General features: G+C 56.0%; 51 protein-coding genes and 2 tRNA genes (1 of these 53 running past the window's edge). 13 read left to right on the forward strand and 40 right to left on the reverse strand.

Annotation, left to right across the window (positions count from 1 at the left end):
* Positions 1–1,080 precede the first annotated feature (1,080 nt).
* The 12 genes from ACR0AM_RS00005 to iscR form a co-directional block, all read right to left on the reverse strand.
* A complete protein-coding gene (locus ACR0AM_RS00005) occupies positions 1,081–2,373 on the reverse strand; it encodes a hypothetical protein (RefSeq protein ID WP_480621794.1) in 1,293 nt (430 codons plus the stop codon).
* 19 nt (positions 2,374–2,392) lie between these two features.
* Positions 2,393–3,787, reverse strand: coding sequence for a tyrosine-type recombinase/integrase (locus ACR0AM_RS00010; RefSeq protein WP_480621795.1), 1,395 nt, complete (start codon positions 3,785–3,787; stop codon positions 2,393–2,395).
* A 77-nt stretch (positions 3,788–3,864) separates the two neighbouring features.
* A tRNA-Arg gene (locus ACR0AM_RS00015) sits at positions 3,865–3,941 on the reverse strand.
* A gap of 77 nt (positions 3,942–4,018) precedes the next feature.
* The gene (locus tag ACR0AM_RS00020; RefSeq protein WP_480493138.1) at positions 4,019–5,239 is read right to left on the reverse strand and encodes a cysteine desulfurase; all 1,221 of its coding nucleotides are present in this window, start codon (positions 5,237–5,239) and stop codon (positions 4,019–4,021) included.
* 13 nt (positions 5,240–5,252) lie between these two features.
* Positions 5,253–5,819 (reverse strand): YIP1 family protein, encoded by a 567-nt coding sequence (locus ACR0AM_RS00025; protein WP_480621796.1) that lies wholly within the window; start codon positions 5,817–5,819, stop codon positions 5,253–5,255.
* Positions 5,816–6,301, reverse strand: a complete 486-nt coding sequence (locus tag ACR0AM_RS00030; protein ID WP_480472819.1) for a YIP1 family protein — start codon at positions 6,299–6,301, stop codon at positions 5,816–5,818. Before ACR0AM_RS00030 ends, ACR0AM_RS00025 begins: the two co-directional genes overlap by 4 nt.
* Positions 6,301–7,581 carry a Fe-S cluster assembly protein SufD gene (gene sufD / locus ACR0AM_RS00035; protein WP_480472821.1) on the reverse strand — a complete coding sequence of 427 codons (1,281 nt, stop codon included), beginning with the start codon at positions 7,579–7,581 and terminating at the stop codon, positions 6,301–6,303. The genes ACR0AM_RS00030 and sufD overlap by 1 nt, the downstream gene beginning before the upstream one ends.
* Positions 7,581–8,336 carry a Fe-S cluster assembly ATPase SufC gene (sufC, locus tag ACR0AM_RS00040; protein ID WP_480621797.1) on the reverse strand — a complete coding sequence of 252 codons (756 nt, stop codon included), beginning with the start codon at positions 8,334–8,336 and terminating at the stop codon, positions 7,581–7,583. Before sufC ends, sufD begins: the two co-directional genes overlap by 1 nt.
* 47 nt (positions 8,337–8,383) lie before the next feature.
* Positions 8,384–8,587: a hypothetical protein gene (locus ACR0AM_RS00045; protein WP_480505146.1), complete on the reverse strand. Its 204-nt coding sequence runs from the start codon at positions 8,585–8,587 to the stop codon at positions 8,384–8,386.
* Positions 8,587–10,107: a Fe-S cluster assembly protein SufB gene (sufB, locus tag ACR0AM_RS00050; protein WP_480621798.1), complete on the reverse strand. Its 1,521-nt coding sequence runs from the start codon at positions 10,105–10,107 to the stop codon at positions 8,587–8,589. The genes ACR0AM_RS00045 and sufB overlap by 1 nt, the downstream gene beginning before the upstream one ends.
* Positions 10,108–10,125: 18 nt before the next feature.
* Positions 10,126–11,205, reverse strand: a complete 1,080-nt coding sequence (locus ACR0AM_RS00055) for a cysteine desulfurase family protein (RefSeq protein ID WP_480621799.1) — start codon at positions 11,203–11,205, stop codon at positions 10,126–10,128.
* Positions 11,206–11,256: 51 nt separating this feature from the next.
* Positions 11,257–11,715: a Fe-S cluster assembly transcriptional regulator IscR gene (gene iscR / locus ACR0AM_RS00060; RefSeq protein WP_209596301.1), complete on the reverse strand. Its 459-nt coding sequence runs from the start codon at positions 11,713–11,715 to the stop codon at positions 11,257–11,259.
* A 179-nt stretch (positions 11,716–11,894) separates the two neighbouring features.
* On the opposite strand from iscR, the gene ACR0AM_RS00065 reads away from it, so the two are divergent.
* From ACR0AM_RS00065 to typA, 5 genes are all read left to right on the forward strand, one after another.
* Entirely contained in the window at positions 11,895–12,548 is a 654-nt protein-coding gene (locus tag ACR0AM_RS00065) for an alpha/beta hydrolase (protein ID WP_170424714.1), read from the forward strand.
* Entirely contained in the window at positions 12,548–12,793 is a 246-nt protein-coding gene (locus tag ACR0AM_RS00070) for a hypothetical protein (RefSeq protein WP_480493134.1), read from the forward strand. The genes ACR0AM_RS00065 and ACR0AM_RS00070 overlap by 1 nt, the downstream gene beginning before the upstream one ends.
* Positions 12,790–13,959: an HD domain-containing protein gene (locus ACR0AM_RS00075; RefSeq protein ID WP_480621800.1), complete on the forward strand. Its 1,170-nt coding sequence runs from the start codon at positions 12,790–12,792 to the stop codon at positions 13,957–13,959. The genes ACR0AM_RS00070 and ACR0AM_RS00075 overlap by 4 nt, the downstream gene beginning before the upstream one ends.
* Positions 13,960–14,321: 362 nt before the next feature.
* The gene (locus tag ACR0AM_RS00080) at positions 14,322–14,657 is read left to right on the forward strand and encodes a DMT family transporter (RefSeq protein WP_480517066.1); all 336 of its coding nucleotides are present in this window, start codon (positions 14,322–14,324) and stop codon (positions 14,655–14,657) included.
* Between the two features lie 76 nt (positions 14,658–14,733).
* A complete protein-coding gene (gene typA / locus ACR0AM_RS00085) occupies positions 14,734–16,551 on the forward strand; it encodes a translational GTPase TypA (RefSeq protein WP_480621801.1) in 1,818 nt (605 codons plus the stop codon).
* 900 nt (positions 16,552–17,451) lie between these two features.
* Here typA and ACR0AM_RS00090 read toward each other — a convergent pair.
* The 4 genes from ACR0AM_RS00090 to recA form a co-directional block, all read right to left on the reverse strand.
* Positions 17,452–18,075, reverse strand: coding sequence for a transglutaminase-like cysteine peptidase (locus tag ACR0AM_RS00090; protein WP_480621802.1), 624 nt, complete (start codon positions 18,073–18,075; stop codon positions 17,452–17,454).
* A gap of 373 nt (positions 18,076–18,448) precedes the next feature.
* Complete coding sequence (locus ACR0AM_RS00095) at positions 18,449–18,736, reverse strand: DUF1330 domain-containing protein (protein ID WP_480517072.1); 288 nt, start codon at positions 18,734–18,736, stop codon at positions 18,449–18,451.
* A 1-nt stretch (position 18,737) separates the two neighbouring features.
* Positions 18,738–21,410: an alanine--tRNA ligase gene (alaS, locus tag ACR0AM_RS00100; protein ID WP_480621803.1), complete on the reverse strand. Its 2,673-nt coding sequence runs from the start codon at positions 21,408–21,410 to the stop codon at positions 18,738–18,740.
* A 169-nt stretch (positions 21,411–21,579) separates the two neighbouring features.
* The gene (gene recA / locus ACR0AM_RS00105) at positions 21,580–22,647 is read right to left on the reverse strand and encodes a recombinase RecA (RefSeq protein ID WP_480621804.1); all 1,068 of its coding nucleotides are present in this window, start codon (positions 22,645–22,647) and stop codon (positions 21,580–21,582) included.
* 192 nt (positions 22,648–22,839) lie between these two features.
* Between recA and ACR0AM_RS00110 the strand changes: the two genes are divergently transcribed.
* The gene (locus tag ACR0AM_RS00110) at positions 22,840–23,433 is read left to right on the forward strand and encodes a sulfotransferase family 2 domain-containing protein (protein WP_480621805.1); all 594 of its coding nucleotides are present in this window, start codon (positions 22,840–22,842) and stop codon (positions 23,431–23,433) included.
* A gap of 4 nt (positions 23,434–23,437) precedes the next feature.
* On the opposite strand, the gene ACR0AM_RS00115 is transcribed toward ACR0AM_RS00110, so the two are convergent.
* From ACR0AM_RS00115 to guaB, 3 genes are all read right to left on the reverse strand, one after another.
* Entirely contained in the window at positions 23,438–25,729 is a 2,292-nt protein-coding gene (locus ACR0AM_RS00115; RefSeq protein WP_480621806.1) for an ATP-binding response regulator, read from the reverse strand.
* A 108-nt stretch (positions 25,730–25,837) separates the two neighbouring features.
* On the reverse strand, positions 25,838–26,995 hold the full coding sequence (locus tag ACR0AM_RS00120) for an RsmB/NOP family class I SAM-dependent RNA methyltransferase (RefSeq protein WP_480621807.1): 1,158 nt from the start codon (positions 26,993–26,995) through the stop codon (positions 25,838–25,840).
* Positions 26,996–27,088: 93 nt separating this feature from the next.
* Positions 27,089–28,537: an IMP dehydrogenase gene (gene guaB / locus ACR0AM_RS00125; RefSeq protein ID WP_480517082.1), complete on the reverse strand. Its 1,449-nt coding sequence runs from the start codon at positions 28,535–28,537 to the stop codon at positions 27,089–27,091.
* Between the two features lie 217 nt (positions 28,538–28,754).
* On the opposite strand from guaB, the gene ACR0AM_RS00130 reads away from it, so the two are divergent.
* Positions 28,755–30,800, forward strand: a complete 2,046-nt coding sequence (locus tag ACR0AM_RS00130; protein ID WP_480476741.1) for an ASKHA domain-containing protein — start codon at positions 28,755–28,757, stop codon at positions 30,798–30,800.
* A 53-nt stretch (positions 30,801–30,853) separates the two neighbouring features.
* Here the strand turns inward: ACR0AM_RS00130 and ACR0AM_RS00135 are convergent, their stop codons facing one another.
* The 11 genes from ACR0AM_RS00135 to ACR0AM_RS00185 form a co-directional block, all read right to left on the reverse strand.
* Positions 30,854–31,960 (reverse strand): alpha-hydroxy acid oxidase, encoded by a 1,107-nt coding sequence (locus tag ACR0AM_RS00135; protein ID WP_480621808.1) that lies wholly within the window; start codon positions 31,958–31,960, stop codon positions 30,854–30,856.
* A complete protein-coding gene (gene comE, locus ACR0AM_RS00140) occupies positions 31,960–32,514 on the reverse strand; it encodes a sulfopyruvate decarboxylase subunit beta (RefSeq protein WP_209503877.1) in 555 nt (184 codons plus the stop codon). The genes ACR0AM_RS00135 and comE overlap by 1 nt, the downstream gene beginning before the upstream one ends.
* Positions 32,511–33,017 carry a sulfopyruvate decarboxylase subunit alpha gene (gene comD, locus ACR0AM_RS00145; RefSeq protein WP_480517090.1) on the reverse strand — a complete coding sequence of 169 codons (507 nt, stop codon included), beginning with the start codon at positions 33,015–33,017 and terminating at the stop codon, positions 32,511–32,513. Before comD ends, comE begins: the two co-directional genes overlap by 4 nt.
* Positions 33,018–33,063: 46 nt before the next feature.
* Positions 33,064–33,474, reverse strand: a complete 411-nt coding sequence (locus ACR0AM_RS00150; protein ID WP_480472856.1) for a universal stress protein — start codon at positions 33,472–33,474, stop codon at positions 33,064–33,066.
* A 23-nt stretch (positions 33,475–33,497) separates the two neighbouring features.
* Entirely contained in the window at positions 33,498–34,478 is a 981-nt protein-coding gene (locus ACR0AM_RS00155) for an alcohol dehydrogenase catalytic domain-containing protein (protein ID WP_480621809.1), read from the reverse strand.
* Positions 34,475–35,236, reverse strand: a complete 762-nt coding sequence (locus tag ACR0AM_RS00160) for an SDR family NAD(P)-dependent oxidoreductase (RefSeq protein WP_480517094.1) — start codon at positions 35,234–35,236, stop codon at positions 34,475–34,477. Before ACR0AM_RS00160 ends, ACR0AM_RS00155 begins: the two co-directional genes overlap by 4 nt.
* On the reverse strand, positions 35,229–36,536 hold the full coding sequence (hisD, locus tag ACR0AM_RS00165) for a histidinol dehydrogenase (RefSeq protein ID WP_480517096.1): 1,308 nt from the start codon (positions 36,534–36,536) through the stop codon (positions 35,229–35,231). The genes ACR0AM_RS00160 and hisD overlap by 8 nt, the downstream gene beginning before the upstream one ends.
* A gap of 12 nt (positions 36,537–36,548) precedes the next feature.
* Positions 36,549–37,877, reverse strand: coding sequence for a TRAP transporter large permease (locus ACR0AM_RS00170; RefSeq protein WP_480517098.1), 1,329 nt, complete (start codon positions 37,875–37,877; stop codon positions 36,549–36,551).
* An 11-nt stretch (positions 37,878–37,888) separates the two neighbouring features.
* A complete protein-coding gene (locus ACR0AM_RS00175) occupies positions 37,889–38,401 on the reverse strand; it encodes a TRAP transporter small permease (RefSeq protein ID WP_480517100.1) in 513 nt (170 codons plus the stop codon).
* Positions 38,402–38,509: 108 nt separating this feature from the next.
* Positions 38,510–39,655, reverse strand: coding sequence for a TRAP transporter substrate-binding protein (locus ACR0AM_RS00180; RefSeq protein WP_480557873.1), 1,146 nt, complete (start codon positions 39,653–39,655; stop codon positions 38,510–38,512).
* A gap of 23 nt (positions 39,656–39,678) precedes the next feature.
* A complete protein-coding gene (locus tag ACR0AM_RS00185) occupies positions 39,679–39,864 on the reverse strand; it encodes a hypothetical protein (protein ID WP_480472868.1) in 186 nt (61 codons plus the stop codon).
* A gap of 134 nt (positions 39,865–39,998) precedes the next feature.
* On the opposite strand from ACR0AM_RS00185, the gene ACR0AM_RS00190 reads away from it, so the two are divergent.
* The 3 genes from ACR0AM_RS00190 to ACR0AM_RS00200 all read left to right on the forward strand — a co-directional run bounded on the left by ACR0AM_RS00190 (position 39,999) and on the right by ACR0AM_RS00200 (position 44,289).
* Positions 39,999–41,021 (forward strand): LacI family DNA-binding transcriptional regulator, encoded by a 1,023-nt coding sequence (locus ACR0AM_RS00190; RefSeq protein WP_480621810.1) that lies wholly within the window; start codon positions 39,999–40,001, stop codon positions 41,019–41,021.
* 382 nt (positions 41,022–41,403) lie between these two features.
* Positions 41,404–42,624 (forward strand): APC family permease, encoded by a 1,221-nt coding sequence (locus ACR0AM_RS00195; protein ID WP_480621811.1) that lies wholly within the window; start codon positions 41,404–41,406, stop codon positions 42,622–42,624.
* Positions 42,625–42,672: 48 nt separating this feature from the next.
* Positions 42,673–44,289, forward strand: a complete 1,617-nt coding sequence (locus ACR0AM_RS00200) for an MFS transporter (protein ID WP_480621812.1) — start codon at positions 42,673–42,675, stop codon at positions 44,287–44,289.
* Here ACR0AM_RS00200 and ACR0AM_RS00205 read toward each other — a convergent pair whose 3' ends face one another.
* The 7 genes from ACR0AM_RS00205 to ACR0AM_RS00235 all read right to left on the reverse strand — a co-directional run bounded on the left by ACR0AM_RS00205 (position 44,290) and on the right by ACR0AM_RS00235 (position 51,618).
* Positions 44,290–45,882, reverse strand: coding sequence for a trypsin-like peptidase domain-containing protein (locus tag ACR0AM_RS00205; protein WP_480621813.1), 1,593 nt, complete (start codon positions 45,880–45,882; stop codon positions 44,290–44,292). It abuts the gene before it with no gap.
* Between the two features lie 190 nt (positions 45,883–46,072).
* A tRNA-Gly gene (locus ACR0AM_RS00210) sits at positions 46,073–46,146 on the reverse strand.
* 69 nt (positions 46,147–46,215) lie between these two features.
* Positions 46,216–47,043: a polyphosphate kinase 2 family protein gene (locus tag ACR0AM_RS00215; protein WP_480472879.1), complete on the reverse strand. Its 828-nt coding sequence runs from the start codon at positions 47,041–47,043 to the stop codon at positions 46,216–46,218.
* Positions 47,044–47,168: 125 nt separating this feature from the next.
* Positions 47,169–48,224, reverse strand: coding sequence for a methyltetrahydrofolate cobalamin methyltransferase (locus ACR0AM_RS00220; RefSeq protein ID WP_480472881.1), 1,056 nt, complete (start codon positions 48,222–48,224; stop codon positions 47,169–47,171).
* Between the two features lie 9 nt (positions 48,225–48,233).
* Positions 48,234–49,160: a methylenetetrahydrofolate reductase gene (locus tag ACR0AM_RS00225; RefSeq protein WP_480621814.1), complete on the reverse strand. Its 927-nt coding sequence runs from the start codon at positions 49,158–49,160 to the stop codon at positions 48,234–48,236.
* A gap of 25 nt (positions 49,161–49,185) precedes the next feature.
* Complete coding sequence (locus tag ACR0AM_RS00230) at positions 49,186–49,482, reverse strand: virulence factor (RefSeq protein WP_209503861.1); 297 nt, start codon at positions 49,480–49,482, stop codon at positions 49,186–49,188.
* Between the two features lie 249 nt (positions 49,483–49,731).
* A complete protein-coding gene (locus ACR0AM_RS00235) occupies positions 49,732–51,618 on the reverse strand; it encodes a PhoX family protein (protein WP_480621815.1) in 1,887 nt (628 codons plus the stop codon).
* 178 nt (positions 51,619–51,796) lie between these two features.
* Between ACR0AM_RS00235 and ACR0AM_RS00240 the strand changes: the two genes are divergently transcribed.
* Positions 51,797–52,909: a Ppx/GppA phosphatase family protein gene (locus tag ACR0AM_RS00240; protein WP_480621816.1), complete on the forward strand. Its 1,113-nt coding sequence runs from the start codon at positions 51,797–51,799 to the stop codon at positions 52,907–52,909.
* Positions 52,909–53,625: an RlmE family RNA methyltransferase gene (locus ACR0AM_RS00245; RefSeq protein ID WP_267365935.1), complete on the forward strand. Its 717-nt coding sequence runs from the start codon at positions 52,909–52,911 to the stop codon at positions 53,623–53,625. The genes ACR0AM_RS00240 and ACR0AM_RS00245 overlap by 1 nt, the downstream gene beginning before the upstream one ends.
* A 2-nt stretch (positions 53,626–53,627) precedes the next feature.
* Here ACR0AM_RS00245 and ACR0AM_RS00250 read toward each other — a convergent pair whose 3' ends face one another.
* The 3 genes from ACR0AM_RS00250 to ACR0AM_RS00260 all read right to left on the reverse strand — a co-directional run bounded on the left by ACR0AM_RS00250 (position 53,628) and on the right by ACR0AM_RS00260 (position 56,671).
* Complete coding sequence (locus tag ACR0AM_RS00250; RefSeq protein WP_480480831.1) at positions 53,628–53,819, reverse strand: hypothetical protein; 192 nt, start codon at positions 53,817–53,819, stop codon at positions 53,628–53,630.
* Positions 53,820–53,906: 87 nt separating this feature from the next.
* Entirely contained in the window at positions 53,907–55,808 is a 1,902-nt protein-coding gene (locus ACR0AM_RS00255) for a multiheme c-type cytochrome (RefSeq protein WP_480621817.1), read from the reverse strand.
* Positions 55,805–56,671 carry a YihY/virulence factor BrkB family protein gene (locus tag ACR0AM_RS00260; RefSeq protein ID WP_267366794.1) on the reverse strand — a complete coding sequence of 289 codons (867 nt, stop codon included), beginning with the start codon at positions 56,669–56,671 and terminating at the stop codon, positions 55,805–55,807. Before ACR0AM_RS00260 ends, ACR0AM_RS00255 begins: the two co-directional genes overlap by 4 nt.
* 171 nt (positions 56,672–56,842) lie before the next feature.
* Here ACR0AM_RS00260 and ACR0AM_RS00265 point away from each other — a divergent pair, with 171 nt between their 5' ends.
* Positions 56,843–57,671: the 5' portion of an AI-2E family transporter gene (locus ACR0AM_RS00265; RefSeq protein ID WP_480621818.1), read on the forward strand. The gene runs 260 nt beyond the window's last position; only the first 829 of its 1,089 coding nucleotides appear in the window; its start codon is at positions 56,843–56,845; its stop codon lies beyond the right edge, outside the window.

A 57,671-nucleotide genomic window follows, 5' to 3' on the forward strand; every position in this document is an offset into this window, starting at 1 on the left:
GACATGATCCTCCAGCGAGAACTCGTAAAACAGCGACGCTTGCGCTTCCTGTCTCGGTCCCATCATGGCTGATCCCTCCCTTTAGGAAGAATTGAATCAGCAACTTACCAACCGATCAAGCCCGAGTTTTTCAACAAAATAAGACTTGAGACAAATCTTCATTGAACAACCCCGCCCTCAGATATGGGGACTCGAAGGCGGGGCAAACGTCATGGAAATACACTCACGAGCCTCGTAATCTCGAGACATCGCAATTGTAGCATTTCAATCGACTCTAGACTTTGATGCGGGTCAGCAAACACTAAATGTCCACTTCGTCCCTGCGGTGGGCTTTGCAGGCGCGGCGAACAGCGGCTTTGACGGGCCGCAGTGCAACATCCCGAGCTACCGTTGGAGGTCGGCTTTGGCGCCGGAAGAGGCAGTCTGCTGAACCGCGTGGAAGGTCGGCTTTGTCCCGCACAGCAGACCTTGATGAACCGTGCGGCTAAAGCCCGCTTTGAGCGAACAGTAATGGCTGCACAATCCAATTTCGGTCGAGCAGCAATCCGACAAGTATACAAAGCACTAGGAAACTGTCTGATGAAATCTCAAGAGCTCTTATTGACGCCCTAAAAGTCGGAGGTTGGAATCAAACTTCAAAGACAACTACCAACCAATTGATATTAAATTAAAATAGCTCCAGTACCCACTGACCTAAAGGCCCCGTGAGAGCCTCTTAGTGCCCCGTAGAGCGGTCCATTGCGACCTCTTGGTCTTCCCCTGCCAGAAAGAAGCAAACGGCCCCGTAATGCTCCTTTGGATTGATCCAATGAAGCCAAGCATCTCGTTGACTGTATCGATGAAAAAAACTCTCAAAGCCACTCAAACTTAACAAACACTCGGAGCCATTCGACTACGCTCTTAGCGTTCATAGTAACCCGCAAGGTAGGACATTATGTTATCCACCGTTAGCATTTTAGAAGTAGACTACAAGCAATCTAATACACATCGTATGGTAAACCCAAATCTTACACACATGAGCAGTAAGTAATTGAAGCAGATAAGGTAATAGTCTCAGTATCTACTGAGAATTCTTCTTCATCAAAGCTCCACCTCTAAGGTAGGCTTAACTCCAGCATGCTCAATGAAAGCTTCGGTGAACACTTCTTTTGCAGCATCTATGTCCTTTGCGCGAACAATGAGACAATCATGGATTGGAAGTGCTGGTACATTGTGTTCACGTTTCAGCATAAGGAGAGTTTGATTCATTATGTTTGAGTCAATTGCCTGAAGTTTCAGAGAGTTAAGCCCATGAGTTTCTAGATCATTCAAGAAGGGGTAGTACTCTAGAAGCTTAGTTTGGACCGGATTGCTTCTTCTGCTTACCCTTCCATTGCCGACAATTGTATTTACTGCCTGTTTGACTTCGGCTCGATCAATTCCCTCTATCTCGTAGAGGTCGACGCCAACTTCATACTCGGCACCAAAAAAGCCATGAAGCATGGTTAGTTGACAGGCCTTTATGTCGATTTCGGCTGTAGCTTCACCGCCAATCTGGATTCCTTTACGGTCTTCAGACTTCCAATTGATGTAGGTGGACTCAGAACCGTAAAATCTACCCCCCATATCCCATTGATAGTCCTCAGTATCGCCATTGTTGAACAAGCGATACAGCACAGGAGGCGCACCAAAGCTGTACTGCCATTCAGCCAAGAATCCATTGATTTCCCGAACATCAGCTTCGAGCGCATCAGTCGTTGGTGTTCTTTGGTAAGAAATGAGTCTTCCCTTAGCCTGACCATTAGTCTTTGTTGCTCTGAGGCTGATTGGTTGGGACTTTTTGAATTCTGTTCTGAAATGCAGAGACAACGTAGCTGGGCTGATTCCAAATTCCTCAAGCTTTGTGAGCAAAAGGGGTGTCGCCCTAAGTCGTGTAGCCCATCTCTTATTCGGAGTGTTCGGGTGATATATCTCCCCGTCCCAATCATCACTTCCCCTGAAGCCATCAGCGACATCCATTAGCCCCATTAAAGGCCACTCTTCCTTTAGGGTTTCGTAGTGCCTGCTGGTAGCCAAAGTACCTTTGAATTTGGTTCTATCCCCCAATCTCCAGCAGTAACCATTCGACTCTGTGTTCAGAGCTGCTTCAAGTAAGTCGCCAATAAGTGCGGCAATCGTGGCTTTTAATGATAGGGCTACTTCCGCTTTAAGCCCTCTTTTTCTTCTTCCCTGCCCTCTTTGAAATGAAACGGTCTGATCCAGTATCGCGTCAACAGCCTTATGAGCCTCTTCAGAAAAAGGCAGCATAACCAAGGGGGCCATTTTCGCTGCCCTCAGTTCTTCAGGTTCAAAGTCTGGCCTGACTTTAAGCGGAATGTTCCTGTCGTCTTTCATTTCTCTTCACTTCACCAAATTACGTCAGACGTCGAGCGCCTTCTGACTCGCATTCGATCATATGCAGTAGATGATTATGAAGAACCGAGAGCTCATGTCCTAAACCGTAGGATTCCCCCACACCGTAAGTCTTCCATCCCCCGATCCTGTCATGAATATCCTTTGGACAGCCTGTATTTCTTAGCCTGTCTTTCATCGAATGCCTTAGGCTATGCATACTTTGCTTTTCACCTCTAAGCCCCTGTTCAGTTAGCCATTTGTTCAACGCGGCTGAGGTTGCATTTTTGTCGTAGTCACCATGCCTAGTAATCATGGGGAAAAGATAATCCTCTTCTGAAGCAGCCATCGCTTGTTTCACGCCCCATAGAGCTGCACCAACCAAGGGAACTTTCCTAGCGGACCCGTCGTTTTTGACTTCTCTAACGCTATTTGCCGCGATGCAGACATACGGTATCGGTGCATCTAATTGGACATCACTCCGAAGTAATCCTGCAATCTCAGACAGTCTCGCACCAGTATCGCTTAGGGCTGCAATCAACCACCTACGCTCATCGTTCATCTTCATGCACCGTTTCTGAATGGCCATGACCTGTTCAACTGTAAATGGGTTCTTTGTCGGTTCAGTATCCCTTTCGGATTCCGGTATTTGCAATTTTTCCAGAGGGTTATTCATAGGCACTTCAAGCTCAATGATAGCCGTATTGAATACTGGCCTTACTTGAGCGAGATACCTTTTTATCGTCGCTTTTTTCACCCCGCTTTCAAGCAGGTCCTTGACGTACGCGTTCCCGTGTTCCCGCCGAAATTGATCTATAGGCATGTCTCCGTTGACCCTTATGAACCTCTGTGTGGCTCGGTCAAACTGAGGGTCTGATGACCGTCTTGGATGAAAGTACAGGTGTTTCTCGATAACTTCAGAGAAGCAGGGGCAAGTGAGTTTGTGCAGTTCGTCACCTTCAGCGTAAAATAACTCAGCTGCCATCCTAAGGCCTGCTGGTAGTCGTTCCTTTACGATACCGGGGTTGTTTCCGTAAGGGTCGTGAGAGTGAGCGAGAAGTTCGCCTACAAACTCTTCCGGCTCTATGTCGTATTTGTCGTACTCGACGGCTTGACCCGGCTTCAGGCCATACTTTCGAAGTACCGCCATTCCCTCTTCTCTAGTCTGAAGGTCTGATTGCCCCTTCGACCTCAACAGGCTCCACTCCCTGTCGATGCGCCTAGTTTCTTCGAGTGACCGTTTTGCTGCCAAAGCAGGGTTGTCAGTCTTGAGCGAGGAAAACAGATGGGCTTTTCCAGCGTATTTATTCTGTAAGTCGCACGGAATTCGACGGCGGTAGTAGGCTGTACCTCTACGCCACTCTACGTATTTTATCTTCATACTGATTGGGCCGATTTTGAACCAACTTGCTGTCATGTGTCACCTAATGTGTCACTCAACAGAGCGCAATATCAATCTAACTTATTGTATTTATTGTGTAATCTTCATTGATATGGCGCACCTGAGAGGATTCGAACCTCTGGCCTCTGCCTTCGGAGGGCAGCGCTCTATCCAGCTGAGCTACAGGTGCCTTGGCCGTTAGCTAACCTTGTTCCAATCCGGGTGCAACTGCAAATCGCGATTGCCGCACCCTTATCAAGACCAAAATCAGGCAAACAGATCATGCGCCAATTCAAGCGCTTCGATCAGTGTATCAACTTCATCGGTAGTGTTATAGAGACCAAAGCTGGCGCGGCATGTTGCAGTCACCCCCAGATGGTCCATCAGCGGCCCGGCACAGTGGTGACCGGCGCGAACCGCTACACCTTTCTTGTCGAGAATGGTTGAGACGTCGTGAGCATGGCCAGCACCGTCCAGCGTAAAGCTGAAAATCGCGGCCTTGTCCGGGCGAGTGCCTTGAACCTGCAACCAGTTCAGCCCAGTCAGACGTTGCATCGCGTAATCGCGCAAGCTGGATTCATGAGCTGCGATGTTTTCCATCCCCAGGTCCATCATATACTCCAGCGCCACGCCAAGACCGATGATCTGAACGATCCCCGGCGTGCCGGCCTCGAACTTCATTGGCGGGTCATTATAGATGATCTGATCCTTGCTGACCTCTTTGATCATGTCGCCGCCACCGATAAAGGGGCGCATTTCGGCCATGCGTTTGGATTTGATGTAAATCGCACCCGACCCTGACGGCCCATAAAGCTTGTGGCCTGTGATCGCGTAGAAATCGCACCCGATTTCTTCGACATTTACCGGCATGTGAACGGCACCCTGACTGCCATCAACCAGAACCGGGACGCCCTTGGCGTGGGCACCATCAGTTATGGCTTTCACATCCACGACCGTACCCAGCACGTTCGAGCAGTGTGTCACTGCAACCAGCTTGGTTTTCGGTCCGATTGCATTGATTACCGCCTGCGGGTCAAGCCCGCCCTCTGCGTCGACATCGACCCATTTCAGTACGACGCCCTGTCGTTCGCGCAGGAAATGCCAGGGTACGATGTTTGCATGGTGCTCCATCACACTCAGAACAATCTCATCGCCCGCTTCAAGTCGCGGCATAGCCCAGCCATAGGCGACCAGGTTGATCCCTTCGGTCGTACCAGAGTTCAGGACGATCTCATTCTCGTTCGATGCCCCCAGAAACCGCGCGATCGTGCCACGAACGGCCTCGTATTTCTCTGTCGCAAGATTGGACAGGAAATGCAGTCCACGATGGACATTCGAATACTCCTCGGCATAGGCCCGCGTCACCGCGTCAATGACCACCTGAGGTTTCTGAGCCGAAGCACCATTGTCGAGATACGTCAAAGGCTTGCCATTCACCTGACGCGACAAGATCGGAAAGTCAGAGCGGATTTTCTGCACATCATACATAAGAGAGGTATTCCTAGACGGGCCCGGTTGGGCTTAGAAACAGAACGAAGGGGATGGCGACAAGGGCTGACAACACAATTACCGCAAAGGATTTCCAGAGCGACCCGAGTTGATGCGCTTCGTTCAGAAAATGAAGCGTGACGTAAAGGCTCAGGATTGCTGTCGCCAACAATGTCATCATCATCAGGAACGGTAGGGTCAGGCTCAAGATCAGCGTCACGACCAAGGCGGCTATTTGCAGGAATTGCAGCCAGATCGTCAAAACCATCAGATCATCGAACTTCGCCAGACCTCCAAGCATTCGCCCGACCAGCAGGAATGCGACGATGCTCAGCATCATGGCCCCGGCCGAGCGCACCAAAACCATGGGAATGCTTTCGAGCGCCGGAGAGGGTTGGCCTGCCGCCATTGTTATCGACAAACCTATTCCCAATTGGACAACGCAGTTCAAAACGACCGCCAGTGCAAATGCCAGCCAAAGCACTTCTCGCCCCAGCTTGAGCGCCATCAGCCGTCGCGCCGCTTCGGCCGGGTTCCTGATCGTCAGGACAGCTATATTTCCCAGAAAACTCGAATTCATGCGACGGACCTTTGCACTTGTCTGAGACCGGATACCCAGAACCAGACAAAAACAGCAACCCAGACAAGACCCACAATCGTCAATGTAGGCCCTGGTCCGATAAACCCGGCGACAAGGCCGTTCAGCAGAACCAGCGGTGCAGACGACAACAGCGCCCAGAACAGCGCCAGGCGCGCACCATAAGCGCTTCCCTGACCGCCAAACAAGCGCGCCGCCCAATGAGACACCAGTGCCAGCGTGTAAAAGACCAAGGGCAGAATGAACACGGATCCAAGCAGAGCACCACCCAAAAGCATGTTCAGCTCAACGCCTTCCAGATGCGCTTTGCGCGCAAGGCCAGGCATCTGGGCGATGAATGCCACCACACAAAACGCCATGACAAAGATCAGCGCCCGGTCTTCTCGTTGACCCATATCCAGAAGCCTGCGCACCACGCGCCCCGGCCCCTTGTACGTTGCCAGGATATCCGACGACAGGGCCATCAGCTTCGGCGCGCCAGCCACCCTTCCAGACGGCTTACGATTTCATCTGCCAATGTGCTGTCTTCGATCTCGTCCACTGCTTCGGCCAGGAATGCCAGCGTCAACATGTTGGTCGCGTCCTTGACCGGTACACCCCGTGACCGAAGATAGAACAACGCCGTATCGTCAATCGCACCCGAAGTTGAGCCATGGGAACACGCCACGTCATCGGCGTAGATCTCAAGTTCCGGTTTGGCGAGGAACTGGCTGTCATCATCCAAAAGCAGCGATTGACTGATTTGGTAGCCATCGGTTTTCTGGGCCCCTTGCTTTACAAGGATCTTGCCTTGAAACACTCCGGTCGCACCGTTGCGCAGCACTTTCTTAAAGACCTGACGGCTTTCGCAATTCACCGCGTCATGGGTGATGAACACCGTGTCATCATGGTGGAAATCACCATCCCCAACACAGGCCCCGGCCACATGCGCCACCGCATTGTCGCCGGTCAGTTCAACGACCTGTTCGTTACGGGTCAGCACCCCATTCGCCGTCAAGGTGAAGGACTTGTAGACCGACTCTGCCCCCAAACGCGTGAACATATGGGTCGCGGCGCGACGTTCATGGTCCCTGCCCTGCGCCCGCACATGATGCAGCGTCCCCTTGTCGGCAATTTCAATCTCTGTACATTTGTTGAAACGCGACGCCGCCGGGCCGGATTCAAGAATAGTCACCTCGGCCCCGCTTTCCACGCGAATGACGTGATGCAGGATCGCGTCGGATGTCGGCGAGGCATGACGATAGATCAGGTTGATCGGTTTGGAGGGTTTGCCCGTAACGTGAATGGCAACGCCGTCCGACGCAAAGGCCGTGTTCAATGCAGCCAACGGGCGTTGAACCGGGGACTGGCCGCGCGCTTCCAGAACGCCATACAGGTCTTTTGCCCAATGAATGTCTTTGCAGCAGATGTCTTCAATCCGGTCGATCTTGACACCGTCCAGCGACAGATCATCGGATTCCTCGGCGCTGAACACCCCGTCGACAAAAACAATTTTCAAACGGTCAAGGTCGTTGAAAAGCACCGGTTCATCATTGATAAACACCGCCGCAGGCAAAGCCTCGGCAGAAATCAGACTATCGGGTTGAGTGTATTTCCAATACTCATCCCGGCGCCCCGGCAGCCCGGATTCAAGAACACGCGCCAAAGCGTCTTCGCGTGCACCACGGGTGCAGCCCGCATCGGGCATGATCAACGTAGCCAGACGCGCCTCGGTTGCGGATTGTTTCGCTTGCGGCAAAGCCATCAGTTCACCTCGGCCAGAATGTCGGCATAACCGTTGTTTTCAACCTCAAGTGCCAGTTCAGGTCCGCCCGTCTTAACGATGCGACCATTGGCCATGATATGCACAACATCCGGTTTGATGTGATCCAGCAGGCGCTGATAATGCGTGATCACCAGGAACCCACGGCCTTCGTCCCGCAGGGCATTCACACCTTCGGCCACCAGTTTCATCGCGTCCACATCAAGGCCCGAGTCGGTTTCGTCCATGATGCACATCTTGGGTTCAAGCATGGCCATCTGCAAAATTTCGTTGCGCTTTTTCTCACCGCCCGAAAAACCAACATTGACCGGGCGCTTGAGCATATCCGCGTCGATCTTTAGCGTCTTTGCCTTGGCACGCACCTCTTTCAGAAAGTCTGCGGCAGACAGTTCCTCTTCTCCACGGGCCTTGCGCTGCGCGTTTACCGCGGTGCGCAGGAACGTCATGTTGCCAACGCCGGGGATTTCAACCGGGTATTGGAAGGCCAGGAAAACACCTGCTGCCGCGCGCTCTTCCGGTTCCATCTCCAGCAGGTCCTGACCGTCCAGAGTGGCCGAACCTTCGGTTACTTCGTACCCGTCGCGCCCCGACAGAACATAGCTGAGGGTCGATTTGCCCGACCCGTTCGGCCCCATGATCGCGTGTACCTTGCCAGCCTCGACCGTCAGGTTCACACCTTTTAGGATCTGCTTGTCTTCTTCTTCAAGCTGTACGTGCAGGTTTTTGATTTCCAGCATTTTTTGTCCTTTTGCGTATCGCAAGGGGCCCTTGGCCCCGCATTGTTCTAGCCCAGTAATCTGCGGATCAGTCTGGCGATGATCCAACCCAGGATCGCCCCGCCACCTACTGCCCAAACCGGGTTGATGAATTCCATGTAATGGGTGTTGACGTAGGCCACGCCAAGCAGACCGCCCAGAACCGGCAATGTGTACCCAAGCCAGGTCAGCACATTATCCTTACGGATGCGGGTTCCGGGTGACCGCGTCATCACCCAACCGAACCTTCAAGTGAGATGGCCACCAACTGCTGTGCTTCCATCGCAAACTCCATCGGAAGCGCCTGAAGCACGTCTTTGCAGAACCCGTTGACCACCAGAGCCACGGCTTCTTCCTCGTCCATGCCGCGCTGACGGCAGTAGAACAGCTGATCGTCATCCACTTTTGACGTCGTCGCCTCGTGCTCAACGCGGCTCGAGTTGTTCCTGACCTCGATATAGGGAACCGTATGTGCGCCGCACTTGTCACCGATCAGCAGACTGTCACACTGCGTGTAGTTCCTGCTGTCCTTGGCTTTCGGGTGCATCGACACTAGCCCACGATAGGTGTTCTGGGCCTTACCCGCACTGATGCCCTTGGACACGATGCGCGACTTGGTGTTTTTGCCCAGATGTATCATCTTTGTGCCGGTATCAGCCTGCTGATAATTGTTGGCAATCGCGATCGAATAGAATTCACCCTGGCTTTCATTGCCGCGCAGGATGCAGGACGGGTATTTCCATGTCACGGCCGATCCGGTTTCCACCTGCGTCCACATCACCTTCGACCGGTCACCCCGGCAGTCGGCGCGTTTGGTCACGAAGTTATAGATACCGCCCTTGCCGTTTTCATCCCCCGGAAACCAGTTCTGAACGGTCGAGTATTTTACCTCGGCATCTTCTTCGACGATGATCTCGACCACGGCAGCATGCAGTTGTGCCGTGTCACGCTGGGGTGCAGTACAGCCTTCCAGATATGAGACGTACGAGCCCTTGTCAGCAATGATCAGGGTGCGTTCGAACTGACCGGTGTTCTCGGCGTTGATGCGGAAATACGTGCTTAGTTCCATCGGGCAGCGAACGCCCGGCGGGATGTAGACGAATGAGCCATCCGAGAATACAGCTGAATTCAACGTTGCATAGAAATTGTCCGATACGGGAACCACGGTTCCCAGGTACTTCTTGACCAGCTCAGGATGCTCTTTGATCGCCTCAGAGATCGAGCAGAAGATCACGCCTGCCTTTTTCAGTTCGGCCTGAAAGGTCGTGCCCACGGAAACCGAGTCAAACACTGCATCAACCGCTACCTTGCGGCCTTCGGCAGGTGCATCCTCTGCACCTTCAACACCTGCCAGAATCATCTGTTCTTTCAGAGGGATACCAAGCTTTTCGTAAGTGGCGAGCAGCTTTGGATCAACCTCATCCAGAGATTTGGGCTTCTCTTCCATCGATTTGGGGCGGGCATAGTAGTACTGGTTCTGAAAATCGATTGGAGGATAGTGAACCATGGCCCATTTGGGCTCTTCCATTTTTGTCCAACGCTCGAAAGCGGCCAGACGCCATTCGGTCATCCACTCAGGCTCATCGTTTTTCCCCGAGATCAGACGGACGATATCAGGGTTCACGCCTTTGGGGGCGTATTCCATCTCGATATCGGTATTCCAGCCATATTTATATGTGCCGACCTCACGAACCGCATCCACGGTTTCCTGATCGACACCTTCTTTCACCTGGGTCTGGTCCAAAGTGGCCATGACTTACCCTCCGTCAGATCACGCAGCCCGCGCGCGATGCTTTTTCTCTTTTTCAAGCCACGTTTCGGCGAAACGCAGCACATCTTCTTCCGTCGTCTCTGGCCCCAACGAAACGCGGATTGCGCATGAGGCCACCGTCTCATCAAATCCCATTGCCGTCAGAACCCGACTGGTTTTGACTTTGCCGCTGGAACAGGCGGATCCCGCACTGATGGCAAAGCCAGACAAGTCCATCTGCATCACCTGCGTTTCGCCTTTCCAGCCGGGCGTCGCGAAACACAGGGTATTCGGGAGTCGCTCCTGATTTTTCCCGACAAAAATAGTAGATATTGCACCAGCCTCAAGGGCGTTTTCTAGAATATTTCTAAGTTCTCTGACTTTTTCCCATACTCCATCAGCCAGATCGCGTTGAGCTGCCTCGGCAGCCGCGCCAAAACCGGCAATACCCACCACATTTTCAGTGCCGGATCTTCGCCCCATCTCCTGACCGCCACCGCTGGCCAAAGGTTCGATATCGATACCTTGCCGCAGGATCAAAGCGCCAACACCTTTTGGCCCGCCAATCTTATGCGCCGACAGGATCGCCATATCTGCGCCACTCCAGGCAAAGGAAAACGGAATGCGTCCAACAACCTGCGTAATATCCAGCAACAGCCAATCAGCGCGTCGCGCGCCATAGGGCCACTGGTTCCGTACTTTCTGTGGCGGCTGCGTGATGACTCCGGTCTCAGAGTTTGCTAGCCCCATCGCCAATATGTGCCCGGGGCCATAGGGATGCTCGCTACAATGGGTCAGATCGAAATGCGACCACAGCGCATCGTGGGCGGTGCTGTCGACAAAGAAGTCGCAGCTTTCGGGGCGGTTTTGCAGAACCCGCGCTGCTTCGGTCGCGCCAGAGGTAAATATGACCTCTTGCGGACGGCAACCGACGGCCTCGGCGACCTGCGCCCGCGCGCGTTCGACCAACGCCTTTGCGGCACGCCCTTCTGCATGAACAGATGACGGGTTCCCGACCACATCCATCGCCGCGATCATAGCCTCGCGTGCTTCGGGTCGCAGCGGTGCGGTCGCGTTATGATCCAGATAAACACGTTTCATGGATACATCTTTTCCCGCAGGGATGTCATATGCATGTTCGACCTGCTCAGCTCATTCATCGACGACGGAAAACAGGCTTGGAACTGCCGGGCAAGGCGCAAGGTCGTTCCTGATCACATCAGACAGGCGCGTCTGGTGCAAAAAGACATAAACATGCGCGCTCAGGCTTTCCCACAAACGGTTCGTCAGGGATTGCGCCCTGCTGCCCGATGACGCACCGGATGCTCCGGCCCCTTTTTGCAGGGCATCAACCGTCTCATCCACGGCCGCAAGAACCTCGACCACGCGAATCTCGGACGCGGGACGTGCAAGACGATACCCCCCTCCGGGTCCACGGACAGATGCAACCAGTTCCGCGCGACGCAGCTTGACGAAGAGCTGTTCAAGATACGGCAGAGAAATGTCCTGCCGTTCCGAGATTTCGCCCAGGGTTACCAGGCGATCTGTCGGCTGAAGTGCAATATCCGCCAAAGCGACCATTGCGTAACGCCCTTTGGTCGAAAGCTTCATTCTCTGCCCCCTTTTAGACGGATCTGCGCGAAATCATTGACGCCGACGCTGCCAGTGCGTATCTCCGACTGGCAGCGCGATTGCGCCAAGCAATGTAATTAGAACCGTTCTAAGGTGTCCGACGATTATAGTCAAGTATATCCGGATGCCCGCACGAAAATGACAGGACCAAAGCACACATGCCCGAGGTGATTTTTCCCGGACCCGAAGGCCGCCTGGAAGGCCGCTACCACCCGCAAAAGGAAAAAGACGCACCGATCGCCATCGTGCTTCACCCGCATCCTCAGTTCGGCGGGACCATGAACAACAAGGTGGTCTATAACCTGCACTATGCCTTTTACAACATGGGCTTCACAGTGCTGCGCTTTAACTTCCGCGGCGTTGGTCGCAGTCAGGGCGAATATGATCAAGGTGTTGGCGAGCTGAGCGATGCGGCATCTGCGCTGGATTACCTGCAATCCATGAACAACAATTCGAAACACTGCTGGGTTGCGGGCTTTTCGTTTGGGGCGTGGATCGGAATGCAGTTGCTGATGCGCCGCCCCGAAATCACGGGTTTCATCAGCGTGTCGCCGCCTGCCAACATGTATGACTTTTCCTTCCTTGCGCCCTGCCCGTCTTCGGGCCTGATCATCAACGGTTCGGCTGACCGTGTGGCACCACCAGCGGACACCACTGCGCTGGTCAACAAACTGCACGAGCAAAAAGGGATCACGATCACCCATAACGAGGTTGAGGGCGCGGATCATTTCTTCCAGGATCGCCACATGGACACGCTGATCACAGATGTCAGCGACTATGTGAAACGTCGGCTGACCGAGAACACCCGATAATGTCCGACACCATCACATCGCTTGCGGCCAAACTGGCCGAAGATACGATGAAGGTTATGGACGAAACCGGCGAAGACCGGTTCTTTGTAGAAGTGGGTCAGGTTCTTGGTGCGGCGTCTCAATCTTTGGAAGAGGCATTCCTGACGGAAATTCGCGTGCGTCTGGCTGAACGCAAGGCACGACAATTCGTGATCAAACGCCTCGCCGCGCATCGCGCGAAACTCAAGGCGATCGAAAAGCAATGACCGACCGCCTTGTTGCGCAGGTCGCGTTTCTGAAACGGGCCGACAGTCTGAAACTGGTCGAGCGGGCAAATGTCCTGCTTGACCAATCGAGGCCCGAAAACTCCGCCGAACACAGCTGGCACTTGGCATTGTGGGCAATGGTCATGGCACCACTGGCCGGGCCGGACATCTCGGTCGACCGGGTCATCCGCATGTTGCTGCTGCATGATCTGGTTGAGATCGTGACAGGTGATCACCCGATTCACCTCGACACGGATTGGGGCAACGTGGCTGAGGCTGAACAGGCCGCCGCACAGGAATTGTTTGGCCTGTTGCCCGACGAACAAGCACAGGAATTTCTTTCGCTCTGGCGTGAGTTTGAGGCGGATCAGACCCCGGATGCCCGGTTTGCCAAGATTCTGGATCGCTGCCAGCCGCTGTTTCAGGTTCTGTGCGCCACCGACCCGCGGCAGGATCATGTAGAAATTGCGCGGTCGAACCTGGCGGACGGGCGCGCATCGTATCTGGCCCTTGCGTTTCCGCTGGCCCACCAACATGCCACAAACCTCTTGAATAACTCGGACCCTCAGGAGGACGCATTCACGAGAAGATTGGCGTTTCTTACAGAAGCGGACCAGTTGAAATCCGTTCTGCGCGCGTCACGCCTGATGGCCAGCGACCGGTTCGAAAACTCGGCGGAACATTCTTGGCATGTCATGCTCTATGCCTGGGTATTGGCGGAATACGCGCATTCGGATGTTCAGTTGGACCGAATACTACAGATGTTGCTTTTGCACGATGTTGTCGAAATCGACGCGGGCGACCACCCGATCCACGGTCATGTCGACCACGCGGAACAGGAAGCCAAGGAACAGGCCGCCGCCAAACGATTGTTTGGCCTTCTGCCTGACTGTCAACACCGGTCATTTACTGAACTATGGCATGAGTTTGAGGCGGCTGAGACCACAGAAGCCAGATTTGCAAAGGCTGTTGATCGTTTTCAGACACCCATAGCAAATCTGGAAACAGGTGGCGGGTCATGGGTCGAATACAGCGTTAAATTCGATCAGGTTGTTACGCGTGTCCGACCCGCAATTGCAGCGGGAGCGCCTCAGCTGTGGGACTGGCTGCAACCCCAACTGGTTGCGCATTTTGAATACTGTGAAACACGCGACCCTCAGGCATAAAAAAAGGAGCCTGAAGGCTCCTTTTTTCTTGCTTGGTTTCTAGCGGCGTTCAAAAAACACTACTACCATCAAACTGTTGAACCAAGTTGGCTGCATTCACTTCGACGGACCCCCCGTCAGCAAGCCACCCAATCGCCACTATCAGAGCCGAAGCAAATATGATTGATTTCGCAAATAACGTCATCGCTCAAAACTCGTTAACAAAATTAAAAAATATGGGGCAAATATTACATTCATTCGATTGAAAAAACAGTCAGGTATACCTGACCCAAGGTAATCTTGTAGACTGCAAGGCGGTCGACGTATTTCACTCACGCAAATCGCCATCTAGCCACCCGACCCACCCTTTTCGAGGTACTCAAATGCCCCAAGCCTATCTGTATTTGTTGCTGGCTGTGCTGGCGGAAACCATTGGCACGACGGCCTTGCAAGCCAGCCAGCAGTTTTCGCGGTTCTGGCCATCCGTGATTGTTGTCGTTGGGTATGCGTTTGCATTTTACCTCATGGCGCTGACGCTGAAGGTCATGCCTGTCGGTATCGTTTATGCAATCTGGTCCGGTCTCGGTATATTCCTGATCGCCGTAATCGGATTCATCGTGTTCGGCCAAAGGCTGGATTGGCCTGCGATCCTGGGGTTGACGTTGATCTTGTCCGGAATCCTGATCATTCACCTCTTTTCAAAGACTGCCGGACACTGAACCACGGTTAGGGCTGGTATATTTTGCCGCGCCACGTTATGCGCGCGGCAACTTCCCGTTCAAAGGCTGACCTCTCATGGACCTGCGCAACATCGCAATCATCGCTCACGTGGACCACGGCAAAACAACCCTGGTCGACGAGCTGCTCAAACAATCCGGTGCATTCCGGGAAAATCAGGCCGTCGCGGAACGTGCCATGGACAGTAACGACCTGGAGCGTGAACGCGGCATCACCATCCTGGCAAAGGCCACGTCGGTCGAGTGGAAAGACACACGCATCAATATCGTAGACACCCCTGGTCACGCCGATTTCGGAGGCGAGGTCGAGCGCATCCTCAGCATGGTCGACGGTGTTGTTCTGTTGGTGGACGCCGCAGAAGGCCCGATGCCCCAGACCAAGTTTGTAACGTCCAAGGCACTGGCGCTGGGCTTGCGTCCGATCGTGGTCCTGAACAAGGTCGACAAGCCGGACGCCGAACCTGACCGCGCGCTGGACGAGTGCTTTGACTTGTTCGCCAATCTCGGTGCGGATGACGACCAGTTGGATTTCCCTTCAATGTACGCCTCGGGCCGTTCTGGCTGGGCGGATATGGAGCTGGACGGCCCCCGCAAGGACTTGAGCGCACTATTCGACTTGATCGTCGATCATGTCCCTGCCCCGAAACAGATCGAACACAAAAATGAACCCTTCCGGATGCTGGCCACGACGCTGGGAAGCGATCCCTTCATCGGCCGTATCCTGACTGGCCGCGTCGAAAGCGGAACGCTGAAGGCTGGCGACAGCCTCAAGGCGCTTAGCCGCGATGGTTCGGTCATCGAAAACTTCCGTGCCACGAAAATCTTGGCGTTCCGGGGCCTGGGTCAACAGCCCATTGACGTGGCCGAAGCAGGCGACATCGTGACCATCGCTGGCATGAGCAAAGCCACCGTAGCGGATTCGCTGGTAGCTCCTCAGGTCACTGAGGCCCTGCCCGCGCAGCCCATCGATCCGCCGACCATCACCGTGACCTTCGGTATCAATGATTCTCCGTTGGCAGGCCGTGACGGCAAAAAAGTTCAATCTCGCGTCATTCGTGACCGCCTGATGAAGGAAGCCGAGTCGAACGTCGCCATCCGTGTCACCGACACCCCCGGCGGTGAGGCGTTCGAGGTTGCGGGCCGCGGCGAGTTGCAAATGGGTGTTCTGATCGAGAATATGCGCCGAGAAGGCTTTGAGCTCAGCATCTCGCGCCCGCAGGTTCTGTTCCGTGAAGAAGACGGGCAGCGGCTTGAGCCCATCGAAGAAGTTACCATTGACGTGGATGACGAATATTCTGGTTCCGTAATTGAAAAGGTTACCGGCGCACGTAAGGGTGAACTGGTCGAGATGCGCCCGGCCGGTACGGGCAAGACGCGGATCATCGCCCATGTCCCGTCCCGCGGTCTGATTGGTTACCACGGCGAATTCCTGACCGACACGCGCGGTACAGGTGTACTTAACCGCGTGTTCCATGACTGGGCGCCACATAAGGGGCAGATTCCGGGCCGTCGTGCAGGTGTTCTGATCTCGATGGAGAAAGGTCAGGCCGTGGCTTATGCGCTGTGGAACCTGGAAGAGCGTGGCCGCATGTTTGTTGGTCCCCAAACAGACGTGTATCAGGGTATGGTGATCGGCGAACACTCGCGCGACAACGATCTGGAAGTGAACCCGCTCAAAGGCAAGAAGCTGACAAACGTACGCGCCAGTGGATCCGACGACGCGGTCCGCCTGACGCCGCATATCCAGTTCTCACTGGAGGAGGCAATTGCCTATATCGACGATGATGAACTGGTGGAAGTCACGCCAAACGCGGTGCGCCTGCGGAAGCGTTTTCTTGACCCGCACGAGCGTAAGCGGATGGCCAAATCTGCCTAGAACACCCTCAGGTTGCAAACCGACCAAAGGGAAACAATGGCATTAGTGTGGCAAATTTGCTTCCAATTCGACAAAAGACGAAATCAGAAGAACCGGGCTCACTGCCCGGTTTTTATTTGAAAACTAACACCTTTCTCCACATGGTTGAAGATTTCCTATCCGATCCTCACCAACAAGATATTGTAAGCGCCCTCGAATTATGGTCAAAACACGTCAGAAGTGTGACGTCCTTCACAAACACCGATACAGGAATGGTGCATAGAAGGACTTAGTTTAGTTATCGAGTTCCAAGGAGTTCAAAAAGGGTAATAGAGCTCATAAGTTTCCACTGCTTTTTTTGCGACAACTTTTCTGCTTTCACCTGCCGGTGAAACCTTTGCCGCTGGGACATGTACAGTTGCAACAGCACGGCAATCCGCTGCGTCCTCGCAAGTTTTGTGCGAATGCGACGCCGTGACATCCGGCATGGTCCGCTATTTTCAACGTCGGCATGACTTCGATAAGATACTGGAGCGCGTCGGTGCAGAATGCGCCCCGCTGGCAGGCCTGCTAAGTGACTTCCCGACCGCATCGATCGGTGTCTCAGACCAGAGATCCGGGGACGGACCTTCCCAGGAAAACGGCGCCCACCAATGGCGGCGGTGGTAACCCAACCGGGGGTGAAGAGCCCGGTGGTGAAGAGCACGAAGAAGACCGATAGAGACGAAAACCAGCCCAAGGAACGCGGAGAATATTCGATAGCAAAAACTCCGCCGGTCGTGGGTTCGAGGCCAGAAAACGCCGATACGCAAAACATTCGAACTAATCCGGCCAAACGTCAGGTCAAAGACTACACTCTTGGACGCAGATCAAATTTGCGTCCAAGGGCACGAGCTTGTGTGTGAAATGGTTCCACACAGATCAGCTGCGTCCGTAAACTCCGACCCATTGACTGGGTCGCTTCGGATCCTGCATTCGCAAAAACAGGTAGCGTGTAGCTGTCCAGGGTTTGATCCGGTTTGTGAGATTATCCAGAATCAGGTCGCCCTGCGCCGAACGGTAAACCAGAACCGCATGAGGTGTCCGGCGTGTGTCCAGTACGGTTGCAATCAAAAGCTTACTTGGATCAACCCCCGCATGGATCAGATCTCTTTTCTTCAACAATGCAAAGTCTTCACAATCACCGCCTCTGGGTGTTGGCAATGCCCATCGCTCACGCGTTTTGTACTGAGACTGATCCGTAACTTCTCGGGTCGACGCATTCACGCGACGATTCACTTGATTTACCACCGTCAGCTCTTGGTGGCTGGACAACGTCACCGAACGTTTCGCAGTGCAAGCCCAGTTATATTGGTTGCATAGGTTGATTGCGCCTGAAGGCGGAGGCGAAGACGCAACGATAGGGATAAAAACGCCGTCGGATGCCTGCGCGACAGGTGCGGACGCTAAGACGCCGATACACACGGTGCAGATGCCCAATGCGCGCGACGCAACCGATGCAATCACGGCAACACACCTCTTGGGTAAATTCGTTAATGAAATCATGCGAGGTCCCCGATCCGATGTTCTTCGAGCGATTGCATGTCCAACTGCACCACATTCTGTTTCTTGAAACTATCTGTGATCAGGTGTTCCGCGCAATCATTTGAGAACCTGCAAGGGAAACAGGGCAAAAATTCGTCCGAGAATCTGACAATTTTACGTAAGAATTTTGTTGGCGCGGCCACAATTTGGTCAGGAACCATTCGGTAGAACGTGAGAACCGGAAGATAAGATATTGAAACCTAACAACTATATAAAAAAACAGCCCGCTATCGCGGGCTGATCGGCATCAACCAAACATGACATAAGCCGAATCTTGCTTATCCACTGCCGGTTTTCTTGAAATTATCAGTGCCTTGGAAGCAAGGCCCAAATGTCACTCGGTGATTTCTACCACAATCAGTTCTCGCTCGCTTGCGCCGCGCGCGTGATTCAGGGCTTGCTGGTACTCATCCGAGTGATAGCATTCAACCGCAACCTCCAGCGACGGGAAGCGCGCCACTACGTTTCGTGGACGTTCCTTGCCTTCCAGCTGAACGTATCGCGCAGCACGGGCGATAAACTCGCCCCCGTGCTTGGCGATGGCCGGTCCGGCCAGTTCGGCGTATTTGCCGTAAGCCTCGGCGTCTGTCACCGTGACATGCGCAATCCAAAGAGCAGGCATATTATCCTCCCAAAACCTGTTGTGCGGCCTTGATTGCCGCATCTGCATTTGATGCATCCTTGCCACCGCCCTGGGCCATGTCAGGACGGCCGCCGCCGCCTTTTCCGCCCAACTCGATCACGGCCGCTTTTACAAGATCCACCGCCGAAATCCGTCCGGTCAGGTCTTCTGTCACACCTGCCGCAACGGCCGCCTTGCCGCCCGTATCCGCAATCAGCAGCACCGCACCCGATCCAAGTCGGCTTTTGTGTTCGTCAATCAACGCAGGAAGGTCCTTGCCTGAAACACCGCTGAGGGCTTGCGCCAGGAATTTCACGCCATTCACTTCCCGCGCCTCGGCACCACCGCCCTGACCGGCCCCGCCAGCCATAGCCAGATCCCGGCGCAACTGAGCCACTTCGTTCTGCAAGGCCTTGCGTTCGTCCAAAAGGCTTTTCACGCGCGCCACCACGTCGTCCGGTTGCGCTTTCAGTTCCGATGCGACCTGAGCCAGACGTTGATCTTGCGCCGAAAGATAGCGGAAGGCTTCATCGCCGGTCAGCGCTTCGATCCGGCGCACACCAGCACTGCTGGCGCTGTCACCCAACACAACAAAGGTGCCGATATCACCTGTCTGGCGCACATGTGTGCCGCCACAGAGTTCTATCGACCACGTATCTCCGTTATGGCCTTTTCCTGTTGGCGCCTTACCCATAGAGACAACACGAACCTCGTCACCATATTTCTCGCCGAACAGGGCCTGGGCACCCAATGCGCGCGCGTCGTCGGGTGTCATGACCCGGGTTTCAACAGTCGAATTCTGGCGGATGAAATCGTTCACCTCACGTTCGACTTTTTGGATTTCCTCCAGGCTCAGCGCTTTGGAATGACTGAAGTCGAACCGCAGACGATCCGCCGCGTTCAGCGAACCGCGCTGCGCCACGTGATCACCCAGCGTTTCGCGCAATGCTTCATGCAGCAGGTGCGTGGCCGAGTGATTGGCGCGAATGGCGGAACGGCGGGCATGATCAACCTCAAGCTCTACCGCATCGCCTTTGCGAACAACTCCGCTTTGAACTGCTACCTTATGAGCATAGACCTTGCCGTCGGCAAACTTCCTTGTGTCCTCCACGCGGCTCAGGTGATCGCGATCCTCTAACCTACGCAACGCGCCAGTATCGCCGACCTGACCGCCGGCCTCTCCGTAGAACGGGGTCTGGTTCACGACGACCCAACCGCTGTTGCCCGCGTCGATCTTGTCGACCAGTGCACCATCAACAACCAGGGCGACAACCTGCGCTTCGGCTTTCTCGGTATCATAGCCCAAGAAATCCGTCGCACCGGCGGTATCCAGCACATCGAACCATACGACCTGATCCGCCGCTTCACCTGACCCGGCCCATGCGGCACGTGCCTTGGCCTTTTGTTCGGCCATCGCGGTATCAAAACCGTCCGTGTCGACGCTCAGGCCCTTTTCGCGCAGCGCATCCTGCGTAAGATCCAGTGGGAAGCCATAAGTGTCGTAAAGCTTAAAGGCCGCTTCACCTGACAGGGGAGCCCCCTCGGAAAGCCCCGAAACCTCATCATCCAGCAACTTCAGACCACGGTCCAGTGTCTGCTTGAACCGGGTTTCTTCCAGCAGCAGCGTCTCTTCGATAAGCGGTTGCGCCTGTTTCAGTTCAGAATAATGCCCGCCCATCTGCTGCACCAGCGTAGGCACCAGGCGATGCATGACAGGATCCTTGGCGCCCAGCAGGTGCGCATGGCGCATGGCGCGGCGCATAATCCGGCGCAGAACGTATCCGCGACCGTCATTGCTGGGCATCACACCGTCTGCAATCAGGAACGAGGTCGAACGCAGGTGATCCGCGATCACCCTGTGATGCACGTTCTGGTCGCCATAGGGATCGACACCGGTCGCATCCGCCGAAGCCTCGATCAGGGTCTTGAACAGGTCGGTGTCATAATTGTCATGGCTGCCCTGCAACAGCGCCCCAATCCGTTCGAGCCCCATACCGGTGTCGATGGACTGCATGTCAAGCTCGACCATCGAGCCATCTTCGAACTGCTCGTTCTGCATGAAAACGACGTTCCAGATTTCGATGAACCGGTCGCCATCTTCCTCGGGTGATCCCGGAGGGCCACCCCAGATGTGATCGCCGTGATCATAGAAAATCTCAGTGCACGGACCGCAAGGTCCGGTCGGACCCATCTGCCAGAAATTGTCATTGGTGGCGATGCGGATGATCCGGTCCTCGGGCACACCGACCTTCTTCCAGATTTCAAAGGCTTCATCATCGGTATGATAGACGGTGGTCAACAGGCGGGTCTTGTCGATACCGAATTCCCTAGTGATCAGCTCCCATGCAAAAGGGATCGCTTCATGTTTGAAGTAATCCCCGAATGAGAAGTTCCCCAGCATCTCAAAAAACGTGTGGTGACGCGCCGTATAGCCAACATTGTCGAGGTCGTTGTGCTTGCCGCCCGCCCGCACACATTTCTGGGCCGTTGTGGCGCGTTTGTAATCGCGGGTTTCCAGACCGGTGAACAAGTTCTTGAACTGCACCATGCCTGAGTTCACGAACATCAACGTCGGGTCATTGCGCGGCACCAGCGGGCTGGACGCGACGACCTCATGCCCTTGTTTTTCAAAGTAGTTCAGAAAAGTCGATCGGATGTCGTTCAGGGTTGGCATAGGGCTCTCTCGGCGCACATATATCTTGGTCTCCGTTGGTTTAGCCCCCCGTCAAGTGAGTGTCCACAGCAGAGGCACTCTGGAACGAAACAAGACGACCCGATCAGGCCGCCTTGTTACAACTGTTGCAGTCTTTACGCAGAGGCTACGGATCACCCGCCTCAGGGCATCAGGCCTCCAGAATATCGTCATCCTCGGCAAACCCTGGCGACAAGTCGAATTCCAGCCCATGCGCCGCGCGGATCTTGTCTTCGATATCCAACGCCACCCGGCTGTTTTCCCGCAGGTATTGTTTGGCGTTCTCACGCCCCTGCCCGATCCGCTCATCACCATAGCTGAACCAAGACCCGGACTTTTCGACAACACCGGCTTTGACACCCAAATCCAGCAATTCGCCCATCTTCGAGATGCCTTCGCCATACATGATGTCGAACTCGACCTGCTTGAACGGCGGGGCCACCTTGTTCTTCACAACTTTTACGCGGGTCTGGTTCCCGACCACCTCATCCCGGTCCTTGATCGCGCCAATCCGGCGGATATCCAGCCGAACCGAGCTATAGAATTTCAGCGCGTTGCCACCGGTTGTGGTTTCCGGACTGCCGAACATTACGCCGATCTTCATCCGGATCTGGTTGATGAAGATGACCATGCAGTTCGAGCGGCTGATCGAGCCTGTCAGTTTGCGCATCGCCTGGCTCATCAGTCGGGCCTGCACACCGACACTGCTGTCGCCCATGTCCCCTTCGAGTTCCGATTTCGGCGTCAGGGCAGCGACCGAGTCGACAACAACCATATTGACCGCGCCCGAGCGCACCAGAGTATCCGTGATTTCAAGCGCCTGCTCACCGGTATCGGGCTGCGAGATCAGAAGCTCATCCAGATCAACACCCAGCTTGCGGGCATATTGCGGGTCCAGAGCGTGTTCCGCATCCACGAACGCGCAAACTCCACCCCGCTTTTGCTGCTCAGCTATACAATGAAGGGTCAAAGTGGTTTTGCCCGAGCTCTCAGGCCCGTAAATCTCAACAATACGCCCCATCGGCAGTCCGCCGATACCCAGCGCGATATCCAGACCCAGCGACCCGGTCGAGCTCGCCTCGATGTCCTGCCGGGCATCTTCGCCCAGTTTCATGATCGATCCCTTGCCGAACTGCCGTTCGATCTGGGCCAGCGCACTGTCAAGCGCCTTTTGCTTGTCTGCGTTTTTCTTGTCGCTCATAGTCAGAAGATCCACCATTGTCCTGTCGCCTTCCCTTTTGTCACACCCTTAATCGGGCGGCAATCGCTGCTTTGTTCGCCTCTTGTTCCTTATGAGATCAAAAAGAGAACATTTCAACCAAAACTTACAGAAATCAGTCTTCTGCAATTGTGTTAAAGAGTCGTTTACGACAATCTGCACAAGTAACATGGCAATTTTTCGGATCGGTAAATGCTTGTTTTTTATAAAGAACGACTGGCTTTTCTTTCTGTCCCCAAGACCGGAAGCACGGCTTATCATACGGCGTTGCGTGACCGGGCAGATCTCATCGTTTCACATCCACCAGAGCTGAAACACGCCCCGGTGCGTCGGTATGACCGGTTTTTCCAGACCATGTTTCGAAAACTGTTTGATACCGAGATGGAAATTATGGCCGTTGTGCGCGAGCCGTTGGATTGGCTGGGCAGCTGGTACCGGTTCCGCAGTCGCGAAGACTTGATAGGTCAACTACGCTCGACACGTGACATGAGTTTTGACACGTTCGTGCAAGCCTATTTGCAGGACACACGTCCCGAATTTGCCAATGTCGGCAGCCAGGCGCAATTCTTCCGTACCCGCAACGACAGCGCTGGCGCTCGTCATATCTTCAAATACGAACATCAGGACAAGGTGTTGGATTTTCTGCAAACACGGCTGGACATGCAGATCGATCTGAAGCGCGAAAACGTTTCGCCTCAGGGAGATTTGCATCTGTCACCTGCTACCGAACAAAAGTTTCGAAATGCCTTCCCGGAAGAATTTGCGCTGCACAAAGCCGCATTGTGATTCATCAGTTGAGTTGTTGAAACACGGCCTCAGTCAGTTGGTTGAGGGAAAACGGCTTGGGCAGAAAGGTTGAGTTGGCAATATCCGGACCCGTATCACCGAAAACGCCTTCGGTATACCCGGACACGAAGATCACACGCGCGTCCGGGCGCGTCTCCCTGGCCTTGCGCACCCAGGTCGGCCCGTCCATTCCCGGCATGACTACATCAGTGACAAATACGTCAACATTTAACGCGGAATCTTCAAGCAATCGAAGCGCCTCTTCCGCCGAGTCCGCCTCGAGCACGGTGTAACCCTTCAGCCGCAGGGCGCGCGTTGCAAATGCACGAACAGGCGCCTCATCCTCGACCAGCAGCACCACGCCCTCACCCTGCCTGGCGCTCTGAGATTCGGGCTGGGCTGGCAACTCGGCTTCGACTTCGGTCGCTGTCTCACAAACCGGAAGGAAAACCGTGAACTCGGTACCCCGTCCAATAGCACTGTCGACAAAGATAAACCCGCCGGTCTGCTTGACGATCCCGTATGCCGTTGACAACCCCAACCCGGTGCCTTCTCCAGTTCGTTTCGTGGTGTAGAAGGGTTCGAAAATCTTCTGCAGCTTATCTGCTGGGATACCAACACCGCCATCCACAACCTTGACTGTCACATAATCGCCCGGTTGTACGGTTGCCCTGTCCCGCATGAGAGGTTGAAAAAGGGTCAACACACTGGTTTCAATGCGAATTTCACCCCCGTCTGACATGGCATCTCGTGCGTTAACGACAAGGTTCATCAGCACCTGCTCAAGTTGACGCTTGTCCGCCCGCACGGGTTTGAGCACCGGATCGTGGCTCAGCGTTAATTGCACCTTTTCGCCAACCAAACGGTTCAGCAGGTGAATAAGGTCCGAGATCGTGTCACGCAGATCCAATACTTCGGGCCTGAGGGTTTGTTTCCGCGAAAACGCCAAAAGCTGACTTACCAATGCGGCGGCCCGGTTGGCATTCTGGTTGATCTGCACCAAATCCCCGTAATCCGGGTCATTCTGGTCATGGCGCAACAGCAACAGATCGCAGTGACCGGAAATAGCCGTCAGCAGGTTGTTGAAATCATGTGCTACACCTCCGGCCAATTGCCCTACGGCCTGCATTTTCTGGCCCTGAACGAATTGAGCTTCCAGCGTCTTCAGTTCAGTCGCATCGTTCAGAACCGCGATCAAGCATATCTTTCCGTCGACAAACACGCGGCTCAGGGTGACTTGAACAAAGATTTCCTTGTCGCCTCTAATGAACTGCAAGAACTCTGATCGCTGCGTTTCTTCATGCGCTTCGGTCCGTTTCAACCAATCCAGCACAGGGCCACTCATGCCCCGCATGATGTCGCTGATGTTACAGCCTTCAAGCTGCTTCTTTCCCAACAGTTTCGCCGCCAGCCGATTACTGTCCAGGATGATGCCGTCCTCGGAAAGCCTGAGAATTGGAACCGGAAGGTCGGAGAAAGACATGACCGCATCCCGTGCGGGCATCTGCGTAATCGGTAACAAACAAAGGCTTCGTTCCGACCCGGATTGAGAAAGTTCGGACACGGCTGCCAGAATATGACCATCGCGGGTCCTGACCGCGTTGACAGCTCCAATCCGCGGTTCTGCTTCGCTGAAAATATCCTGCACTCCGGCAGGGTGCGCACCAAACAAACGCTCGGCCGTGGCATTGACGCGCAATACATCACCTGCGCGTCCAATGGTTACAACCGGCAAGCCAAGGGTTTGCCAACTATACTGTTGAACGTAGTTAAAGCTCCAGCAGAACAGCCCCGGCCTCAATCGATGCACGGAAACTGAAATGGACCGGCCGCCACCGGGAAACTCGCTCTGGGCGCGTCCCGCGGATTGCGCACGTGATTGCAGGCTTAGTAAAATCGCCGATGGATTGGCAAACTTGGAGCGTAAACAGCGGGCCAGGGTTTCGCCCCGTACGGCCCCCAACTTTTTCTCCGCCAGGACGTTCGCGGCCAATATGTCACCATTCCCGTTTGAGATCACAACCGGAGCATCCTCGCGCTCTGCGAAAGCGGCCAAAAGGGCCGATATCTGATGCAAATTCCTGTTTGTAATCGCCCCCTTGATCCCAAACAAAAGCGCCACACCCAACAGGGAGATGCCTGTTGCCAGCAATCCTTTTGTCCAGTCCGACGGCATAAATCCAACCGCAGGTGCCAGGCTGATCAACAGCGCCAGAAACACCAACGACCCGATCCGAAACACCGATGGAGTATTGGCGGCTGAAGGGGCTGGAAAGAACTCAGTGATGTCAGGCATAAACGGCTCGGGCACATGTTTTGCGGTAGTAACAGGTAAAATTGGTTAACACTCGCCTAACGGCGCTAAAAAACAATTCAGCTACCCAAGGTTGTATTTACTGAAAGATCAGCGCGTCAAGTGTGACGTAAAGAATCCGTCGGACCCGCGCGTTACCTGCCATGCGTGCCGGAAGGTTTCGCGCCAGCCCGCATGTTGCGCCAGAAACCTGTCGACAACCGCATCGTTCTCGTCCGCAAGAACCGAGCATGTCGCATATGCCAGCACTCCACCTGCTTGGACGAACGGCGTGATTTGTGCAAGAATGTCAGCTTGGATGAGCGTGAGATCTTGCAAACGTTCTTCAGTCAATGCCCATTTACCTGCTGGTGCGCGCCGCCACGAACCGCTGCCGGAACACGGGGCGTCGGCCAAAATGACGTCAAAAGGCCCGTGATTGGCAAGCTCTGTGTTGTTCAGGATGGTTATTCTGGCCCCTGCCCGTTCTGCCCGCGCCGGAACATCCTTCATTCGGCGTGCGTTTACATCATGAGCGTACACTTCGACACCCTTGTAGGCCGCAATCGCAAGCGACTTGCCACCGCCTCCGGCGCAGTAGTCCAAAACGCGCATTCCAGGGCGCAGACCCAAGGCAGCAACGACAGCCTGACTTGCCGCATCCTGAAGCTCGACCAAACCCTGAGCGTAAGCCTGACTTAGCGCGATCCGACGCGCCCCTTCTGTCACCTCCAGAGCAGTCTCGCATAACGGTGTTGGACGGGCTGAAATACCGTCGGTCGCCAAAGTATCAATCGCCCGGGTTATATTCGTTTTCAACATATTGACCCGTAGAAAAACCGGGGCGCGCTCTTGCAATGCCAATGCGCACGGCACGGCGGCATCGTTCAAGGATGCAACGAACCGTGGCCACAGCCAGTCGGGAAGATCATATCTCTCGGCGTCGGATGCAAAAGCTCTTGATATTTCGTCATTTTGAAGGGCTTCCGGCGCGTGGCGGTCGCCGGTAAACAACTCAACCGGATCTTCACCCGATGCGCGAATTGCGCCGATCATCAGGCCGCGGCCAGTTCCGGAACCACCCAACGCAGCAAACGAGCGTTTGCAACGCAAAGCATCAAACACATGATCGCGAATAGCTGCCCGATCCTTGGAGCCCGCAAACCTGCTGCGCCGTGCCCAACCGGTCAGCGCCTTTTCAACCGGGGCCCCGGCCAGAATGTCGTCCAGAATTTCAATCGAGGCCTGAACGCGGGCAGCAGGTGTCATCACGGATTACCTTGGCTGAAACAGGCCGTGACAGGCCAATCCAAAATCACTACGGCACCCCGTGCATGGGTGCCGTATGTCATGCGCAACGGCTTACATCAGCCGGTAGTTCGGGCTTTCACGTGTGATCTGAACATCGTGTACGTGGCTCTCTTTCAGACCTGCGCCCGTGATCTTCACGAATTGGCAGTTTCTGCGCATCTCTTCGACAGTCGCGCAGCCGGTGTATCCCATCGCAGCGCGCAAACCACCAACAAGCTGGTGGATCACTGCGCTGGCTGATCCTTTGTAAGGAACCTGCCCTTCGATCCCTTCGGGTACCAGCTTGTCATTTGCCGCGTCCTTCTGGAAATACCGATCCGCCGATCCGCGCGCCATCGCACCAAGACTGCCCATACCGCGATAGGATTTGAACGACCGGCCCTGATACAAAATGACCTCACCCGGGCTTTCATCTGTGCCCGCGATCATCGAACCGACCATGGCGCAAGACGCGCCGGCCGCAATTGCCTTGGCAAAATCGCCCGAGAACTTAATGCCACCATCCGCAATGACCGGAACATCCCCCGCCGCAGCCGCACAATCACTGATCGCGGTCAGCTGAGGGACACCAACGCCCGCCACCATGCGAGTTGTACAGATCGAGCCGGGGCCAATGCCCACCTTGATGGCGTCAGCACCCGCGTCGATCAGCGCCTTGGTCGCCTCGCCTGTAGCCACGTTTCCGGCAATGATCTGAACCTCGTTCGACAGAGTCTTGACCCGTCTGACCGCATCCAGCACCCCCTGAGAGTGACCATGCGCCGTATCGACGACGATGATATCCACGCCCGAAGCCACCAGCTGCTCGGACCGCTCAAAACCCGCGTCCCCAACCGAAGTCGCGGCAGCCACTCGCAGGCGGCCAAGCCGGTCTTTGCACGCAGTTGGGTTCAGAACCGCCTGTTCGGTGTCTTTCAGCGTTAGCAGACCTGTCAGTTTTCCCGTGCCGTCGACCACCAGCAGCTTTTCGATACGACGGGCCCGCATCAGGCTTTTGGCCTCTTCCAGATCGGCGGGTTCTTTCAGCATTGCCAGGTTTTCCGAGGTCATCATCGCCTTGATCGGCGTGTCTTCGGAATTGGCAAAGCGCATATCCCGGTTGGTTACGATACCAACCACGCGACCATCCGCGTCAACTACCGGGAAACCGGTGAAATTATAGCGCTCGACCAGAGCCTTCGCATCGGCCAGGGTCTGATCCGCGCGCAAGGTAACAGGGCTATAGACGATACCCGACTCGAACCGTTTGACGCGGCGAACCTCGCGAGACTGCTCTTCTACAGAAAGGTTCTTGTGGATGACCCCAATACCGCCTGCCTGTGCCATGGCAATGGCCATGCGCGCCTCGGTCACCGTGTCCATGGCCGAGCTCAGCAGCGGGATGTTCATGGTAATCTCACGCGTGACACGCGTGGTTGTGTCCGCTGTTGCCGGCAGCACTGAAGATGCGGCCGGAACCAGAAGAACGTCGTCAAAGGTGAGTGCCTCACGAATCTGCATCTGAATACCCCATGCAAAAGCCCGTTTGGCGGTGACCCTATTGCATGGATTGAACCAAAGGAAAAGCCCTTGGGGGCAACTCTGTGGCTCCAGTTGCCTATACAGCCAAAGAAAACGACGCATGCCGCGCAAATCGTGCCGCTGTTAGCCCTTTCCCTTTGCGCTCAAACCAATATCTTGCCGGGAAAACGCGCGAACACAAAAAGGCATGTCACTCATGACCACCGACCCACTTGTCGTCTTTACCCCGTCCGGCAAACGCGGGCATTTTCCTGTCGGCACGCCAATTCTGACCGCAGCCCGCCAATTGGGAGTGGATCTGGATTCGGTCTGCGGGGGCCGTGGTATCTGTTCAAAGTGTCAGATCACCCCAAGCTATGGCGAGTTTCCCAAGCACGGCGTCACGGTGGCCCAGGATGCGCTGAGCGAATGGAACGCGGTCGAGCAGCGATATGACGACAAGCGTGGCCTGAAACCCGGTCGTCGTCTGGGCTGTCAGGCCTCGGTTCAGGGCGATGTCGTGATCGACGTGCCGCCGGAAAGCCAGGTACATCGTCAGGTCGTTCGCAAAGCCGCCACCGCACGCGCCATCACCATGGATCCAGCAACTCGTCTGTATTTCGTGGTGGTCGAAGAACCCGACATGCATTCGCCAACCGGTGATCTGGAGCGCCTTGAACGCGCGCTGCGCGAACAGTGGAATATTGACGCGGTCACGGCGGACCTGTCACTTTTATCCAAGTTGCAACCGGTTCTGCGCAAAGGCAAATGGGAAGTCACTGTGGCCGTTCACAAAGGTCACAAGGACAGCGTCGCACGCATTGTCGAAATCTGGCCCGGCTTGCACGAAGGCGGGCTGTATGGGCTGGCCATCGACCTTGGCTCAACTACGATTGCGGCTCACCTGACCGACTTGGAAACCGGCGAGGTCAAGGCTTCATCGGGCCTGATGAACCCGCAAATCCGCTTTGGCGAAGACCTGATGAGCCGTGTTTCATATTCCATGATGAACCCCGGCGGGGATCAGGAAATGACAAAAGCCGTGCGCGAGGCGATCAATGATCTGACCACCTCAATCGCTGAAGAAGCCGGCATTGACACCGCGCTGATCGTGGAAACGGTGTTTGTCTGCAACCCGGTCATGCACCATCTGCTTCTGGGTCTGGACCCGGTGGAGTTGGGTCAGGCGCCTTTTGCCTTGGCATCGTCCGAGTCGATGTCCCTGCCCGCACGCGAGATGGAACTGACCAACATGAACCCTCGCGCGCAGGTCTATATCCTACCTTGCATCGCGGGCCATGTAGGCGCGGATTGTGCGGCGGTTGCCCTGTCCGAGGAACCCGGTATTTCCGAGGATTTGGTTCTGATCGTCGATGTGGGCACCAATGCCGAAATCCTGCTGGGCAACACCAGCCGAGTTCTGGCCTGTTCCTCACCCACCGGGCCTGCGTTTGAAGGCGCTCAGATCAGTTCTGGCCAGCGCGCAGCACCCGGCGCGATCGAGCGGATCGAAATCGATCCCCTCACCAAGGAACCCCGCTTTCGCATCATTGGGTCCGAGAAATGGTCGGACGAAGACGGCTTTGACCTTGATGTCGCCACCACTGGTATCACCGGTATCTGCGGCTCGGGCATTATCGAAGCTGTGGCCGAGATGCGTATGGCCGGCCTTCTGGATGAAAGCGGCCTGATCGGATCGGCCGAGCAGACTGGAACGGCCCGCTGCATCCCCGAAGGCCGCACTCACGCTTACCTGATTCACGATGCCAGCGCCGAAGGTGGCCCCCGCATCACTGTCACGCAAGGCGACATCCGCGCCATCCAACTGGCCAAATCCGCGCTTTATGCCGGTGCGCGTCTGCTGATGGACGAGATGGAAGTCGACAAGGTGGATCGAGTGGTTCTGGCCGGTGCCTTTGGCGCCCACATTTCAACCAAGCACGCAATGGTTCTGGGCATGATCCCTGATGCTCCGCTGGACAAGGTCACCAGCGCGGGTAACGCCGCTGGTACAGGCGCGCGGATTGCGCTGTGCAATATCGGATCACGCGCTGAAATCGAACGCGTCGTGCGCGAGATCACCAAGATCGAAACCGCAATTGAGCCGAAGTTCCAAGATCATTTCGTGGCCGCCAACGCGATCCCGCACAAGACCGATCCGTTCCCGGAACTGGCGCAGGTTGTCACGTTGCCCAATCCAAGCTTCAACACAGGCGGAGAAAGCGAAACAGGCGGTGGACGCCGCCGCAGACGCCGCGGTTAAACCAGCATAGGAACGACTCGAAGGTACGCCTCGGGTCGTTCTCCATATTTGGTTCAGGTTGAGCGTCGCACCTCGTCCAGCGACGAAACGCCCATCTGCGCCATGGCAATACTCATTTCATCACTCAGCACAGACCACAGCTGCTCAAGCCCTTCTTCCCCTTCTGCCGCGATTGCAAATTGCAGGATGCGGCCGAAGAAGGCAAAATCTGCCCCGTTTGCCAAGGCTTTCAAAACATCCTCGCCCGAGCGCAAACCGCTGTCGTAAAACAGCGGATAATCCGGACCGACGGCGTTCCGAATTTCCGGCAATACGGCAATCGGCGCTGGCGCACTGTCCAACTGGCGCCCTCCGTGGCTTGAGACCTGAATGGCATCGACACCTGCCGACTTGAGGCGCAACGCGTCTTCAGCATCCAGAACGCCTTTGACCACCAGCTTCCCGGCCCACTGTTCGCGCAGACGGGCCAAAGTCTCCCAAGTCGCCTTGGCCCGGCTTTCCCGACGATCAAAATCATATCCGCCCATCAGGAAATTCGCCATACCGGGCTTGCCCCGCAGCAGCGTGGACAGCGACCACCGCGGATGAAGCGCAAAATCAAGCACCTGTTTCGGGCCCATTTTGAACGGCATTCTGAACCCATGGCGCAATTCACGCGGGCGACGCCCCACTTCGGGCACGTCCACCGTCAGCACCAGCGTTTCGTACCCCGCAGACTTTGCGCGATCGACCAGCTTGAATGTACCACTGCCATCACCGCTGAAATACAGTTGAAACCAGGCATGTCCTTCTGCCTCGAGAATCAGGTCTTCCATCGGAGTCGATGCGACGGTTGATACCCCAAGCGGCACCTCGTACCGCGCCGCAAGACGTGCCAGCATCAGGTCTGCACCGGGGGCCGACAGGTTGCACATACCCATCGGTGCGATGCCAAACGGGCGCTGGGTCGACCTGCCAAAGACGGAACAAGCAAGCGACCTTTCACTGACGTCTTTCAGAATCCGTGGACGAAGGATCTGCGCATCCAGTGCAGCCCTGTTTCGGGTTGCGCCAACCTCGGCCCCGGCAGACCCATCGATATAGTCAAACACCATCCACGGCAGGCGCCGCCGGGCCAGGCGGCGCGCGTCTTCGGAACTGTGGATAGCGCTGGATAGCATCAGGCCTGTACGGCCTTCATGAACCGGTCGCGGATCACCACCGGATCCATCGTGATAACCGGCATCTTGGCATTTCCGCTTTCACACTTGGCCACAATGATGGTCATCTGTTTCGAATCCAGCGCTTCTTGCAGCACGCGGCCGGTATCTTCGGCCTGACATTCGATTACGCGCTCGCATCCTGCGGCTTCCGCCATTTTCGCCAGAGAGGTCTTCTGCCCCGCATATGTCGGCTGATCCCCAGTGGACCCGTACGACCCATTGTCGACGATCAACAGGATATAGTTGTCCGCCACGTTATTGGCGATGGTCGGCAAGGTACCCAGATTGGTCAGGACCGACCCATCCCCATCGATCACGATAACAGGCTTGGGCTGCGACAAGGCCAGACCCAGACCGATGGATGAGGCCAGCCCCATCGTGCCCAGCATGTAGAAATTGGTGGGCTGGTCGTCGATGGCATGCAGTTCCTGACTTGGAATGCCGATGTTACAAACAACAAGCTGATCGCGCAGGATCGGAGCGATTTCTTTCAGAATTTCAGAACGGATCATTGGTCGCCATAGCCTCCCCAGAAACTGGCATCGGTCAAAATGGCGACCGGTTTGTTGCACATAAAGGTGTATTTGAGGATCGCGTCGAGTTCCTCAACATCTGACTGATGGTGGAAGTGATAAGTCGGGATATTCAACTGAGCCAACAGCGCTTTTGTATGCACAGCCATTTCAACCTGGCAGGCAACCGGTTCGCGCAGCTCTCCGCGATAGGAAATCAGCATGGGCAAAGGCATGCGATAATACTGGATCAGTGTCGCCAGCGTGTTGATCGTCACACCGATTGCGGTGTTTTGCATGATGATCGCGGGACGCTTGCCGCCCATCCATGCTCCGGCGCACAGGCCCATCCCCTCGTCTTCCTTGTTGGACGGGATGTGATGGATGTCCTCTCGCTGGTCGATTTCAGCGATGACGCCTGCCAGTTGCTTGCAGGGGACGGTGGTGACGAACGAGATATCGTTGGCCACCAGATCGTCGGTTATCTTCTTGTCTATGTTCATGGTCGGGCTGTTGGTCCTGTTGGGGCGCATGGTGCGATGAAGGAAATCAGGTTCTGCGGTGTACGTGTACAGCGCAGGGGGCATGACGAACGACGCGTGACGCTGTCGATCCCAAAAAATAGTCGCTCAGGTCCGGTTTGTGGGAACCTATAACAATGCAGTCCACATTGTTGCTGGTCGCGTAGTCAATAATGGTGCGGGCGGTGTGCCCTTTAATGATTTCGGCTTTCACACCGTCGAGCCCGTCAACCTTTTGCAACAATGCCCCCCTCGCACGTTCGAACCCTTCGGCCACTGCGGACTTGTCCAGATAGGCGCTGACCGATCCCTGTGGCATTTCGTAGACATGTAAGCCTATGATCTCGGCCCCGTTTTCCGATAAGGCACGCGCGACTTCCAGCGTATGTTGTGAAATGCCGTGATCCAAAGCCATCGGGACCAGAATTTTCTTGTACATGGTGGCCTCCAGTTCTGTCGGGTTTATCCCCAGGGTCTCAGGATAATCTTCGGTGCGGCTACGGAGCCAGAGCGGATATCGCGAAACGCCTGGGCGCCATCGGCCAGTGCACGCTCTTCAACCCAATTCAGGGCGCCAAGACGGCCGTCAAAGATCGCTTGAGCGGTGTCGCGGAAATCCTGCGCGGAGTAGGTGTAGGATCCGATAAAGGTAATTTCCTGCAAGGTCATGCGACGCACGTCCAGACCTCCGGCATCTTCACCCAATCCGACATGCACGATCACGCCGCCCGGCGCGGCCATGGCCGAAGCGACCGACCGTGTCGCGGCATATCCGACAGCATCAATGACCAACGGGAAAGACCCATTGGGCGCATCCATGAGTGCAAAACTTTCGATTTCCGCCAGAAAAGCCCGGCGCAACGCGTTTGGTTCCGCGATTGTAACGTCTTCAATGCCCTGTGCCCGCAGGGCCAAGGCCGCCGCAAGGCCAATGGCCCCACCGCCAATCACCAAGGCGCGGCGGTCCATCGCAGAATGCAGAGCCTCGATCCCCAATCTGACTGCGTGCCAGCTTACCGCCAGAGGTTCGGCCAGCGCAGCTTTGGCGAAAGAGACATCCTCGGGCACGTCGACAAGATTGTTGCCGGGCATCGAGACGTATTGCGCGAAAGCCCCCTCACGCGGTGGCATCGAGATAATCTGACGATCCGGGCACAGATTCTCGCGACCCGTCCGACATGCAGCGCATTGACCACAGCTTACCAGCGGATTGATCGTTACCCGATCACCGGCACGTAATCCGTCGACAATGACACCTGCCGCCTCGTGCCCGAGGATCAGGGGCGCTGAGCGACGTGCATCATGGCCCAGATAGGCGTGCATGTCCGATCCGCAGATGCCGACCGCCTCGACCCGGATCAGGTGTTCCGATGCGCCCGGTTCAGCATTCGGCACATCGTCGAACACCATTTGTTCAACACCTTTGTAAACCAGAGCCTTCATTTGGCTGTAAACCCTCCGTCAACCATCAAAACCTGCCCCGTGACATAGTCAGACGCCCGAGAGCATAAGAACAAGATCGGCCCGTCAATATCCTGCATCCGCCCATTGCGTCCGATACAGGTTTGCTCGGCGTTCCGTTCTGCGCGCTTGGAGTCGTCGAACACGGCCTGCGTCAGTTCGGTGGGGAAGAACCCCGGCCCGATGGCGTTGGCGGTTATGCCAAAGGGCGACCAGGCCTCGGCCATGGCGCGTGTCAACTGCCCGATCCCCGCCTTGGATGCGCCATAGGCGATACCACCAGGAAAAGCGCGCGTTGTTTGCAGCGAGGCGAAATTGACAATACGCCCCCACCCCTTTTCCTTCATCGCCGGAACCATCGCCTGGCTGAGGAAGAACGGTGCGCTGAGGTTTAGGGCAAGCGTGGCATCCCACCCCTCAGGAGTAACATCATCCGCAGCCTCACGCGTGTTCACCCCAGCCGCATGGACTAGAATATCGGGGGGGTCAAACTTGGAAGCGACGGCCTGCGTCAGCGCATTCACCCCATCGCGATCTGCAACGTCTGCAACAACCGCTGCAGCGCGCGTGCCAATCTCGGCCTGCATCTGTGCCAATGCCTCGCTGCGCCGGGCTACGCCGACAACACGCGCACCGGCAGCGGCAAGAGTCCGAGCCACTTGCCGCCCAAGCCCCGAGCTGGCACCGGTGATACACGCCACCCGGCCTGTCAGGTCGAATAAAGTGCGCGGGTCATCCATCGGCGGTCAAGTCGAACTGCTCGTCCGGGAAATACTTCGCAAGACGCACATCTGCGGCGCGGGCGTGACCTTCCATTCCTTCCAACCGCGATATCCGCGCGGTCGCTTCGGCAATGGGCTTCGACCCTTCGCGCGTGGCCCGCTGCCAAGTAACGATCTTCATGTACTTATGGACACTCAACCCGCCAGTATAGCTGGCCGCGCCCGATGTTGGCAGAACATGGTTCGTACCGGTCGCCTTATCACCGTATGACACGGTGGTTTCCTCGCCCAGAAACAGCGATCCATAACAGGTCAGCCGTTCCAGCCACCAGTCCAGATCCTCAGCCTGAACCGTCAGATGCTCAGGTGCATATTCGTCGGAACAGGCGGCCATCTCTTCGCGGTTGGAACAGACGATAACCTCGGCATAGTCGCGCCATGCGGCCGAGGCGTTTTCGCGGTTCAATTCTGGCAGATCGGCGATTAGCGCAGGCACCAGTTCCATCACTTTTTGCGCAAGGCCACGATCATCAGTGACCAGCCAGACCGGTGAGTTGTATCCGTGCTCCGCCTGACTGACCAAATCGGTGGCGACGACATGCGCATCGGCAGACTGATCGGCAAGGATCAAACTGTCGGTCGGACCTGCGATCATGTCGATACCAACCTTGCCGTATAGGATGCGCTTGGCTTCGGCCACGAATTGATTGCCGGGGCCCACAAGGATGTTGGCGCGTGGCAAACCAAACAGACCGTAGGTCATGGCGGCAACGCCCTGCACGCCCCCCATAGCCAGAATGCTGTCGGCCCCACTGATATGGGCCGCATAAACGATGGCAGGCGCAACCCCTTCGCCAGGGCGCGGAGGCGAGCAGGCCGTGATGTGGCGACATCCCGCAACCTTGGCGGTGGTCACTGTCATAATTGCGCTGGCGATGTGGCTGTATCGCCCACCCGGCACGTAACACCCCGCAGCATCCACTGGAATCGCCTTCTGCCCAGCAACGAAGCCCGGCACGATCTCAGTCTGGACGTCAGAAACGGTGGCTTTTTGCGTCTCGGCAAAGCGCCGAACGTTGTCGTGGGCGAAACGGATGTCGGCCTTCAGCTTTTCAGAAACTTTTGCACAGGCGGCCTCAATCTCAGCCGGGGTCAGCAAGACATTCCCTTCGTACTTGTCGAACTTGGCGGCATATTCTCTTGCCTTTGCATCACCGCCCGCCTCGATATCGGTCAGAATGGTCTTCACTGTATCATGCACCTCTGAGGCGTGTGATTGAGCCGTTAAAGTTGCCTTTTTCAGATATTCGCGAGGCATGTTCAGCAGGTCCTATTGGTAGATTTCAGGTAACAATGTTGTCGACACGGCTGGCACGTAGGCGATCAGGATCACCACGATCAGCATGGTCAATACGAAAGGCACAGCTCGGGCGGCTATCTTCAGAATGGATTCACCGGTAATGCCAGACACGACGAACAGGTTCAGCCCAAGCGGCGGGGTGATAAAGCCCACTCCCAGTGCGGTGATCATCATGATGCAGAACTGGATCTCGTTCATGCCGATATTGTCAGCCAATGGTTTCAGGATCGGTGCCAGGATCACGATATTCGGTGTCGTCTCCATGACGCAGCCCGCTGCGATCAGGATGCCGATCATCAGCAGGATCAGCAGATACGGATCGTCTGTCAGCGAGGTCACCGAAGTGACAAACCCTTGCGGAACGCCCATGATCGCCAGCGCCTCGGCCAGCGGTGCCGAAAAGGCGATGATCGGCAGGATCACCCCATTCACCTTGGCAGAGCTGACCAGCATCGACGGAAAATCTGCCAATGTCAGCGTGCGCAGGATGAAGCCCATGATGATGGTGACGACAACAGCCGTGGCACCAGCCTCAGTCGGCGTAAGTCGGCCCGAAAAGATGCCATAAAAGATAATCCCCGGTACGATAAAGGCATACCAGCCGGACCTGAGCGCCTTGCCCAGATTGGCGAACCACTCCCCCATGGTCATCATTCCGCCGCCTTCGTAAGCATAAAGGCGGTTCATGATGATGTTGGTGATCAGGATCGACACCAGGATAGCCAGACCCGGGATCAGAGCGGCCAGAAAAAGCGTCGATGCAGAGATACCCAGCACAAGGCCAATGATGATATAGGCGATTGAGGGCGGTATCAGAATACCGGTGCAGGCACCGGCGGCGACCAGAGCACAGGCGTAGGGGCGCGGATACCCGCTTTCCACCAACCGGTTGATTGTCATCCGGCCGACCGCAGCAGCCCCGGCGGCATCCGACCCCGAAATCGCCGCAAACATTCCGCAGACCAGCACCGTGGCCGATCCGAAACCACCCTTGGCGAAGCATGTCAAAGCCTCGGCAACATCCAGAAACTTGCGTGACAACCCCGTCCGTACCAGAACATCCCCGGTCAGGATAAACAAGGGCACGGCAGTCAGGGCAAAAGCGTCGATGCCGGTAAACAGGCTCTCTCCGACAAGGCTGAGAGGAAGGTCACCGGACATGATCAGCATTACGATCGCAGCCGTTCCAATGGCCGCCCAAACCGGTACGGCCAAGGCGATCAGGGCAACAAACAGGATCACCGGCAGATAAAAATCCCAGCCCAGTTCAACGGTTTGATTGAGGGAGTTCCAAAGCATCCGGTTTCTCCTCAGTCAAACAGTTTGTCGCCTTCGAAGACGGGCGTGCCGTCGCGAAGGCATTTCAGATCGCGCAACAGGGATTGGATCAGTCGCCAGATCATCAGGGCAAACCCGGTCGGCACAGCCATCAGGAACCAAACCTTGGAAATCCGCAAACCGTCCGTAACGGAACCAAACTTGGCCGAAACGTGAACCGCTTCATACGACCAGTAGAGTGCGATGATCGCCACCATGAACATCACCAGATCGCCGAAGATATAAAGCAGCGCTTTGGGGCGCGGCCCGACATAGTGCATGATCACATCGATCCGGATATGGGCCCGCTCTTTCACCGCGGCAGCCGCACCTATCCAAGCCAGGTAGATAAAGGAATACCGTACGATTTCCTCGCCCCAGATCGAGGAATAGGCGAATATCTCGCGCCGCAGCACCTCGATGGCCATAGTGATCACCAGCATCACGTAGAACACCAGCAGCAACCAGCGTTCGGCGTTTCGGTCAATTTTCTGAAGAACGGTCATCTGATCCTCCGGCGATGGAACAGCCAGGTCCGCACCTGCCTTGTCGGGCCGCTGTTGGCCGCGCGGTACAAGAATCGTGGACGCCAGCAGGCGCCCACGGGTTTCACCTTAGGCGTCGTGGACGTAATATTTACCCTGCGTACCAGCCGCTTCGACCAGCTTCTCAAAGTTGTCCATCGAACCAGCCAGTTCCGTCTTGAACGGATCCCATTCCGAACGCTGATACCCACCGGCATCCTGCCATTCCGCCAGCTGATCATCGCTGAGCGAATGGAATTCAACACCAGCCTTGTTCAACTCGGCCATGGCATAGGCGCGGGCCGACGGAACCTTGGACAGGTTCTGATGACCAGTCATCTCGGCACCCCACATGATGCCTTCCTGCACGTCAGCAGGCATCGAGTTGAACCACTCCAGATTACAGGAATAAACCTGACTGTCCGGAACGGCCTGCGTGAAGGTCACATGGCTGAGGATGTCCTTGAAACCGAAAACATACAGCGCCCCTACCGACGGGTCGAGCGCGTCGGCAACACCCTGCTTGATCGCCGAAGGCGTTTCACCCCATGCGACAGGCGTCGGGTTGGCACCGACCATGCGATAGTATTGTTGCAGCATCTTCGATCCGGGAACGCGGAACTTGATCCCGCCCATATCTCCCGGGGTTATGACCGCATTGCCGCCCTGCCGGACTGCGACAACACGCGGATCGATATTCACGTAGAACAAAGCTTTGAAGCCTGCCGCCTCGACCTTGGGGTGGACTTCGCTTTTCCACGTGTCTGAATGGACAAGGTTGGTGAAGCGCTGGTTCGACCCGCACAGATACGGCATGTTGATCAGGTCGACCGTGGACGCAAAAGGCGCAAAATTCGACAGAGAATGCTGCGCGGCCTGAATCGTTCCACCCTGTACTTTCTGCACCAGCGCGCCGCCCGCGCCTAGCTGGCCACCGGGGGCCAATTTGACATAGACCTTGCCGTTGGTGGCATTCTGGATGTTTTCCTTCAGGTCCAACTGCATGATGGGATAGCTGCGCGACGCGCCCAGCACATAGGCTGTCGCCACCGTCATAACATGGTCAGCGGCCTTCTCACGCTCACTCTCTTCTTTTGCGGTTTGCGCGGCGGCCTCTGAAGACCACAAAACACCCCCAACCCCGGCAACCAATGCGGCTGTAAACGCGCCACTTGCGCTCAGCTTCAGAAAGTTGCGGCGCTCTGCTGACGCCAGTTCAATCTTGTCGTTGTTCATGAATTGCCCTCCCAAGCAAAAGTTCAGCTGCCGTTCGTTGCGTTTCGGTCAGCTTCCTTTTTCAGAATTGCGACAACGAACAAAATCGACGCCGCGAACAGAACCAACATCTCTCCTACGTCGCCAAGAAACGCGCGGCCTGCGAAAGCACCCAAAGCAACGTTGGCGAAATAGATCGCGAAAACGACGATAGATGCAGCAAGGACCATTTCCGGGACTCCCTTTCAGAATCGGCTCAACACCTTTGTAAGCGCTTACATCAATATTGCAAGCGCTTACATTGACCCTTTCATCATCTGAAAAATGCGATTAACTTAAGCCAACCAGAATTGAGAGTTCGAGAATGTCAAAAAATCGGTCTGCTCCGACACTGGATGACGTTGCCAAGGCCGCGGGCGTTTCGACCGCGACAGTGTCCCGGTGTCTGAACAACCCGCAGCAAGTTGTTGAAGCAACGCGCAAGCGTGTCCTGTCGACGGTTGAAGAATTGGGGTACACGCCAAATTTCGCGGCCCGCGTGATGGCGGCCAAGCGGTCATTTACCATTGGCGCCATCATCCCCACCATGGAAAACGCGATATTCGCAAGGGGGTTGCAGGCGTTCCAGGAAGAGATACATCAGCGTGGTTACACATTGCTGGTCTCCAGTTCAGCCTATGAGCCCGAAGCGGAAAAGGATCAGATCCGAACCCTGGTCGCACGGGGTGCAGATGGGCTGTTATTGATCGGTCATGACAGGGACGCAGATATTTATGATTACCTGGACAGACGGAAAGTGCCCGCGCTGGTTGCCTGGTCCTTTCTGCCGGACAATCCTGTGCCGTCAGTTGGGTTCGACAACTGCAAAGCCATGAAAGCGCTGGCAGACCAGATCATCAGACAGGGACATTCACGTCTTGCGACAATATCGGGTATCAGTTCGGGCAATGACCGGGCGCGGCTCAGGATCGCAGGGATAAAAAGCGCCATGGCTGACCACGGCCTGCAGCCGGATGACCTAATGGTGATCGAAACCACGTATGAATTCGAAAATGGCGCGACGGCGTTCAGGGATCTCATGGCGACTGACACGCCGCCGACCGCCGTTTTGTGCGGAAACGATGTTCTGGCTGTCGGCGCATTGAGACAGGCGCAAAAAATGGGGCTCCGAGTGCCCGAAGACGTGTCGATTACCGGCTTTGACGACATCGAAATCGCGCGCATTGTCAGCCCTGCCCTGACAACGGTTCACGTGCCCCACCGTGAAATGGGTCAAAAAGCTGCGCAGGAGTTGATACGGATGATCGAAACGAACTCTGCGGGCCAGTCTTTGGAGCTTTCGACCTATTTGGTCACCCGAGACTCCCTGCTTGACCGCATTCCTTAAGGCTCAGGAAGTTCGGCGATTTGTTCCCGAGTTTATTGCGTGTGAAAGGTGCACCGTTCTACGATTCAGTATGACGATCCGCTTTCATTGACCTGAATCAAGGCACGCAATACGACCACATAGTGAAGTACGAATATATCAACGGGCCCGACGCTCACCTGCCTGACCCCAAGCAAATTTACCGGTGATCAGTATTTCAACGGCGCGAAGGTTTCACTCCAGGGGCGCGGCAAATGCGAGGCGCACTCTTCTGCCGACTACGCTCTGGCTTCTCGGGACCAAACGCACGTCAGTCACTCATATGATCGAGGCAACGGGACCAAGCAGAGAAACTTTAATGCCAACCCAAGACACGCAACGCATTCCAATTGGCGGATAGATGATGTCCATCGTTGAACAAAATACACCAAAGCTGCGACGGGCGCTGACGACCCCGCTGCTCACGCTCTATGGGCTTGGGGTAACCGTCGGCGCTGGAATATACGTGCTTGTTGGTGCGACGGCCGGGATTGCGGGCCCATTTGCCGCTGTTTCGTTCCTGATTGCCGCGCTTGTTGTTGCGCTGACTGCCCTGTCCTACGCAGAACTGGCAACCCGATATCCTGTGAGTGCGGGTGAAGCCGCTTATGTCGAAGCAGGGTTTCAGAAAAGCTGGATGGCCGTGCTGGTCGGTCTCGCCGTGGCCGCCTCGGGCATCATCTCGGCCTCGGCCGTGGCTATCGGGGCCGCGTCGTACCTTCAAACGCTTACAGGTTTAGGCATTTCAAGTCTGACAATCGGTGTAGTTCTGGTCATGGGGCTGATCGCCCTATGGGGGATCACGCAGTCGGTAATGGTGGCGGCAGTCATTACCATCATAGAAATCAGCGGGCTACTCGTCGTTATTGGTTGGGGCCTGTCCCTTCCTGAGCCTCAGGGCTATGCGCTCACCCAGATGGTTCCCGGGCTGGACCCAAACGCCTGGAGAGGGATATTGGCCGCTTCGCTTCTGGCGTTTTTCGCCTTTGTGGGTTTCGAGGACATGGCGAATGTCGCTGAAGAAGTTAAAGACCCCGCCGGAACAATCCCGAAAGCGATCCTGTTGACGCTTATTCTGGCTACGGTCTTGTATCTTGGTACGTCCATGACTGTTCTGTATGTGGTGCCGATCGATGTCCTTTCGACGTCCGCCGCGCCGCTGGCCCTGATTTTTACGGACGCGCCCGATGTTATCCAGCAGGGGTTTTCAGCCATTGCCATCGTTGCGACGATCAATGGTGTTCTGATCCAGATGATCATGGCATCCCGCGTGATTTACGGGCTCGCGGATCGGGATCATTTGCCAAAGTTTCTGGCTAAGGTATCTCAGGTCACTCAGACGCCAACGGTATCGACAATCATGGTCACGGCGATAATCCTGTTGCTGACCCAAACGCTTCCAATCGCCATTCTGGCCGAGCGGACGTCGCAAATTGTTCTGGGAGTCTTTGTGCTGGTCAATCTGTCACTGATCCTTTTGAAGACCCGGGCTGAAACCGATGAACCGCAGTTCCGCGTGCCGCTTGTTGTTCCCCTCTTTGGGGTGGTGACCAGTTTGTTGCTTTTTGCGTCCGCATTTCTGTAACCCTGTGTCATTAGGTCAAGGAAATCCTGCGATGCGATTTACGTGAACATGACCACTGACCAGCCTTCTACAAGAGTGCGGCTTTCTGCATGGTGGCATAGAACCTTTGTTGATCTGGCCCGACAGATGCAATGGTCCTACCTGCCACCGCTCATGGTCTATTTTGCCGCCGGTGTTTCTGGTCTGACATCGGTCGTCGGTGCCTTCTTTCTTAAGGACTACCTTAACCTATCCGCATCCTTTGTTGCCGGGCTGGCGTTTTGGGCCGGGCTTCCCTGGATCCTGAAAATGCCGCTGGGTCATATTGTTGATCTGTTTTGGCGGTGGAAGTCATTGCTGATCCTATTGGGGGCAACCCTGATCACCTTGTCCCTGCTCACCATGTACGGGCTTGTAGCCTTTCCCGGACATATGGCTGATGTCATGCCGCTGGAACATTGGTACATCATTGCCCTGCTCTTGGCGCCTTCCGGCTATGCCATTCAGGATGTTGTCGCCGACGCGATGACAGTCGAAGCCGTTCCAAAGATCAATCCCGACGGACAGCCGTTTTCGCCCGAGGAAACCCGTGCACAGCATACAACAATGCAAACCCTGGGCAGGATCGCCATTTTCTCCGGTTTTGCAGCCGTTGCCGCGGTCAATATCTGGGTGTTCTCGGGAACCGAGGGCATGCAGAAATCAGACCGCCTTGCATTGTATGGCAACGTCTACCTGATCGCGCTTGTCATTCCACTGCTGTCCGTCAGCGGTGTGGTTTTGCACGGTTTGATACAGCGTCAACGTCTTCGCCAAGGTCATCCCCCTCATACCCATGACGAAACCACCGAGGTCAAATGGCCGATCCTGCTGGGCGGTCTCGCCTTTGTTGTATTGAGTATCGTGTTAGGAACATCGAATTTCCAACTCGCCCAGGAAACTATTTTTGCAGTCTCTCTGAGTGTGATCTTGTACCTGATGTCACGCTTGGTGAAGGAACTGAACCCAAATCAGGCAAAGGCCCTGATTGGTACGGCGATAATCATTTTCGTGTTTCGTGCGGTTCCTCTGCCCGGGTCGGGGTTGACCTGGTTCGAAATCGACGAGTTGGGGTTTGACGAGCAGTTCCTGGCAATCCTGGCGCTTCTGACGTCCCTGCTTGCATTGGTGGGGCTCATCGTCCTGAGACCGTTTATGGCCAACCGCTCGATTGCTCAGGTCGTCATCATTCTGACCATCGCGTCGGGGGTCCTCGCCCTGCCCAACCTAGCGCTGTATTACGGCGTGCATGAATGGACATCTGCGCATACCGGCGGGATCGTAGACGCAAGGTTCATCGCAGTCCTCGACACCGCAGTTGAATCTCCGCTGGGTCAAATCGCGATGGTTCCGATGCTGGCCTGGATCGCACGTAATGCTCCTGTGCATCTGAAGGCAACTTTCTTTGCCGTCATGGCGTCATTCACCAACATGGCATTGTCGGCCAGCAGTTTGGCAACGAAATACCTGAACCAGATTTTCGTGGTGTCGCGCGCGGTAACCGACCCGGAAACCGGTGTCGTCACATCGATTGCCGATTACGGCCAACTTGGGCACCTGTTGATCGCCGTGGGCCTGATTTCTGTGATCGTTCCGTTGGTGGTCGTATTCCTTGTTCAAAAATCGCCGTTCCAGACCAACGACTGATTACTGGCTGACAGTTTCTCTCAGCAAGGTTTTCAGGTGCAAAACCGGAACCCCGATGTTCGAGCCCCCGAACTCTGGCAGGATCGCGGCGTTAATCGCGACCACCTCTCCCTTGCGGTTCAGGGCCGGCCCTCCGCTTCCTCCTGACGTTGTTTCAGCGTCATAAACGACTGCACCCGGGCTTGTCTGCGCCACAATTCCTCGGCTGGCGAGAGGTTGAACCTGGTTTTGCGCAGATAACCGTGCGGCGATCGTCCAGAAATTGACGGACCCGTCTTTTTCGAGCGTATTCAGAAACTCCGGCCCCGCCTGCGCAATTAATGATTTCAGGCCAGTAGGATACCCCAGCAGAAAGACTTCGTCACCGCTTCGTGGAAGATCTTCCGCCAGTGGCAATCCCAGCCCCTCGATACGGTTTGGATCAACCGACAAAAGTGCCAGATCAGCGGTATCACTGAACCGGTCCAAAGTAGCCTCGATCGGATCGGTCTGACCTGGCAGATAGGCCAGCAACCGAAGCATCTCGGCCTCAAGACCTGCGTTTTTCAGTGCCTGAGCTTGGTCGCCGGATGTCCAGGGCAAGGCAACGTGGCGGTTGGTGGCCATCAGCGGCGTACCCTCCAGCAGAAATCCGGTGCCAGTGAACTGGAACTCCGCGGGCTCGCCTGTTGCGTCCGGTTCGATCCAGGGTTGTCCGAAGGGTGTTTGCAACTTCTCTCCGTTCGGCCCCAACACGTGGCGCAGCAGTTTACCGCTTTCGATATGACGCAATCCGTAGGCGCCCTGAATGAAAGCCACGGATTGAGTAGAGGCGGTGATGACCCGCGTAGACGCCCCCGCGCGTTGTTCAAGGGTACCCAGCCGCTGCTCGGTTGATATCAGCTGGTTCTGAAAGGCTTCCCTCAACGCCACAAGGTCTTCGGGGGTTAGAACATCTTCCCGCGTCTGGCTAAGCATGGTCGCCACAGCTTCAATCTTGCGAGCTTCCTGTTGCAGGCTGTCGGCCAGTCTCCGGTCGTTTTGATAAAGCAGGAACAGCAGACCTGCGATCAGCGCAATCGCGGCTACTACCGTAATCCTGAAGAACATAGTGGTTTGAGAAACAAGCCTTCGCCCACTCTCACGCAGCGCACCCGACATTCTTTGGGCAAAGGGTCGGCGACTTGACCGCGCATAGGCATAGGCGTCGCTCAGGATATCCTCGACCGTATGACGAATGGGAAACCTCTGAGTACATATGCGGTATCGGGAGATCGGGCCCAATTCGCCAAACTCGATCATGTCGCCGTGTTTCAGCGTTGCCGACACAATCTTGTGGCCATTGACCCAGATGTCTTGCCCTGCCAGCGCGTTGAGCACATAGCCCCCCTCGGTCCACTGAAGCGTTGCGATATCTTCGTCATGGGGCGGTGTGTTGTCTTTCAGGCGTAGGCCTAGCGCACGGCCTTCGCCAACAGAAACAGTCAATGCGCTGTCGACAAGCCAGGAAACCGTTCCACGGGACGGGCCGGTCAGGCTCTCCAGAAAGGCATGAACATCACCTGCGCAAGGCTCTTGGGGTGTTCTCGTGCCGGTCTGATCAATTTCCCGCATAGTTGGGCTCTGCTCAACAGTGATGGGGTCACTCTATCATAAGACGCCCGGAATCCTACTAATCGCAAGGGGGATGCCCCAAACCGGGACTATCTAAAGGCATAAATCAATTTGGTGGAACGTCCCGAAAAGACCCCCATGCCTGCCAGAGCAGGCCTTCACCGGAAATCGCCGTCTGACCTGAGAGTTCTGGAGCGGGTAGCGGGAATCGAACCCGCGCGTTCAGCTTGGGAAGCTGACAGGCTACCATTACATCATACCCGCCGCACCTCTGAGATATAACCAGAGTTCCCTGACGCGCAAGCCGGATCGTTTCAGCTCGCCCGGAAAACATCACTCAGTCCGCGCACGAAGACTGTCGATCAGCGAGTCTTCAACATCCAAAGCCTGGATGGCCGCCTCAAGCGTACGGCTGTCCAGATGTTGCGGGTTCAGATCGACCCCTGCTGAAAACGCTTTGACAATGGCCTTCATGGCGCTGATGCGCGCATATCTTTTGTTATTGGCCGGTATTACGTGCCACGGCGCCAGATCGGTTGACGTCCGGGCCAGCATTTCATCCACGGCGACCTCGGTAACATCCCATTTCTCGCGATTCCGGAAATCCTCGTATGTCAGCTTCCAGCGCTTCAACGGGTTTCTGAGCCGTTCTGTAAACCGCTGCATCTGTTCATCTTCAGAGATGTGGAAGAACAGCTTGACGATCCGGGCACCATCGTCGACCAGCATGCGTTCGAAATCATTGATTTCCTGATAGGCAGCGCGCCAGCGCGTTTCCGGGGTCAGGTTCTCGATCCGCTCAACCAACACGCGCCCGTACCAGCTGCGGTCAAATGCTGATATCGCACCGGACGGTGGCAAACGTTCCCAAAACCGCAGCAGGTAATGCCGGTTGAGGTAGTAGTTCCGGGGTGCCCCAATTGGCCAGACCTTAAAGCTGCGCGGGTCCAGAGCTTGGCTGATCCTGCGAATGGTTCCCCCCTTGCCTGCCGCATCCCAACCCTCGAACACCAGCACACCCTTGAGCCCGTGAAACAGATAAGCTTGCTGAATCCTGGCCAGTTTGGCCTGAAGATCAATCAGTTGCTCGAAATACTCCTTTTTGCCCAACCGCTTGGTCAGATCCGCTTCTGAGAGTTTCGGGGGGTGATGTTTGCTCATCGTGCCACCTGATCGTTGCGTCCCGGATCAGGATATCCTGAACCATTACGCAAAATCGACATTGATCAGGGTCAAACGAAAAGGCCGGGCGCAGTGCCCGGCCTTAGCTGTCTTTGTTGATGCAATCAGGCGCGGCGACGACGGCCACCGCCGCGACGACCACTGGCTGCGCCACCAGCCTCGTCAGGTGATTTGTTGAACCGGATCCACTCACCACCATGCGGGTCGTTGTTGGTCAGCAGGTTGGCAGCGCGGATGGCCTCCATCTCTTTTCCGGCGCGCGGCTTGGTGGAGCCCAGGCCGAACATCTGAACGAACGCCTCGTCATCCATACCTTCTGGCAGAATGATGCCAGCTGCGGCAAGGGCTTCTTTTTTCTCGGCAATTTTTGCCTGCGTCACTGGCAGAGCCACCGGGTTCATAATCGCCGAGGTCATGCCGGCACCCATTGCCATCGGCAGGAAGGCATTGTTGATGCCGTGGCGGTTCGGCAAGCCGAACGAGATGTTGGATGCGCCACAGGTGGTGTTCACACCCAGTTCCTCGCGCAGGCGGCGAACCAAAGCAAACACCTGCTGACCAGCTGTTGCCATCGCGCCAATCGGCATGACCAGCGGGTCAACAACGATGTCATGCGCGGGGATTCCAAAATCGGCAGCACGCTGAACGATCTTTTTGGCCACTTCGAAACGGACATCGGGGTCTTCCGAAATACCTGTGTCGTCGTTCGAGATTGCCACAACAGGAACATTGTATTTTTTGACCAGCGGCAGAACCAGTTCCAGGCGCTCTTCCTCACCGGTGACCGAGTTCAGCAGCGGGCGACCTTCCGCCGCCTCAAGACCCGCCTCCAGAGCACCGGGTACCGACGAGTCGATACACAGCGGAACTTCGACCAGACCCTGTACCAGCTCAACGATCTTGCGCATCAGTGGCGGTTCGGTCTCGTTCGGGTTGGGGTTCGAGTTGTAGACGACGCCCGCGTTGATATCCAGAACGGTCGCGCCCGCCATCACCTGCGCCAGCGCATCCTTCTCGACGGTCGAGAAATCGCCTGCCTCCAGTTCGGCCGCCAGCTTTTTCCGACCGGTCGGGTTGATCCGCTCTCCGATCACGCAGAACGGTTCATCAAAGCCCAGAACGGCAGTTTTTGTTTTTGATTCTAAGACTGTACGGGTCATGTCCGTTCCTTAGGAGTTTGCAGGCTGCGCCGAGGCACCGCCATTATTGATCGCCCAGTTGGCGTTGGTTTTGATCCCGCCCAGCGGGAAGAAGTGCACGTTGGTGATGTTGAAATCCGGGTTGGCCGCTTTGTGGTTGGCCAATTCAGTCACAACATCGTTCGGTTCATAGGGCAAGAGAAGCTTCGACACATCCATGGCGCGTTTTTGCAGAACTTTCAGCGACGGGCCGACGCCGCAAGCAATTGCGAACTTGATCAGGGTCTGCAGTTTGGCCGGACCGGCGATACCAATGTGGATGGGCAGGTCGATACCTACCTCTTTCAGACCATCCGCCCAGGCGATGATCGGCTTGGCATCGAAGGCAAACTGAGTTGCCAGGGCCATCTCGGCATCCGTGGTTTCGTTGAATTTCTGTTTCCAGCGCAGGGCGTCATCGACGTTCTTGGTGGACCCATCGGGATCGATGTCCTTGTTACCCTCGGGGTGACCGGCAACATGAAGACGCTTGAACCCTGCCTTGTCAAACAGACCGGTTTCCATCAGCTGCATGGAACTGTCGAAATCGCCATGCGGTTTTGTCACACCACCGGCCAGCAACAGCGCCTGCTCGACGCCCGCCTCGCCCTGGTACATCGAGATCCAGTTTTCCAACGTCGCCGCATCCTTGATGATCCGCGCCGGAAAGTGGGGCATGACAGGATAGCCTTCGGCTGCAATCCGCTTGGCTGTCTTGACCATATCTTCAATCGGGGTGCCTTCGATATGAGCAATGTAGACGCGTGTGCCTTCGGGCAGCAGCGCGCGGAAATCCTCGACCTTTTCGGCGGTCCGCGGCATGACCTCGATCGAATAGCCTTGCAGGAAGGCTTCGACGGTCGGGTTCACAGGGCTGTTTTCGACCACATCACGTTTCTTGAAGTTCAGCAAAGCCATTGAGGCCTCCCATTAAGATACGGGCTTATGCCCAACCGTCATTTGCGATCAGCGCTTTGATGCGGTCCTGATCGTATTCCTTTTCCAGACGCAGGGCCTCGGCCTCGGCTACTTCTGCCGGGTCGCCATCAACCGCAAAAGGCTCGGCCTTGCGCCATTCGGCCAGATAGGCATCACTGTCCTTGGCGTTTACCTTCATGGCGGCGCGGTCGATGGCTTGCTCGAACCGTTCTTCCAGTTGCCGCTTCGCGCCGCGACGGCCTTTGCCGACGATGACCTGAGCGGGAATGTCGCGCCAGTACACGATGGTGACGTCAGGCATTACTGTGATTCCTCCTAACCCGATGGGCCGGTTCTAAACTTCAATGTGGGGATTGGTCGGTCGGTTTTCGACACCCGGCGCTTTTCAAGCGACGTTTTCGCCCACGGTGGCGTGGCGGGGTTTTAACCCGTCTCGCGGCAAAAACGCATACCAAAATTCTCATTGTCACTATGAGAGCATTGCATAATGAACAAAAAGCCCCGGACCGCATGACCCGCCCGAGGCTTGTTTCAACGCGTCTTGCCAAGGTTAACCGACCAACCCACCGTCTTCACGAGTAACCGCAATGATGGCTGAACGTGGAACCGAGTTACCACCGTCGGGCCAGTGGCTATTACCGTCTTCACCGGGGTGTTGAATACCAACAAACATGGTGCGGCGATCCGGCGACCAGCTGAGCCCAGTGATCTCACACTCGTTCGGGCCAACCAGAAAACGACGGATTTCACCGGTAACCGGGTCGCCTGCCAGCATCTGGTTGTTCCCCTGCCCTTCGAAGTCGCCCTCGTTGCTGTATTTGCCGTCGGTCTGGATCCACAGCAGGCCGTTGCTGTCAAACTTCAGACCGTCGGGCGAGTTGAACATGTTGTCGGCGTTGACATTGTCCGAACCGCCATACGCATCCTGATGCACGGTCGGGTTTCCGGCCAGTACATACAGGTCCCATTCGAAACCCGATGCGCCATGGTCTCCGCCTTCAGGGCGCCAGCGCACGATCTGACCGTATTTGTTCGCCTCGCGCGGATTCGGCCCGTTGACCGAAGTGTCGTCGCCACCGGCATTCGGTTTCACACCGCGGTTCTTGTTGTTGGTCAGGCAGCAATAGACCTCGGGCGCGTTCGGGTTGGCCGCAACCCATTCCGGGCGGTCCATGGTGGTCGCGCCAACAGCCGATGCTGCTTGCCGCGTATGGATGCAGATTTCGGCCTGCGACGTCATACCAGTTGTTTCGGGGGTCAGGTCCAGCCACTCACCAGTCCCGTCGTCGTTGAACTTTGCAACCGACAACGTACCGTTCTCAAGCAGCGCATGCGTGTCCACCCCAGCGGCATAAAAACCTTCCGAGACAAAGCGGTACAGGAACTCGCCCCGTTCATCATCACCCATGTAGACAACGACACGACCGTCATTGTTCACAATGGCCTCGGCGTTTTCGTGCTTGAACCGACCGAGCGCGGTCAGCTTACGAGGGGTCGAGGTTGGCTCGGTCGGATTGATTTCGACAACATAGCCTGCGCGGTTCGGCTCGTTAGGGTTTTTCGAGACGTCGAAACGCTCGTCAATTCCGGCCCATCCGTATCCCCAGTCCTTGGACGAAACGCCGTAGCGCTGAAGTTCGGCGCTGACCTCATGGTTTTCGTCCTCAGTCGAGAAGTAACCATTGAAATTCTCTTCACAGGCCAAATACGTCCCCCATGGGGTCATGCCATTACCACAGTTGTTCCAGGTGCCTTTACAGATGGTGCCTGTCGGATCGGCGGCAGTTTTCAGCAGATCATGGCCAGCGGCAGGCCCCGTCAATGACATGTCTGTCTGCGGCGTGATGCGGCGGTTATACGAGCTATCCTTGACGATGCCCCATTTGCCGTCGGTAACCGCAATCTCGACCACCGTCACACCATGCGCCATCATGCCTTTGGCGACATCGTCATCCGAGGCGGCTTTGGCGTCCGGGTTGTTGCCCCAAAGGATATCGCGATTGGTGTATTCGTTGTTCACGACCAGTAGAACGTGACCCTCGTGCAAAAACACATCCTGACCGTCGGTGTTATCACCAAATGCGCGCTCTTGGCTGGCAGCGGTTCCACGGGTGGCCGGATCAAATTCGGGCACATCAGACCAAAGCGGGTCGCCCCAGCGCACCATCACCTCGGCCTTGTAGCCCAGCGGCACGATGACGTCATCGGCAGTTGACGCCGGAATCGCCTCAAACGCAAATCGATCTGCGGCTGCGCGCGCACCAGTTGGAAGCAGCGACCCACCCAAAGCCGTGAAACTTCCCATCGCCAATACGCCACCTAAAAATCCACGACGTGACAAGGCACGTTCAACGACGCGGTCAAACTCACATTCCTCTGGGCGCGGGTTCACCATTTCATCGAATTCGTCAAAGGTCAGGACACGTTTATCTTTCATGGCAGGCTCCGTCTGCGGCTGATTGCGATCAAGAATCCCTCAACCGGGATCAAAGATCAAATCGCACCTCAGTATGAACGGCGTGTGACATCCAAGCCAAATTTGAAATGGAAATCGCTTGCACGTCGACGACGCCCCGCCTAGGGTCAAATCAACTCGAAAATCGGAGGGCGTTACGATGGCGCCCAAGCGTCCCAAAGGTGCGGGCGCGTTCCCGAAAGCGGTCGAAAGCCCCGCGCCGGCAAGACCCGATCTGGATGCCCTGTATGCGGCTCTGGATTTGGGAACAAATAGTTGCCGCATGTTGATAGCCCAGCCCAAGGGCAGCGGGTTTCATGTGGTTGACAGCTTCTCCAAGTCCGTGCAGCTGGGCGCGGGTCTGGAACGCACCGGACGTCTGTCGCGGGCGTCGATGGCACGAACCGTTCAGGCGCTGCGAATCTGTCAACAAAAGCTGAAGCGGAACAAAGTGAAACGGATGCGTCTGATCGCAACCGAAGCCTGCCGCCGCGCCAAGAATTCCCGCGAGTTCATCCGACAGGTCAAACGCGAAACCGGGCTGACGCTTGAAATCATCCAACCCGAAGAAGAAGCCCGTTTGGCGGTGATTTCCTGCGCCCCGCTGGTGTCCACCAAGACCGAACAGCTGTTGGTTGTCGATATTGGCGGCGGTTCGACCGAGCTGGTCTGGATCGACATCTCGTCCGTCCCACGCCGTGACCGCCCGGCTGCGATTATGCGTTTGCATAACGGATTTCACACGGCCGACAGCCCTTTTCCGGCTGCAAAAGTTGTAGACTGGATCAGCGTACCGCTGGGTGTTGCCACGTTGCGGGATCAGTTCAATGACGTCGAAAACGACGCCGCTCGCTTTGCATTGATGAGCTGGTTTTTCGAAGAAAACCTGGCCGATTTCGCACCTTACAAAGATGAACAGACCCGCGAAGGTTTTCAGATCGTCGGCACCAGCGGAACTGTCACAACGGTTGCGGCATCGCATCTTGGCCTGAAGCGTTATGACCGGACCAAAGTTGACGGGCTGCGTATGACCAGTGACCAGATTGACAAAGTGATACGCGGGTATTTAGAACTCGGCCCTCATGGGCGCCGCCGGGATCCTCGGATTGGGGAAGACCGGCAGGCCCTGATCATGTCCGGCTCGGCCATTTTGCAGGCATTGTTGCGCTGTTGGCCCACTGATCGCCTTTCCGTGGCAGATCGGGGCCTGCGCGAGGGCCTGCTTTATGCGCAGATGAGCGCGGACGGGGTACTGGAAGACGGACCGTTCTGATGGCGAAGACACCAACTGGCAAAAACAACTCGGGGCGCGGACAACGTGACCTGAAGGTAAAGGTAAAAACCGCACGTGGTCGCAAGCTGAGTTCGACCCGCTGGCTCGAACGGCAATTGAACGACCCCTATGTCAAGCGCGCCCAGACCGAAGGATACCGTGGGCGGGCCGCGTATAAGATCATGGAACTTGACGACAAGTTCCGCTTTCTCGTACCCGGAGCACGGGTTGTTGATCTGGGATGCGCACCCGGTGGCTGGTGCCAGGTTGCAGTCAAACGGGTAAACGCGCTTGGTGAAAAATCGGGGAAACGGATCGGAACGGTGCTGGGCATCGACTTGCAGGAAGTGGAACCGGTTGCGGGTGCCGATACCCATGTGCTGGACTTCATGGAGGATGACGCCGACCAGAAGGTCAAGGACTGGCTGGGTGGCAAGGCCGATGTTGTAATGTCGGACATGGCCGCAGCGTCCTCGGGTCACAAGCAGACCGACCATCTGCGGATCATCGCGCTGTGTGAAACTGCGGCCCATTTCGCCTTTGACGTGCTGGAAGAAGGTGGCACATTTGTAGCCAAGGTTCTTGCTGGCGGCGCCGAGGGCGATTTGCAAAAACTTCTGAAGCAGAAATTTCAGAAAGTGGCGCATGTGAAACCGCCCGCATCCCGTTCAGACAGCTCCGAGAAATTCGTTATAGCAACCGGGTTTCGCGGCTGAACTTAATCTTCCAAACGGATACGGTTTCCGGTCAGACGTTGTTCACGCAACGACGTGGCCGCCATACCCTGCAACATCAGAGTATCCCCGTGCGAAACATATACAGGCTCGCGATTGCGCAGCTCTTCAATGCGCTGCGCCAGTGTAGCAGGGTTCGGCCCGGTTGCTTTCTGTCTTGTTGACTCAGTGGACATACATCACCTCAAAACAACAGTTCTGAAATGCTGTTATCGTAAAATCTTGCCGTGAAGATGGAACAATTCGGGCAAGCCTGTGCCGGATCAGGGGCCCAGTTGTTGCAACAATTGCAGCAAGGCCGGGTCATCGGGCAACCTGCCCAAGGCTTCGCGCAGGGCTATACGGGCGGCTTCCGGGCCGCGATTAATCTGTGCCAGCTGTACTACCATGGGCCACGCTTCGGCGCGCTGAGGGTCCAGCGCTACAACCTCGCGAAAGGCCCGTTCGGCGGCCGGGGCGTTGCGCAGCGTCAACGCCATGCCCCCCAGAACCAGATGCGTTTCAGGGGCATCCAGCCTGTTCTTGATCGCCGCCTGCCACTCGGCCATCCCTTGCCCGGCCAGATCCTGTTGTTGAGGTGTCAGAGCTTGAGGAGGGATACTCAGATACTCCTTGGCGGCGGCAATGCGAACGTTGCGAAAAGGATCAGACAAAAGGGGCTCTAACCTTTGCGCACGATCCGTTGGGCTCGCCTGACGCTGCAAGGCTGCTGCATTTGCGCGTATCAGCGGATCGTCTTCCTGCAACAGTGGCGCTGTGTGCGCGGCAACTTCGGGCGAGCCGAAGGGTTGCAGCAGATACGCCGCTGTTGCGCGCACGATAGCGGGTTGCGAGGGGTCCATTGCGACAGCAATTAAACCCTCTGGCGTTTTCAACTGACCATCGGCAGCAGCTTTGAATACCGTACCAAAATGTGCGCCCCGATTGGCTGTGTCAGGAAACCACCCTTTGATCCGGCTGGCAGCCCAGACCTGATCCTTATTCTGGTGGCAATCAGTGCAGGCATCAGCCCCTAATCCCAAATCCGGTCGCGGCACGCGAAAGCTGTGATCCCGGCGACCGTCCACTCCCATATAAGTGCGTTCGATCATGTGGCAGCTTTTGCACTGGGCACCCGCGCTATCCATAACGTGATGATGGTGACTGGGGGTATCGTATTCCTGTTTCGCTAGCGTCGGGAATTCAGGGTTTGCGGCCGTGGAATGACATTGCGTGCAAATACCGTTGCCTTCGGCCTTCAACTGCGCGCTGTGTGGCTCGTGGCAGTTCATACACCCGACCCCTCGGGCATACATCTTGGATTGCAGGAACGAGCCGTAAACGTAGACCTCATCAAGTATCTGCCCGTCCGGATGATACGAACCGGGCCGCAACACAGCCAGGTTATAGGCATCATGATACGGGGTTCCCGGCAAAGGATTTCCGTTGCCATGCGCCTCGCGCCGCGAATGACATCCGGCACATTGCTGGATCCCGGCCTCGGTCTGGCCCTTGCCCCAGCTCATCGAAAAGCCTCTATCACTCAGCCCCCCGGCAACGCCCTGCCCTTTGGTCCAATCGATATGTGCCGACCCCGGTCCATGGCAAGCTTCGCAGCCAACACCAATCTCGGCCTGTCGCGAAGAGTATGTTCTGGATTGCGCGTCGTAGTTCTTTTCAAACCCTGTGGCGTGACATTCGGCGCAGCGCGCGTTCCAGTTCTTGTAAGGGCCCGTCCAGTGCAGCCCGTCTTCTGGTGGCAGATCCTGATCGGGGTATAAGTGGTACCAGCGCTTCTGCTGAGTGTCCCAAACCACATCAAAACTTTGCAACCGCCCCGGTTCGGTTTCAAACAGATATTGTTGCAGAGGCGTAATCCCAACGACGGAATGCACATCATATGCCGTCGTCGCACCGTCTTTTTCCGTTACACGAGCTGTGAACCCGTCTGCCTGTTTAGTAAATTCAACCGTCATCCCGTTCTGCACGAACCGGGTTCCATCGAAATCGGCGACCAGATGGCCGTCGCCAACTTCCGTCCAGGCCAAGGCATGGTGAGACGAAGCCCATGCCTCGGCCTCGCGTTGATGGCAGTCCGAACATTGATCCGATCCGACATATTCCAGTGACTGCGCCTGCCCTTCACTTGCGAGGGTTAAGCAAGCCGCCAGAATGGCAAATCTCATGCCTTATCTCCTTCAGCGGCGTTCCGAAGGTCGATCAATGCGCCGTTGTATTCAGCGCCAAGGATCAGCATCGCAGAACACAGATACAGGAAGATCAGCGCAGCCATTGCCCCGGCCAAACCCGCATATGTGGCACTGTAGGTGGCGAACTGGCTGATATAGACTGAAAATGCCCATCCGCCAGCTGCCCACAAAACCAATGTCAGTATGACGCCGGGCAGGATCTGGGTCAGGCTGTGCCTGCGGGTTGGCAGAATTAGATGTGCCAGCAGGACGGTGCCTGCCGGAACGGCCACGGTAAACGTCCACCGCAGGCGATCTACGGACAGCCAGTCCGCTACCGGAGCTTCGGTATGCTCTGCCACCAGTTTCGTGTAGACCGGCAAGACCACCTCGACCGTTGCAATAACAAGGATTGCCGAACCGCCAAGGATAACCAGAACCAGACACAAAAGCCGGGTCTTCCAAAAAGGCCAACTGTCCTGATCGTGATAGGCCTGATTCATCGCAGCGCGAACTGCGGCAACCCCGTTGGAGGCAAAGTAGATCGCAAGTAAGCCACCCAGCGTAATCACACCCGACCCTGCCCCGGCCAGAACGGCACGCAATTCGGCCACGATAGGGTCCGCAACATCCTTGGGCCATGCCCCGAATAGCAGATCAATCAGCTCATCGGTAACATAGTCCTGCGACAATGCCCCGGCCAGCGCCACGGTGAACAACACAAAGGGAAACAGGGCCATCATCAGCGACATGGCGACGTGGCTGCTCATGACAGGTCCATTTTTCCTGACGAACCGGCGAAGTGCCAGCCATAGCGCCTGAAGCGGGCGGCCAAACGGGGGAATCGTAGGCTTTGTCATCCTGCAACCCTAACCCGCCGAAATAAAACACAGAACCCGTCATCGGTATCAAAGTGACAAAAGCCGGTCTGCAAACCGCTGACTGCATTGCTAAAACCGGAATGCAGGTGCAGGATTGGGCAAAGCGGGACGATCACTAGCCTGCTTAAGAACAGATAAACAGGATACTGAATGATCCCGGATCAGGAAGATTTCACGGCTCGCCCCAGGCTAAAACTGTCTGTTGTCCGCGACACCTGCATTATCGCAGCGCTGATGGTGCTGGGGCTTTATGCGGGGGCGAACTTCCTGATCCCGCTTGCCATGGCACTGCTGGTCAACGTTCTGATCATTGCGCTGAGCGACCGCGTCGTCGCGCTAACCCACGCTCCAGTCTGGCTGGCAAATATCGCTGGTGTGACCATCGTTCTGGCGGGTTTGTTCATGATCATGTACGTGCTGGGCAGTCAGGCAACGCAGTTTGCACGGTCCGTCAGCACGTACGAAAACCAGTTCGACGGGGCGGTTGAGCGCATAACCGGTCTTGTCGGCAACGACGTCACCACTTTCATCCGCGACAATCTGGTCAGCATCGATATGACCTATGTCGCACGCCTGTTGCTGGGCAGCGCTACGTCCCTACTGAACCAGTTCTTTCTGATCAGCCTCTATGTCGCGTTTCTGATGGCCGAGCGTCTGGCCTTTCGCAAGAAAATTCAACTTGCGGCTGGCGACCCCCAAACCGGCGCTGATTTTGCGACCATGCTTGATGCCATATCGATCAGCCTGCAACGATATGTTGGGGTTAAGACCCTGATCAGCCTTATCACAGCGGGCATCAGTTATTTTGTATTCAGGGCCCTTGGTTTGGAATATGCGGAAACCTGGGCCGTTTTGACCTTTGCTTTGAACTTCATTCCTTCGATCGGGTCGATCATAGCGGTGTTTTTTCCGGCCATGATCGCGCTTGTTCAGTTTGATACGATCGTTCCGTTTCTTATCATCTTATTTGGGTGCGGCA

It is taken from the genome of Ruegeria sp. AD9 (assembly GCF_056542305.1).

Bases quoted from the DNA above. Each gene is read 5' to 3' on its own strand.
- iscR (WP_209596301.1), bottom strand. From the start codon at position 11,715: ATGAAGCTTTCGACCAAAGGGCGTTACGCAATGGTCGCTTTGGCGGAT.
- ACR0AM_RS00200 (WP_480621812.1), top strand. From the start codon at position 42,673: ATGACCACTGACCAGCCTTCTACAAGAGTGCGGCTTTCTGCATGGTGG.
- ACR0AM_RS00090 (WP_480621802.1), bottom strand. From the start codon at position 18,075: ATGATTTCATTAACGAATTTACCCAAGAGGTGTGTTGCCGTGATTGCA.
- sufC (WP_480621797.1), bottom strand. From the start codon at position 8,336: ATGCTGGAAATCAAAAACCTGCACGTACAGCTTGAAGAAGAAGACAAG.
- ACR0AM_RS00065 (WP_170424714.1), top strand. From the start codon at position 11,895: ATGCCCGAGGTGATTTTTCCCGGACCCGAAGGCCGCCTGGAAGGCCGC.
- ACR0AM_RS00155 (WP_480621809.1), bottom strand. From the start codon at position 34,478: ATGAAGGCTCTGGTTTACAAAGGTGTTGAACAAATGGTGTTCGACGAT.
- ACR0AM_RS00030 (WP_480472819.1), bottom strand. From the start codon at position 6,301: ATGGCCCTGTCGTCGGATATCCTGGCAACGTACAAGGGGCCGGGGCGC.
- typA (WP_480621801.1), top strand. From the start codon at position 14,734: ATGGACCTGCGCAACATCGCAATCATCGCTCACGTGGACCACGGCAAA.
- ACR0AM_RS00260 (WP_267366794.1), bottom strand. From the start codon at position 56,671: ATGACAAAGCCTACGATTCCCCCGTTTGGCCGCCCGCTTCAGGCGCTA.
- ACR0AM_RS00205 (WP_480621813.1), bottom strand. From the start codon at position 45,882: ATGCGGGAAATTGATCAGACCGGCACGAGAACACCCCAAGAGCCTTGC.
- sufD (WP_480472821.1), bottom strand. From the start codon at position 7,581: ATGGCTTTGCCGCAAGCGAAACAATCCGCAACCGAGGCGCGTCTGGCT.
- alaS (WP_480621803.1), bottom strand. From the start codon at position 21,410: ATGCCAACCCTGAACGACATCCGATCGACTTTTCTGAACTACTTTGAA.
- recA (WP_480621804.1), bottom strand. From the start codon at position 22,647: ATGGTGGATCTTCTGACTATGAGCGACAAGAAAAACGCAGACAAGCAA.
- ACR0AM_RS00225 (WP_480621814.1), bottom strand. From the start codon at position 49,160: ATGGCTTTGCTGAACTTCAAGAAACGTGATGTGGTCGAAAACAGCCCT.
- ACR0AM_RS00175 (WP_480517100.1), bottom strand. From the start codon at position 38,401: ATGACCGTTCTTCAGAAAATTGACCGAAACGCCGAACGCTGGTTGCTG.
- ACR0AM_RS00130 (WP_480476741.1), top strand. From the start codon at position 28,755: ATGACCACCGACCCACTTGTCGTCTTTACCCCGTCCGGCAAACGCGGG.
- ACR0AM_RS00160 (WP_480517094.1), bottom strand. From the start codon at position 35,236: ATGGATGACCCGCGCACTTTATTCGACCTGACAGGCCGGGTGGCGTGT.
- ACR0AM_RS00240 (WP_480621816.1), top strand. From the start codon at position 51,797: ATGGCGCCCAAGCGTCCCAAAGGTGCGGGCGCGTTCCCGAAAGCGGTC.
- ACR0AM_RS00250 (WP_480480831.1), bottom strand. From the start codon at position 53,819: ATGTCCACTGAGTCAACAAGACAGAAAGCAACCGGGCCGAACCCTGCT.
- ACR0AM_RS00230 (WP_209503861.1), bottom strand. From the start codon at position 49,482: ATGCCTGACGTCACCATCGTGTACTGGCGCGACATTCCCGCTCAGGTC.
- ACR0AM_RS00180 (WP_480557873.1), bottom strand. From the start codon at position 39,655: ATGAACAACGACAAGATTGAACTGGCGTCAGCAGAGCGCCGCAACTTT.
- ACR0AM_RS00095 (WP_480517072.1), bottom strand. From the start codon at position 18,736: ATGCCTGCTCTTTGGATTGCGCATGTCACGGTGACAGACGCCGAGGCT.
- hisD (WP_480517096.1), bottom strand. From the start codon at position 36,536: ATGCCTCGCGAATATCTGAAAAAGGCAACTTTAACGGCTCAATCACAC.
- ACR0AM_RS00220 (WP_480472881.1), bottom strand. From the start codon at position 48,224: ATGACCCGTACAGTCTTAGAATCAAAAACAAAAACTGCCGTTCTGGGC.
- ACR0AM_RS00045 (WP_480505146.1), bottom strand. From the start codon at position 8,587: ATGACGCGGTCACCCGGAACCCGCATCCGTAAGGATAATGTGCTGACC.
- ACR0AM_RS00190 (WP_480621810.1), top strand. From the start codon at position 39,999: ATGTCAAAAAATCGGTCTGCTCCGACACTGGATGACGTTGCCAAGGCC.
- ACR0AM_RS00025 (WP_480621796.1), bottom strand. From the start codon at position 5,819: ATGAATTCGAGTTTTCTGGGAAATATAGCTGTCCTGACGATCAGGAAC.
- ACR0AM_RS00185 (WP_480472868.1), bottom strand. From the start codon at position 39,864: ATGGTCCTTGCTGCATCTATCGTCGTTTTCGCGATCTATTTCGCCAAC.
- ACR0AM_RS00150 (WP_480472856.1), bottom strand. From the start codon at position 33,474: ATGTACAAGAAAATTCTGGTCCCGATGGCTTTGGATCACGGCATTTCA.
- ACR0AM_RS00195 (WP_480621811.1), top strand. From the start codon at position 41,404: ATGTCCATCGTTGAACAAAATACACCAAAGCTGCGACGGGCGCTGACG.
- ACR0AM_RS00005 (WP_480621794.1), bottom strand. From the start codon at position 2,373: ATGAAAGACGACAGGAACATTCCGCTTAAAGTCAGGCCAGACTTTGAA.
- ACR0AM_RS00170 (WP_480517098.1), bottom strand. From the start codon at position 37,877: ATGCTTTGGAACTCCCTCAATCAAACCGTTGAACTGGGCTGGGATTTT.
- ACR0AM_RS00245 (WP_267365935.1), top strand. From the start codon at position 52,909: ATGGCGAAGACACCAACTGGCAAAAACAACTCGGGGCGCGGACAACGT.
- guaB (WP_480517082.1), bottom strand. From the start codon at position 28,537: ATGCAGATTCGTGAGGCACTCACCTTTGACGACGTTCTTCTGGTTCCG.
- ACR0AM_RS00255 (WP_480621817.1), bottom strand. From the start codon at position 55,808: ATGAGATTTGCCATTCTGGCGGCTTGCTTAACCCTCGCAAGTGAAGGG.
- sufB (WP_480621798.1), bottom strand. From the start codon at position 10,107: ATGGCCACTTTGGACCAGACCCAGGTGAAAGAAGGTGTCGATCAGGAA.
- comE (WP_209503877.1), bottom strand. From the start codon at position 32,514: ATGATCCGTTCTGAAATTCTGAAAGAAATCGCTCCGATCCTGCGCGAT.
- ACR0AM_RS00055 (WP_480621799.1), bottom strand. From the start codon at position 11,205: ATGAAACGTGTTTATCTGGATCATAACGCGACCGCACCGCTGCGACCC.
- ACR0AM_RS00215 (WP_480472879.1), bottom strand. From the start codon at position 47,043: ATGAGCAAACATCACCCCCCGAAACTCTCAGAAGCGGATCTGACCAAG.
- ACR0AM_RS00075 (WP_480621800.1), top strand. From the start codon at position 12,790: ATGACCGACCGCCTTGTTGCGCAGGTCGCGTTTCTGAAACGGGCCGAC.
- ACR0AM_RS00010 (WP_480621795.1), bottom strand. From the start codon at position 3,787: ATGACAGCAAGTTGGTTCAAAATCGGCCCAATCAGTATGAAGATAAAA.
- ACR0AM_RS00110 (WP_480621805.1), top strand. From the start codon at position 22,840: ATGCTTGTTTTTTATAAAGAACGACTGGCTTTTCTTTCTGTCCCCAAG.
- comD (WP_480517090.1), bottom strand. From the start codon at position 33,017: ATGAACATAGACAAGAAGATAACCGACGATCTGGTGGCCAACGATATC.
- ACR0AM_RS00120 (WP_480621807.1), bottom strand. From the start codon at position 26,995: ATGACACCTGCTGCCCGCGTTCAGGCCTCGATTGAAATTCTGGACGAC.
- ACR0AM_RS00135 (WP_480621808.1), bottom strand. From the start codon at position 31,960: ATGCTATCCAGCGCTATCCACAGTTCCGAAGACGCGCGCCGCCTGGCC.
- ACR0AM_RS00115 (WP_480621806.1), bottom strand. From the start codon at position 25,729: ATGCCTGACATCACTGAGTTCTTTCCAGCCCCTTCAGCCGCCAATACT.
- ACR0AM_RS00080 (WP_480517066.1), top strand. From the start codon at position 14,322: ATGCCCCAAGCCTATCTGTATTTGTTGCTGGCTGTGCTGGCGGAAACC.
- ACR0AM_RS00020 (WP_480493138.1), bottom strand. From the start codon at position 5,239: ATGTATGATGTGCAGAAAATCCGCTCTGACTTTCCGATCTTGTCGCGT.
- ACR0AM_RS00070 (WP_480493134.1), top strand. From the start codon at position 12,548: ATGTCCGACACCATCACATCGCTTGCGGCCAAACTGGCCGAAGATACG.
- ACR0AM_RS00235 (WP_480621815.1), bottom strand. From the start codon at position 51,618: ATGAAAGATAAACGTGTCCTGACCTTTGACGAATTCGATGAAATGGTG.